50 protein-coding genes (1 of these 50 only partly in view) are annotated in these 56,481 nt (G+C 70.9%); 29 read left to right on the top strand and 21 right to left on the bottom strand.

Annotation, left to right across the window (positions count from 1 at the left end; translation table 11 throughout):
* The 3 genes from ACIBTS_RS42145 to ACIBTS_RS42135 form a co-directional block, all read left to right on the top strand.
* A protein-coding gene (locus ACIBTS_RS42145) for a glycoside hydrolase family 26 protein (protein WP_399326278.1) crosses the window boundary here: on the top strand, window positions 1–504 show its final stretch. Its footprint begins 516 nt before the window's first position; 504 of the gene's 1,020 nt are visible here — the last part of the coding sequence; its start codon lies off the left edge, out of view; it ends in the stop codon at window positions 502–504.
* A 62-nt stretch (window positions 505–566) separates the two neighbouring features.
* Window positions 567–1,562: a M23 family metallopeptidase gene (locus ACIBTS_RS42140; protein ID WP_399326255.1), complete on the top strand. Its 996-nt coding sequence runs from the start codon at window positions 567–569 to the stop codon at window positions 1,560–1,562.
* Between the two features lie 174 nt (window positions 1,563–1,736).
* Window positions 1,737–1,967 (top strand): hypothetical protein, encoded by a 231-nt coding sequence (locus ACIBTS_RS42135; protein WP_399326253.1) that lies wholly within the window; start codon window positions 1,737–1,739, stop codon window positions 1,965–1,967.
* Between the two features lie 93 nt (window positions 1,968–2,060).
* On the opposite strand, the gene ACIBTS_RS42130 is transcribed toward ACIBTS_RS42135, so the two are convergent.
* The gene (locus ACIBTS_RS42130) at window positions 2,061–2,561 is read right to left on the bottom strand and encodes a hypothetical protein (RefSeq protein ID WP_399326251.1); all 501 of its coding nucleotides are present in this window, start codon (window positions 2,559–2,561) and stop codon (window positions 2,061–2,063) included.
* Window positions 2,562–2,717: 156 nt separating this feature from the next.
* On the opposite strand from ACIBTS_RS42130, the gene ACIBTS_RS42125 reads away from it, so the two are divergent.
* Window positions 2,718–3,149, top strand: a complete 432-nt coding sequence (locus ACIBTS_RS42125; RefSeq protein ID WP_319675735.1) for an FxLYD domain-containing protein — start codon at window positions 2,718–2,720, stop codon at window positions 3,147–3,149.
* 104 nt (window positions 3,150–3,253) lie between these two features.
* Here ACIBTS_RS42125 and ACIBTS_RS42120 read toward each other — a convergent pair whose 3' ends face one another.
* On the bottom strand, window positions 3,254–3,964 hold the full coding sequence (locus ACIBTS_RS42120) for a DUF6445 family protein (RefSeq protein ID WP_399326249.1): 711 nt from the start codon (window positions 3,962–3,964) through the stop codon (window positions 3,254–3,256).
* Between the two features lie 332 nt (window positions 3,965–4,296).
* On the opposite strand from ACIBTS_RS42120, the gene ACIBTS_RS42115 reads away from it, so the two are divergent.
* The 3 genes from ACIBTS_RS42115 to ACIBTS_RS42105 are packed head-to-tail and all read left to right on the top strand — an operon-like array spanning window position 4,297 to window position 6,801.
* A complete protein-coding gene (locus ACIBTS_RS42115) occupies window positions 4,297–4,770 on the top strand; it encodes a GntR family transcriptional regulator (RefSeq protein ID WP_399326247.1) in 474 nt (157 codons plus the stop codon).
* Between the two features lie 4 nt (window positions 4,771–4,774).
* Window positions 4,775–5,707: an ABC transporter ATP-binding protein gene (locus ACIBTS_RS42110; protein ID WP_399326277.1), complete on the top strand. Its 933-nt coding sequence runs from the start codon at window positions 4,775–4,777 to the stop codon at window positions 5,705–5,707.
* Window positions 5,704–6,801 carry an ABC transporter gene (locus ACIBTS_RS42105; protein ID WP_399326244.1) on the top strand — a complete coding sequence of 366 codons (1,098 nt, stop codon included), beginning with the start codon at window positions 5,704–5,706 and terminating at the stop codon, window positions 6,799–6,801. The genes ACIBTS_RS42110 and ACIBTS_RS42105 overlap by 4 nt, the downstream gene beginning before the upstream one ends.
* Window positions 6,802–6,946: 145 nt before the next feature.
* On the opposite strand, the gene ACIBTS_RS42100 is transcribed toward ACIBTS_RS42105, so the two are convergent.
* Window positions 6,947–7,291: a hypothetical protein gene (locus tag ACIBTS_RS42100; RefSeq protein ID WP_399326242.1), complete on the bottom strand. Its 345-nt coding sequence runs from the start codon at window positions 7,289–7,291 to the stop codon at window positions 6,947–6,949.
* 203 nt (window positions 7,292–7,494) lie between these two features.
* Here ACIBTS_RS42100 and ACIBTS_RS42095 point away from each other — a divergent pair, with 203 nt between their 5' ends.
* Window positions 7,495–7,722: a hypothetical protein gene (locus ACIBTS_RS42095; protein ID WP_079661063.1), complete on the top strand. Its 228-nt coding sequence runs from the start codon at window positions 7,495–7,497 to the stop codon at window positions 7,720–7,722.
* Here the strand turns inward: ACIBTS_RS42095 and ACIBTS_RS42090 are convergent.
* The gene (locus tag ACIBTS_RS42090) at window positions 7,719–8,456 is read right to left on the bottom strand and encodes an MOSC domain-containing protein (protein WP_399326240.1); all 738 of its coding nucleotides are present in this window, start codon (window positions 8,454–8,456) and stop codon (window positions 7,719–7,721) included. The genes ACIBTS_RS42095 and ACIBTS_RS42090 overlap by 4 nt on opposite strands.
* A 208-nt stretch (window positions 8,457–8,664) precedes the next feature.
* Between ACIBTS_RS42090 and ACIBTS_RS42085 the strand changes: the two genes are divergently transcribed.
* A complete protein-coding gene (locus ACIBTS_RS42085) occupies window positions 8,665–9,390 on the top strand; it encodes a DUF4142 domain-containing protein (protein WP_399326275.1) in 726 nt (241 codons plus the stop codon).
* Window positions 9,391–9,474: 84 nt separating this feature from the next.
* Here the strand turns inward: ACIBTS_RS42085 and ACIBTS_RS42080 are convergent, their stop codons facing one another.
* Complete coding sequence (locus ACIBTS_RS42080) at window positions 9,475–12,882, bottom strand: S8 family peptidase (RefSeq protein WP_399326238.1); 3,408 nt, start codon at window positions 12,880–12,882, stop codon at window positions 9,475–9,477.
* 149 nt (window positions 12,883–13,031) lie between these two features.
* Window positions 13,032–14,678, bottom strand: a complete 1,647-nt coding sequence (locus ACIBTS_RS42075; protein ID WP_399326236.1) for a glycoside hydrolase family 13 protein — start codon at window positions 14,676–14,678, stop codon at window positions 13,032–13,034.
* A 248-nt stretch (window positions 14,679–14,926) separates the two neighbouring features.
* Here ACIBTS_RS42075 and ACIBTS_RS42070 point away from each other — a divergent pair, with 248 nt between their 5' ends.
* On the top strand, window positions 14,927–15,901 hold the full coding sequence (locus ACIBTS_RS42070) for an LAETG motif-containing sortase-dependent surface protein (protein WP_399326234.1): 975 nt from the start codon (window positions 14,927–14,929) through the stop codon (window positions 15,899–15,901).
* 120 nt (window positions 15,902–16,021) lie between these two features.
* Here the strand turns inward: ACIBTS_RS42070 and ACIBTS_RS42065 are convergent, their stop codons facing one another.
* A complete protein-coding gene (locus ACIBTS_RS42065; RefSeq protein WP_399326232.1) occupies window positions 16,022–16,984 on the bottom strand; it encodes a nucleoside hydrolase in 963 nt (320 codons plus the stop codon).
* Window positions 16,985–17,287: 303 nt separating this feature from the next.
* Here ACIBTS_RS42065 and ACIBTS_RS42060 point away from each other — a divergent pair, with 303 nt between their 5' ends.
* The gene (locus tag ACIBTS_RS42060; RefSeq protein ID WP_399326230.1) at window positions 17,288–18,109 is read left to right on the top strand and encodes a hypothetical protein; all 822 of its coding nucleotides are present in this window, start codon (window positions 17,288–17,290) and stop codon (window positions 18,107–18,109) included.
* A gap of 102 nt (window positions 18,110–18,211) precedes the next feature.
* Here ACIBTS_RS42060 and ACIBTS_RS42055 read toward each other — a convergent pair whose 3' ends face one another.
* Entirely contained in the window at window positions 18,212–18,985 is a 774-nt protein-coding gene (locus ACIBTS_RS42055; protein WP_399326228.1) for a GAF and ANTAR domain-containing protein, read from the bottom strand.
* Window positions 18,986–19,074: 89 nt separating this feature from the next.
* The gene (locus tag ACIBTS_RS42050; RefSeq protein WP_399326226.1) at window positions 19,075–19,386 is read right to left on the bottom strand and encodes a hypothetical protein; all 312 of its coding nucleotides are present in this window, start codon (window positions 19,384–19,386) and stop codon (window positions 19,075–19,077) included.
* On the opposite strand from ACIBTS_RS42050, the gene ACIBTS_RS42045 reads away from it, so the two are divergent.
* From ACIBTS_RS42045 to ACIBTS_RS42035, 3 genes are all read left to right on the top strand, one after another.
* Window positions 19,385–20,116 carry a hypothetical protein gene (locus ACIBTS_RS42045; protein WP_399326224.1) on the top strand — a complete coding sequence of 244 codons (732 nt, stop codon included), beginning with the start codon at window positions 19,385–19,387 and terminating at the stop codon, window positions 20,114–20,116. The genes ACIBTS_RS42050 and ACIBTS_RS42045 overlap by 2 nt on opposite strands.
* A gap of 133 nt (window positions 20,117–20,249) precedes the next feature.
* Complete coding sequence (locus ACIBTS_RS42040; RefSeq protein ID WP_399326222.1) at window positions 20,250–20,645, top strand: VOC family protein; 396 nt, start codon at window positions 20,250–20,252, stop codon at window positions 20,643–20,645.
* A 41-nt stretch (window positions 20,646–20,686) separates the two neighbouring features.
* On the top strand, window positions 20,687–20,974 hold the full coding sequence (locus tag ACIBTS_RS42035; protein WP_319676779.1) for a hypothetical protein: 288 nt from the start codon (window positions 20,687–20,689) through the stop codon (window positions 20,972–20,974).
* Window positions 20,975–21,098: 124 nt separating this feature from the next.
* On the opposite strand, the gene ACIBTS_RS42030 is transcribed toward ACIBTS_RS42035, so the two are convergent.
* Genes ACIBTS_RS42030 through ACIBTS_RS42020 form a run of 3 tightly spaced genes read right to left on the bottom strand, consistent with a single transcriptional unit; the run spans window position 21,099 to window position 23,612 of the window.
* Complete coding sequence (locus ACIBTS_RS42030; RefSeq protein WP_399326220.1) at window positions 21,099–21,752, bottom strand: tetratricopeptide repeat protein; 654 nt, start codon at window positions 21,750–21,752, stop codon at window positions 21,099–21,101.
* A 43-nt stretch (window positions 21,753–21,795) separates the two neighbouring features.
* A complete protein-coding gene (locus ACIBTS_RS42025) occupies window positions 21,796–22,239 on the bottom strand; it encodes a nuclear transport factor 2 family protein (RefSeq protein ID WP_399326218.1) in 444 nt (147 codons plus the stop codon).
* Window positions 22,240–22,268: 29 nt separating this feature from the next.
* Entirely contained in the window at window positions 22,269–23,612 is a 1,344-nt protein-coding gene (locus tag ACIBTS_RS42020; protein WP_399326216.1) for a tetratricopeptide repeat protein, read from the bottom strand.
* A 162-nt stretch (window positions 23,613–23,774) separates the two neighbouring features.
* On the opposite strand from ACIBTS_RS42020, the gene ACIBTS_RS42015 reads away from it, so the two are divergent.
* A complete protein-coding gene (locus ACIBTS_RS42015; RefSeq protein WP_399326214.1) occupies window positions 23,775–23,999 on the top strand; it encodes a hypothetical protein in 225 nt (74 codons plus the stop codon).
* Window positions 24,000–24,230: 231 nt separating this feature from the next.
* Entirely contained in the window at window positions 24,231–25,025 is a 795-nt protein-coding gene (locus tag ACIBTS_RS42010) for an NPP1 family protein (protein WP_399326212.1), read from the top strand.
* 221 nt (window positions 25,026–25,246) lie between these two features.
* Here ACIBTS_RS42010 and ACIBTS_RS42005 read toward each other — a convergent pair whose 3' ends face one another.
* A complete protein-coding gene (locus tag ACIBTS_RS42005; protein WP_399326210.1) occupies window positions 25,247–26,419 on the bottom strand; it encodes a hypothetical protein in 1,173 nt (390 codons plus the stop codon).
* Between the two features lie 210 nt (window positions 26,420–26,629).
* Between ACIBTS_RS42005 and ACIBTS_RS42000 the strand changes: the two genes are divergently transcribed.
* Entirely contained in the window at window positions 26,630–27,073 is a 444-nt protein-coding gene (locus ACIBTS_RS42000; RefSeq protein ID WP_399326208.1) for a hypothetical protein, read from the top strand.
* A 386-nt stretch (window positions 27,074–27,459) separates the two neighbouring features.
* On the top strand, window positions 27,460–28,380 hold the full coding sequence (locus ACIBTS_RS41995; RefSeq protein ID WP_399326206.1) for a hypothetical protein: 921 nt from the start codon (window positions 27,460–27,462) through the stop codon (window positions 28,378–28,380).
* Here the strand turns inward: ACIBTS_RS41995 and ACIBTS_RS41990 are convergent.
* Window positions 28,277–29,623: a PLP-dependent aminotransferase family protein gene (locus tag ACIBTS_RS41990; RefSeq protein WP_399326204.1), complete on the bottom strand. Its 1,347-nt coding sequence runs from the start codon at window positions 29,621–29,623 to the stop codon at window positions 28,277–28,279. The two genes, ACIBTS_RS41995 and ACIBTS_RS41990, sit on opposite strands and share 104 nt — an antisense overlap.
* A gap of 82 nt (window positions 29,624–29,705) precedes the next feature.
* On the opposite strand from ACIBTS_RS41990, the gene ACIBTS_RS41985 reads away from it, so the two are divergent.
* The 3 genes from ACIBTS_RS41985 (at window position 29,706) to ACIBTS_RS41975 (ending at window position 32,841) form a co-directional block, all read left to right on the top strand.
* Window positions 29,706–30,518: an alpha/beta fold hydrolase gene (locus ACIBTS_RS41985; protein WP_399326202.1), complete on the top strand. Its 813-nt coding sequence runs from the start codon at window positions 29,706–29,708 to the stop codon at window positions 30,516–30,518.
* Between the two features lie 104 nt (window positions 30,519–30,622).
* Complete coding sequence (locus ACIBTS_RS41980) at window positions 30,623–30,862, top strand: hypothetical protein (protein WP_399326200.1); 240 nt, start codon at window positions 30,623–30,625, stop codon at window positions 30,860–30,862.
* 29 nt (window positions 30,863–30,891) lie between these two features.
* Window positions 30,892–32,841: an FUSC family protein gene (locus tag ACIBTS_RS41975; protein ID WP_399326198.1), complete on the top strand. Its 1,950-nt coding sequence runs from the start codon at window positions 30,892–30,894 to the stop codon at window positions 32,839–32,841.
* A 97-nt stretch (window positions 32,842–32,938) separates the two neighbouring features.
* Here the strand turns inward: ACIBTS_RS41975 and ACIBTS_RS41970 are convergent, their stop codons facing one another.
* Window positions 32,939–35,041 (bottom strand): PhoX family protein, encoded by a 2,103-nt coding sequence (locus ACIBTS_RS41970; protein WP_399326196.1) that lies wholly within the window; start codon window positions 35,039–35,041, stop codon window positions 32,939–32,941.
* 266 nt (window positions 35,042–35,307) lie between these two features.
* Here ACIBTS_RS41970 and ACIBTS_RS41965 point away from each other — a divergent pair, with 266 nt between their 5' ends.
* The 4 genes from ACIBTS_RS41965 (at window position 35,308) to ACIBTS_RS41950 (ending at window position 41,714) form a co-directional block, all read left to right on the top strand.
* Entirely contained in the window at window positions 35,308–37,119 is a 1,812-nt protein-coding gene (locus ACIBTS_RS41965) for a VWA domain-containing protein (RefSeq protein ID WP_399326194.1), read from the top strand.
* Window positions 37,120–37,266: 147 nt separating this feature from the next.
* On the top strand, window positions 37,267–38,991 hold the full coding sequence (gene metG, locus ACIBTS_RS41960; protein ID WP_399326192.1) for a methionine--tRNA ligase: 1,725 nt from the start codon (window positions 37,267–37,269) through the stop codon (window positions 38,989–38,991).
* 143 nt (window positions 38,992–39,134) lie between these two features.
* Entirely contained in the window at window positions 39,135–39,617 is a 483-nt protein-coding gene (locus ACIBTS_RS41955; protein WP_399326190.1) for a hypothetical protein, read from the top strand.
* 108 nt (window positions 39,618–39,725) lie between these two features.
* Window positions 39,726–41,714, top strand: a complete 1,989-nt coding sequence (locus ACIBTS_RS41950; protein ID WP_399326188.1) for a pentapeptide repeat-containing protein — start codon at window positions 39,726–39,728, stop codon at window positions 41,712–41,714.
* A gap of 47 nt (window positions 41,715–41,761) precedes the next feature.
* Here ACIBTS_RS41950 and ACIBTS_RS41945 read toward each other — a convergent pair whose 3' ends face one another.
* Window positions 41,762–43,105 (bottom strand): polysaccharide lyase family 1 protein, encoded by a 1,344-nt coding sequence (locus ACIBTS_RS41945; protein WP_399326186.1) that lies wholly within the window; start codon window positions 43,103–43,105, stop codon window positions 41,762–41,764.
* Between the two features lie 199 nt (window positions 43,106–43,304).
* On the opposite strand from ACIBTS_RS41945, the gene ACIBTS_RS41940 reads away from it, so the two are divergent.
* Together ACIBTS_RS41940 and ACIBTS_RS41935 are read left to right on the top strand one after the other, a co-directional pair.
* A complete protein-coding gene (locus tag ACIBTS_RS41940; protein WP_399326184.1) occupies window positions 43,305–43,670 on the top strand; it encodes a PH domain-containing protein in 366 nt (121 codons plus the stop codon).
* Between the two features lie 28 nt (window positions 43,671–43,698).
* Window positions 43,699–44,376 carry a nucleotidyl transferase AbiEii/AbiGii toxin family protein gene (locus ACIBTS_RS41935; RefSeq protein WP_399326182.1) on the top strand — a complete coding sequence of 226 codons (678 nt, stop codon included), beginning with the start codon at window positions 43,699–43,701 and terminating at the stop codon, window positions 44,374–44,376.
* Between the two features lie 533 nt (window positions 44,377–44,909).
* Here ACIBTS_RS41935 and aspS read toward each other — a convergent pair.
* The gene (gene aspS, locus ACIBTS_RS41930) at window positions 44,910–46,673 is read right to left on the bottom strand and encodes an aspartate--tRNA ligase (RefSeq protein WP_399326180.1); all 1,764 of its coding nucleotides are present in this window, start codon (window positions 46,671–46,673) and stop codon (window positions 44,910–44,912) included.
* A gap of 178 nt (window positions 46,674–46,851) precedes the next feature.
* On the opposite strand from aspS, the gene ACIBTS_RS41925 reads away from it, so the two are divergent.
* Window positions 46,852–49,053, top strand: coding sequence for a SpoIIE family protein phosphatase (locus ACIBTS_RS41925; RefSeq protein ID WP_399326178.1), 2,202 nt, complete (start codon window positions 46,852–46,854; stop codon window positions 49,051–49,053).
* On the opposite strand, the gene ACIBTS_RS41920 is transcribed toward ACIBTS_RS41925, so the two are convergent.
* The 4 genes from ACIBTS_RS41920 to ACIBTS_RS41905 form a co-directional block, all read right to left on the bottom strand.
* Window positions 49,011–50,129 carry an AI-2E family transporter gene (locus ACIBTS_RS41920; protein ID WP_399326176.1) on the bottom strand — a complete coding sequence of 373 codons (1,119 nt, stop codon included), beginning with the start codon at window positions 50,127–50,129 and terminating at the stop codon, window positions 49,011–49,013. The genes ACIBTS_RS41925 and ACIBTS_RS41920 overlap by 43 nt on opposite strands.
* Before the next feature lie 472 nt (window positions 50,130–50,601).
* Window positions 50,602–51,582: a pirin family protein gene (locus ACIBTS_RS41915; RefSeq protein ID WP_399326174.1), complete on the bottom strand. Its 981-nt coding sequence runs from the start codon at window positions 51,580–51,582 to the stop codon at window positions 50,602–50,604.
* A 117-nt stretch (window positions 51,583–51,699) separates the two neighbouring features.
* Window positions 51,700–53,643 carry an Ig-like domain repeat protein gene (locus tag ACIBTS_RS41910; protein ID WP_399326172.1) on the bottom strand — a complete coding sequence of 648 codons (1,944 nt, stop codon included), beginning with the start codon at window positions 53,641–53,643 and terminating at the stop codon, window positions 51,700–51,702.
* A 219-nt stretch (window positions 53,644–53,862) separates the two neighbouring features.
* Entirely contained in the window at window positions 53,863–54,345 is a 483-nt protein-coding gene (locus tag ACIBTS_RS41905) for an SseB family protein (protein WP_319337746.1), read from the bottom strand.
* 219 nt (window positions 54,346–54,564) lie between these two features.
* On the opposite strand from ACIBTS_RS41905, the gene ACIBTS_RS41900 reads away from it, so the two are divergent.
* Window positions 54,565–56,391, top strand: a complete 1,827-nt coding sequence (locus ACIBTS_RS41900; protein ID WP_399326169.1) for an acyl-CoA dehydrogenase — start codon at window positions 54,565–54,567, stop codon at window positions 56,389–56,391.
* The last annotated feature ends 90 nt before the right edge of the window (window positions 56,392–56,481 follow it).

Here is a 56,481-nt window from a genome sequence, read left to right as displayed (position 1 = left end):
GCCTGGCGGCGGTACTGGGCGCGGATCGTCGACGCCATGCGGTCCGTGGGCGGGGGGCGGCAGCGGTTCCGGTTCGAGTTCACGCCCAGTCGGGGGCGGGACGCCGTGCCGTGGACCGCGTGCTACCCCGGCGACCGGTACGTCGACGTCGTCGGCATGGACGCCTACGACCAGCCCCACGGCATGCCCTTCGACGAGCAGATCGCCGAGCCGTACGGCCTCGCCGCCCATGTGCGGTTCGCGCGGGCGCACGGCAAGCCGGTGTCGTATCCCGAGTGGGGGCTGTACCGCAACGGCGACGACCCCGAGTACGTACGGGGCATGCTCACCTGGTTCGCCGAGAACCGGCCGCTCTACCAGACCATCAGCGACTACTGCCCGCACGGTGTCTGGAGATGCGCCGCCAATCCGCGCTCGTCCGCCGTCTACCGCTCCCTGATGGGCTCCGCGACGGGCGGGGCAGCGGGCGGGGCAGCGGCCGGGGCGACGGGGCCGGGTGGGTGAAACCCGGCCGTCTTCGGGCGCGTGGCCGCCCTGACCGTCCCACCCTGGCCGACCATCACACGATGGGACGAGAACACCATGCGCGTCTGCGTACCGCGACCGGGACGGCCGTCTTCCTCGCCCTCGCCCTCCTCCTGCTCGCCGCCATGCCCGCCGGAGCCGGAAGCGGAGGCGGAGGCGGCCGGGGCGGAAGCGGGGGCGGCGGGTCGGGCACGACCGCCGACCGTGCGATCCGCGCGCACGAGGCGGCTCGCGAGCGGGTCGACCGGCTCCGGGAGGCCGACGCGCTCCCCACGCAGATCAAGGACGCCGAACGCCGTCGCAAGGCGCTGCGCGCCGGCCTGTGGGACATGCTGCGGGCGACGGCGAAGGAGTTCGGTGACCCGGTCGCCGTCGATCCCTCCGGGCGGGACGGCCACTGTCCCTTCGGCGACCCCAGCCGCCCACCCTCAGCCGCCCGCTCGTCCGGGCAGCGTGTTCGGGACTGGACGGCCCCGACCCGCCGCTACTGGCTCTCCGCCGGGTTCGCCGCCAAGGGCTCCCGCTGGGCCCACCGTCACACCGGCCAGGACTTCGCCGTGGACTCCGGTACGCCCGTGTACGCCGTCGGCGCCGGCACCGTCCGCGCGACGACCTGCGGCGACGGCTTCGGCAACCAGGTCCTGATCCGGCACGGCGACGGCTACTTCACGCAGTACGCCCACCTGTCCCGCCTCGACGTACGCAGGGGCGCGCACGTGGCGGCCGGTCAGCGGATCGGCCTCTCCGGCGCGTCCGGCAACGTCACCGGACCACACCTCCACTTCGAGGTGCGGATCACCCCCTACTTCGGCTCCGCGGTACCGCCCCTGCCCTGGCTGCGCCGCAAGGCCGTCGACGTGTCCGCGCCCCCGTCGACCCCATCAGTGTCATCGGCCCCGCCGGCCCCGCCGGCTCCACCGGCCCCGCCAGCCCCGCCAACTCCATTCGCCCTATCTGCCCCAACGACCCCACCGGCCCCACCGGTCCCATCGGCCCCACCGGTCCCATCGGCGTCCGGAGCATCCGCCGCCCCCTGATCATGGGCCGCGCCGCAGGCGTCGTCGCGCAGGTGCAGTCGGCGCAGGTCCTGGACCAGGGCGACCGGATAGTCGTACCGGCCCCAGCGCTCGCGGTAGCCCTCCTCGCCGTACCGTGCGAGGACGGCCTCCGCCGCCTCCAGCACGGCGTGGACGAAATCCGGGCGGGACTGCGTGGAGCGCCAGACGACCGTGCCCGCGGAGTCGGGCAGGTCGGGGCTCACGGCCACGTCCGGGAAGCGGTACACCGTCACCTCCACGTCGTCCGCCTCCTCGCTCCCGCCGCGGCTCAACACCCAGCGCAGTTCCGTCGGTTCGTCGTCGAAGAAGAAGCGGATCTCCCTCGCCGGCCCGTACAGACCGCCCGCGGCCGCCACCAGGTCGGCCAGCGCGTCCGTGAGGTAACCGCAGACGAGGCCGACCTCCTGTCCATCGGCGGCCGACAACCGGCAGCGCGCCCAGCCGTGCCCCGTCAGTTCCCAGTCGATGATCACCGGCTCATGCTACGGACGGTGCGGCCAGCGCCCAGATCACGAACACGTCGATGGCGATCTGGACGAGCGCCCAGACCGGCGCGTACGGCAGGAACAGGAACTGCAGGATCAGGCTCAGTGAGGCCAGCACGATGCCGCTGATCCGCGCCCACTCGGCGCTCTCGGCCCCCTTGAGCAGCCCCCAACCGGTCACCGCCGCCACGGCGCCCACGATCAGCAGGATCCAGCCCCAGCCGGTCAGGTTCATCTCGTAGACGTAGTCGCCGACGCGGGCGTAGACGTCGTCGTCGGAGATCGCGGCGATGCCCTGGAAGACGGCGAGGATCCCGCTCACGAACATGAGCACGCCCGCGAAGAGGACCCCTCCGGCGGCCAGTCCGGCGTGGGCCGGCGGCGGCGAGGTCCGGCCGGGCGTGCCGGTGCCCTGGTGGGACGGGTCCCAGACCGGGGGCGCGTGCGAGTGCGAGTGCGACGGCGACGGGTTGGAGTGGGTCTGGTCGCTCATGGCGCTGCCCGTTTCTATAGACGGCTGTCCTTTGTCGACCTTCTGTCCGGGCGGGGGCGGTCACCACGGGGGTGCGCCGTACGGGTGAGCCGGCATGCGGACGGGGCCGAAGACCCCTTCACTGGAGGAGCCCGGGAAACCATCACAGGAGGCACGATGCCGCGCATCAAGGGCGTGCTGTCGCTGACGGCGGCGGCGATCTGCTGCGCCGTCGCACTCACCGGCTGCTCGGACGGCAACACCCCCTCGTCGGTGTCGTCGGCCTTCGCGTCGGCGACGGCGCAGGTGGGCCGCGAGCTCGACGCGATCAAGGGCGGGGCGGACGTCAAGGGCGATGTGAAGCTCGGCACGCCGGGCACCGACGGCGGCCGCAGCACGGTCGAGATCACCGTCACCAACAGCGCCGACTCGACGAAGTCCTTCGCCGTCCAGGTCGACTTCGCGGACTCCGCGGGCAACCGGCTCGACACGGTCCTCGTCACCGTCTCGGACGTCCAGGCCGGCAAGACCGGCACGGCCACCGCCCGCAGCAACCGCACACTCTCCGGCAAGGTGAAGACGGAGGTGGCGCGGGCGGTGCGGTACTGACGCGGACTGGGCGGAAGGCGGTGGCGTCCGGAGCGCCGGCCTGGGATCAGTGGGGTGGGAGGGGTGTGGGTGTGGCGGCGGGACAGCCGTTGACAGCCGAGGGCTCAGGCCATCCAGAAGAAGACGGCCGTCATCCGCTTCTCCTCCAGCGTGGTGCCGGAGTAACCGGTCGCGCTGTGGATGAGGTTGGCGTTGTAGAGGAGCAGCCGGTTGTACTTGTGGGGGACGCGTACGTCCTCCTCGAAGGCGTCCGGCGCGACGAACCGGGTGCCGAGGGCCTCGACGAGGTTGTTGTGCGGGGCCTGGACGACGTTGCCGCCGAGCCGCCCGCCGGGCAGGGACTGCCGGTAGAAACTGGTCCCGCAGTCCTTGGGCACGGACGGGTTGAGGTACAGCACGGCGGCGTACCTGCACAGCGCACGCGAGTCGGAGTGCGGCCGGGGCGAGCTCTCCCCCTCGCCGACCACCTGGATGCAGTTGTGGTTGAGGGTGCCGCCGCCGGGGGCCTGCTGCACCCACAGTCTCTGCGCGCCCGTCGCCTTCCTCACCAGCCGCTCCACGCGCCCGAGTTCGCCCGGCTCCAGCCCCGGCATGGTGCGCAGTCCGGGCCAGCTCTCCGCCGTGTACGGGTGTCCCTTGACCCAGTCGTCCTTGGCGAGACAGCGCTCGCGGATCGCGGCGACGTCGGCCTCGGGGAAGACGTCGTCGATCACCCAGTAGTCACGGCCCTTGGTGGGCTTGCGGTAGGGCAGGACGGGGAGTGGACGCATGGCGGCAGCCCTTGCGGGCTGATGGGGCCGCTGTGGCATGGACATGCAGCGAATCTAGGCCGGGGGTTCACCAGGACTCGCCCGCGATTTGGTCCGGACTCTTCCGCGAACTGGTCAACCTTCCGTCAACCGGCAAGGGCCTGTCCGGCGGATCAAGCCGCAGGACGGCAGCGGCGCCTGATCACCGCCGGTGAGCGGGGGGAAGGCCTGCCACACCCCGCGTCTGCGGCATGACTCTGGCACCCCGGGCGCGTCGAGCAGGACCCGGATACGCGCGGTGACCGTTGCGGACCCGTTCCCGGATCCCGTTGACAACTGCCGTCACTCCCTTCCATCATCATTCCACTAATCACATAGTGGAATGATGATGGAAGGGAGTGGTGGCCGTGGAGTACCGCATCGACAGGCGGAGCGGGGTCCCCGCCTTCCAGCAGATCGTGCAGCAGACCAAGCAGGCCCTGCGCCTGGGCGTACTGGCGCCGGGCGACCGGCTGCCCACCGCCAAGGACGTCTCCGAGACGAGCGCGGTCAACCCGAACACCACCCTCAAGGCGTACCGCGAGCTGGAGCGCGAGGGCCTGGTCGAACCGCGACCGGGCCAGGGCACCTTCGTACGCCGCACGTTGGGCCGCCCAGAGACGGGCACCGACTCGCCGCTGTACGGGGAGCTGGTGGCGTGGATGTCGAAGGCGGCCGGGGCCGGTCTGGAGCAGGAGGACGTGGCCGCGCTGGTCGCGTCGGCACTGGAGAAGCAGTACGCCACCGGGACCACGGCGGTCACGGGGGTCACGGGGGTCACGGGGGTCACGGGGGTCACGGGGGTCACGACAACGAGGAGCACAGGTGAGTGACGTCATGTATGCGGGGGAGCCGGCGCTCGAGGCGTACGGACTGGGGATGCGCTACCGGCGGGGCTGGGCGCTGCGGGACTGCACCTTCCGGCTTCCGGCGGGCAGGATCTGCGGGCTGGTGGGCCCCAACGGGGCGGGCAAGACCACGCTGCTGAACCTCGCGGCCCATGTCCTGAAGCCGACGCAGGGCTCGCTCAGTCTGTTCGGCCAGGCGCCGGGCGCGGTGGAGTCCGGTCGGCGTACGGCCTTCCTGGCGCAGGAGAAGCCGCTGTTCCGTCGCTTCACCGTGGCGGAGACCCTGCGGCTGGGGCGGGAGCTGAACCCCGGCTGGGACCAGCGCGCCGCCGAGGACATCGTCCGCGCGGGCAACGTGCCCTTCGACGCGAAGATCGGCACCCTCTCCGGTGGCCAGCGCACCCGCGTCGCCGTCGCCCTCGCCTTCGGCAAGCGCCCCGACCTGCTGCTGCTCGACGAGCCGATGTCGGACCTCGATCCGGTCGTGCGCCACGAACTCATGGGCACCCTCCTCGCCGAGGCAGGCGAGCGCGGCACCACCGTGCTGATGTCCACCCACGTCCTCGCCGAACTCGACAACGTGTGCGACTTCCTCGTCGTCGTCTCCGGCGGCGGAGTGCGCCTCGCCGGTGACGTGGACGACCTGATGACCGTGCACACCGTGGTCACCGGGGCCCGGGAGGGCGAGGGCCTGCCCGCCGCCCTCGGGTACCACACCCTCGTCGAGGCCCGGACCAGCGGACGGCAGTTCACCGCGCTCATCCGCCCGGAGGGCCCGGTCACCGGCCCCTGGGAGGTGGCCGCCCCGAGCATGGAGGAACTCCTGCTCGCCTATCTCCGCTCACCCGACGCACCACCGCTGATCACCCCCACCGCCCAGGTCCAGGGCCAGGCGTTCGGCACCGGGACGGCGGCGGCATGAGCACCTTCACCCGCCCCTCGACCGACGGCAAGAACGGGACAGCGAACCGGACGATGAACGGCACCATGAACGCAACCAAGAACGGACCCAGGCACGGGGCCGGGAACGCGACCACCACGCAGGTCACCCGGCGTCCCCGCCTGAGCGGTATGACCTGGCTGGTCTGGCGCCAGCACCGGGCCGCGTTCTGGACCATGATCGCCGCCACCGTGCTCTGCGTGGCCTGGATGGTCTACCAGCGCGGCCAGATGATGGACTTCCTCAGCTCCTACGGCTTTCCCGCCAAGAACCTCGACAACGCGGAAAAGGAGCTCTCGCCCTACATCGGCGCGTTCAATACCGTCACCACCGGTCTCACGGCGATACCCGTCATGCTCGGTGTCCTCCTCGGCGCCCCGCTGCTCGCGGGCGACCTGGAGAACGGCACGGCCAAGCTGATCGCCGCCCAGTCCGTGAGCCGCAACCGCTGGCTCGCCACGAAGCTGGCGCTGACCGGGCTGGTCGTCACGGTGACCACGGTCGCGCTGTCGGCTGTGTTCGCCTGGTGGTGGAGCCCCATCAAGGCCCAGAACGTGGACCTTGACTGGACCTCCAGGGAGTTCTTCAACACCACGGGCCCGGTGCCCGTCGCCCTCTCCCTCCTCTCCGTGTTCGGCGGGGTGCTGATCGGTGTGATCCTGCGCCGCACGCTGGTGGCCATGGTCGTGACCCTCGGCTTCACCGTCGCCGTCCAGGCGGCCTGGGGCTACTTCAAGCTGTCGCTCGGCGACATCGTCACGGCCACCACCAAGCCGGTCAGTCCCGGTGCCCCGATCACATTCCCGTCGTCGGTGCCCCGCACCGCGCACGTGCTCGACACCTCGTATGTCAGCGGTAGCGGGAAACTGTTCGACTTGAACATGTGTGCGGAAACGTCGACGGAGGAGGCGACTCAGCTGTGCATGAAGAAAGCGGACATCGTCGGCTCGTCGATTGACTACATCCCCATATCGCAGATGAGCAGTATGCAGTGGTTCGGCGCGTCGATTCTGTTCGCCCTGACGGCCGGCGTCGTGGCGTTCCTCTTCATCTGGGGTCGCAAGCGGCTCGTCTGAGTAGCCGTTCACGCCCCCACAGGGGCACTCGTCTCCACAATCCCCCGATGCGCGAGGTGGCCCTACCAGCTACGTGAGAGCCCCCGTCCGCTGGCGCCGAAGCAGCCGGACGGGGGCTCTCACGTTCACGTTCTCGCCCGCGTCCTCACGGAAGGAAGACGACCGAGCGCAGCTTGAGGCGGTCCGTGGCGGGGCGACCGTGCGGGCGCAGCGTCCAGGAGTCGCCCGAGCAGTCGGGCTCGGTGAAGACGACCGCGGTTTCGTCGGTGTCGTTGTGCGGGGCGAAGGCGGGCTCGGAGGCGTCCGGGTCCGCGACTTCGGCGAGCGTGACGCACTCACCGCTGGCCGGGTCGTGGAGGGCGACCGAGATCGGTTCCCCGTTCAGCCCGACGACCTGGTACCCGAAGTCGCCGGTCGCGGCGTGGGCGGGGGTGGCGAGGGCGCCGCAGGCGGCGGCAACGGAGTGCCGGAGACGCACGAGGTTTCTCATCCGCAGATCGGAAGCGGGAAGGTTTCTCTGTCATCCGTTCGGACCAACGCCCTGCGCCCTCGCAGGGTCGCAGCGCACACGCCCCCACCCTCCCCGCCACCTCACACACGTTCTTCACTTGACGCACACAGAAACTCACAGAAACTCCCGGAACTGTGGCCTCCGTCACAGCACACACGGGCCGCGCCTGCTGAAGTGTCCGGATGATCGGTCCCCTGCTGCGCCTCCTGCCGTTCTGGGTGCGCGAGCCCCTGCTCACGGCCTTCGGCGTCCTCTTCAGCGGCTTCCTCTTCTACGCTGCCGTCCGGGACGACGAGTGGAAGATGGCTGCCCTCGGCGCCGCCGTCGTCCTGTTCACCGCGATCCGTATCCACACCATGAACCGCGCCCTGCGGGCCCGCCGCCTCCTCAAGGACGCCGAGGGCGCCTAGCACCCGGCGGCAGGCCCCGGATCCCCCTCCGCCGACAGCAGCACCTCGTCCCCCAGCCGCACGCTGCCCTCCCGCCGTACCTCGAAGTACGCGCCGAAGACGACCCCGCCGTCGTCCGCGCGGTGGTGGTCGGCGAGGGTGCGCAGGGGTTCCGGGCCCGCTCGGCGGCCGGTGGACTGGTCGATCATGGTGACCGCGCAGCGGATCGTGCCCTCCGTGAAGGCGAGTTCGGCGTCGGCGATGCGAAGGCTCGCCGCGCTGTTCTCCGTGTGCGGGGCGGCCCAGCCGTCCACCACCAGGTTGGGGCGGAAGCGGGTCAGCGGGACGGGGGCGGCTCCGCGTTCGCGGATGCGGCGGTTCAGGGCGTCCAGGCTGGAGCGGGAGACCACATGCACGCGGTTGCCGTTGCCCGCCGGTGAGCGGACCAGGGTGCTCGGGACGCCGAGTACGTCGGTCAGCCAGGCGTTCACCGCCCCGTCGTCCGCCGGGCAGCCCGCCTGCACCGGCGGGCTGCCCGGCGCCTTCAGGATCAGTTCGCCCGAGGCCGTCAACTCCGGTGTGATCAGCGCCAGTCGGGGGTCGCCCCACTGCCAGCGCAGGTCGCCCTTCTCATCGGCTATCGCGTATGTGCGGTCGTGCGGCAGGCCGGTGCGCGTCAGGGTCGCCGCCGTGAGCGGGGTCCCCGCACAGCCCTTCACCGGGTAGTACGTGATACCGATCAACCTCGCTGCCATCCCCCGCCCCCTCGCCCGGCCATCCGCCCGGCTGTCCGCCGATTCGTCGTCGGCGAAGTTTTTACCGGGCCGGATGAGTCCGAACCGGCTCGCGTTCGTATTTCTCTCTGTCCGACCCGCCAAGTGACGCACACCGACGGCACATCGACGGCACTTCGGCGGATTCCCCGACCGGGCAGGAGGAACGGTGCAACTTTCGCGGAACGCGATGGGAACTCTCTTCGTGGGCGGCGCGTTGGCACTGACGCTCGGCGCTCTCGCGTACCCATCGATGCTCGGCCTGGACACGGTGTCCACGTCGACCGACCGGATCATCGCCAACACCCAGTGGGGTCCGTTGACGGAAGGCGACCGGTCCTTCGTGGTGGCAGTGCGGGCGGCCGGTCTGTGGGAGTACCCGGTGGGGCAGATCGGTCTGCAGAAGGGGCAGAGCAAGGGCGTTCTCACCGCCAGTCAGCACCTGATCGACGGGCACGCGGCGCTGGACGAGTCCTGCCGCAAGATCGCGCCGATGTTGAACATCACGATCCCCAACGTGGCCAGTCCGCAGCAGGAGGGCTTCGTCAACACCCTCAAGGCGGACCAGGGCAAGCAGTTCGACGTCGACTTCGCCAACATCCTGCGCATGACGCACGGTTCGATCTTCAACACCATCGCGAAGATCCGCTCGACGACGAAGAACACGCTGATACGCGCCCTGGCCGACCAGGCCAACGACACCGTCCTGGACCACATCACGGTGATGGAGAAGACCGGCCTGGTCGACTTCGACACCACGCTGTTCAACCAGACGACCCCGCCGAAGCTGCCCAAGTCGGACATGACCCCGCCGGTCCCGCCGGCCGGTCAGCCGCTGATCGTGCTCACCCCGCCGCCGAACCCCACCTCCACCCCCCTGGACCTCGGCGCCGCGGTGGCAGGCAACAACCGGTAGCCGCCCGGGCATCGGCCCACGCATGCACGGCGGAGCGGGCCGGCCGACGCGATGTCGACCGGCCCGCTCCTGTGCTGTTCGGGGTCAATCGCCCCGGAAGGCGTTGTGGATCGTCTGGGTGAGGGTGTTGCCCTGCTTGTCGACCGCCGTGGCGCGCAGCGAGAGGCTCTTACCGGCCGCGGGGTTGCGGACGAAGAACCCGAGCTTGCCGACCGGCGTTTTCTTCCAGGTCGTGCCGTCGTAACTGACCTCGACGGTGAGCGACTTGAGGTTCGCGCCGGCCGCCGCGCCGACCACCGTCACCGGCACCCGGGTGACCGCCCCGGCGGGGACCGTCGAGTCGCCGTCGAGGTGCGGGGTGAAACGGACCACCGAGATCGGCAGTGCCTGCTCCCCCGTGGTGTGGGCGGAGGCGAAGGTCCAGGTCGCCTCGACCTCGGTGGCCGCGGCCGCCGGGCCGCCGCGGGAGGCCTTCGCCGTGAGCTTGAAGTCACCCGAGTCCGCCGGGGCGGTGACGCCCTCCCAGCAGCCCAGGAGGTTCGGTGAGGAAGAGACCTCGACTCCGTTGCGGTACAGCGTGGCGGAGACGGCGTCGTCGTTCCCGGAACTCCAGTTGCCCGTGCCGTCCCTGAGGAGGCTGAGGCATCCCGTGATCCGGTCGCCGTCGCGCGTGACACCCTCGCTCTCGCGCGTCTCCAGAGCGGGGCCGAAGACTCCGACGCCCAGGTCACGGCGGTAGGACTGGCCGGCCTCGTAGCGCTGGACGCCCGTGCCGTGCGACAGCTCCGGGTAGCTCCCGCTGTCGTCGTACTGCTCCAGCGCGGTGGACCAGTCGGCGCTCGCCTCCGTCGTCGCGTACGTCGTCGTCGCCACGGGCAGCGGACGCATGACGCCCGGGCTGAAGATGGAGCCGAAGGCGTCCGGGATGATCGGTCGGGCGGTGAGCATCCCCTGTTTCCCGGGGACCGTGGCCCCCAGCCGGGCGTCGATCTTCGCCAGGTCCGCCGGTTTCGGATGCCGTTCGAAGCCCGTGGCCAGCCGGGTCGTCCTGCCGCCGTAGGAGAGGCGGTACTCCTTCGTGCCGTTGACGTCGAACGCGTCGAAGCCCTGGAACAGGGTGCCCTTGGCCGCGAAGTCGGGGCCGAGCTGTGCGGTGCGGATGGTCGAGAAGTCGGTGCCGGCCATGCCGGTCGAGAAACCGAAATCAGGGGTGTTGAGCTCGGTGTACACATCGGCGGCCTGGCGTTCCGCGGCCGGATCGGGACCGGTGATGTCGATGGGCTTCGCGGTGCGGGCGTCGAGCGTGACCGTCGTGTCCTTCGTGACCTCGAAGTGCGGCGCCGTGAGCTGACTCCGGACCTCGTCCGAACCGTAGATCATCGCCTCGAGGTAGTAGTCCCCCTTCGGCACGCGCACCGTGTAGGAGCCCTTCGAGGGACTGCTCGCGTAGTTCTCTCCTGCGACGCCGAGACCGGAGAGCAGGTAGAGGCCGGGCCAGTGGACGGTCGTGGCCGGCTCGCCGTCGGTTCCGAGGTGGCGGACCGTCACCTCGTATGTCTCGACCTCGCGTTCGACGGCCGCCGTCGTCTCGACGGTCTGGGCCGCGCCGGTGGCCTTCACGATCGCCGTGTACACGCCGTTGACGTCGCCGCCGGGCCGGGTGTCGGCCGTCAGGGCGACCGTGGCCGTCCCGTTCGCGGGGACGGTCAGCCGCCGCGCGTCGAGCGCGAACATGTCCGCCGGGGCGGCCTTTCCGTCGGGGCCCGTCGCGGCCACCGACAGGTCGAAGGTGACCGGCTCACTGCCGAGGTTGCGGTAGGTGATCTGCTGGGTGACCGGCGTGTCGTCCGCGTGCGGGTAGGACTGCCGGGCGAACGCCACCGACGAGGGCTCGGCGAGAACCGTCTGCCCGATCGCCGCGGCGACGTCCACACGACCGCCGCCCTCCGCGAGCGCGCCCGCGCCGGACGGCCGGGCAGCGGCGACGAGCGCCGCCTTCAACCGCGCGCCCGTCCAGTCGGGATGCTCCTGCTTGAGCAGCGCCGCCGCGCCCGCGACATGCGGGGTGGCCATCGACGTTCCCGAGAGCGTGGTGTATCCGGGCGGCTGCTCGCCGTACCGTCCGGCGAGCACGCTGCCGGAGGGGACGGCGGCGGTGATGTCCACGCCGGGCGCCGTGATGTCCGGCTTGATCACCGTGCCGTCGGCGGCCGGGCCGCGGCCGGAGAACGAGGCGACGGCGTCGCTGCCGTCGACCGCTCCCACCGACAGCGCCTGCTCGGCGCTCCCGGGCGACTCGACGGTGTGCGCGTCCGGGCCGCTGTTTCCGGAGGCGGCGACGAAGAGGATGCCTTGCTCGGCCGAGAGCCGGTTGACGGCCTCTTCCACCAAATCGATGCCGGGCATGTCCTGGTGTCCCAGACTGAGGTTGACGATGTCGGCGTGCTGGGCGGCAGCCCATTCCATGCCGGCGACGACCTCGGAGTCACTGCCGTACCCGTCGTCGTCGAGCACCTTCCCGTCGAGGATGCGGGCGCCCGGGGCGACGCCCTCGTACGTGCCGCCGGACTTCGCTCCCGTGCCGGCCGCGGTGGACGCCACATGGGTGCCGTGGCCGAAGCGGTCCTTGGTGTCGGGCGAGGCGGAGAAGTTCTGCTCGGCCTCCTGCCGGCCCCGCAGGTCGGGGTGCGTCTCGTCGACCCCGGTGTCCAGGACCGCGATCCGCACGCCGGTGCCGTCGTAGCCGGCCTGCCGTGCGGCGGGCACGCCGATCTGCGCCATGCTCTTGTCGAGGCTCGCCCGGCGCATGCCGTCGAGGGAGATCCGGCGCAGCCCGGGGTCGGCGGTGCGCTGTCCGGCGAGGGCCTTGCCGGCCGGGCGGGTCAGGGTCTCCCAGACGTCCTGCGCGGACGCGTCGGACACGGTGACGGCCTCGGCGTCGATCGACGGGAGGGAGCGGCGCACGGTGGTCCCGCCGTCCTCCCGCAGCTCGGACTTCAGGCTCCGGGCCGCCTTCAGCGGGGCGCTGCCCGCGGCGCCGTCGCGGTAGCTGACGATCAGCCCGGTGCCCGACTTCTGGTGCTTGCGGTACGCGGCGGCGTTGAGCTCCCTGAGGTCGAACAGCCGCTCGTCGACCTGGCCCTTGTCGATGAGCGGCTGGGCGTCGAGCGGAAGGACCAGGGTGTGGTCCTTGGTCCGCTCGATCCTGACGGGTACGTGCTCGCGCCCCTTGCCGGGCACGATCCGCACGGGCTGCCCCGCCGCGCTCACACCGACCCGGTCGCCCGTGATCAGGGTGATCCAGCGGGACACGGGGGCGTCGGCCTTCCCGAGGCCGGCGGGCGACCCGCCGCCGGGCGAGGCGCCTGCGGTCGGTAAGGCCGACCACGGGGTCGCGGCGGCGGTGGCCGGAAGTGCGGTGACCACTCCCGCGGCCAGCACGAGCGCCGCTGCCATGACGACCCGGCCGGGTCCGTTGAGTCTCTTGCGCAACTGTCCTCCCCAGAGAGGCATTCGGGCACACGAGGAAACATGTGCCTCCACTGGGGACCGACGAGGTGGCCGTAGCGGAATGTTTCACTTCCAGTTCGCGGGACGCGGCCGGCATCGGCCGGGGGCGAGACCTTTTCCCGGGACAGGTCCTAGGCCAGCCAGGCCGTCGTGTCCGGGGCGAGTCGTCCGTCGCCGGCCAGCGGTGCGCTGCTCAGCAGCACCTCCCCCGGCGGCAGCGGCACCGGCGCGGCCGACAGGTTCGTCACGCAGCGCCAACCGTCGCAGCGCGCGAAGGACAGCACACCCGGCGGGGTTTCGAGCGCCCAGGTGAGCTCCTCGCCCTCCAGCAGCTTGCGGCGCAGCCGCAGGGCCGTGCGGTAGAGCTCCAGCGTGGAGCCCTCCACGCCGTCCTGCGCCTGGACGGCGTACCGCGCGAAGTACAGGGGCTGCGGCAGCCACGCGCCGGCCGCGCCGAAGCCGTACGACGGCCCCGTCGTCGTCCACGGCAGCGGCACCCGGCACCCGTCGCGGCCCTTGCTGGCGCGGCCCGTCTGCTCCCACAGCGGATCCTGCAGCACCTCCACCGGCAGGTCGGCGACCTCGGGCAGGCCCAACTCCTCGCCCTGGTAGACGTACGACGAACCCGGCAGCGCCAGCATCAGCAGCGTCGCCGCGCGGGCCCGGCGCAGGCCGGCCGGCTCGTCGACGTGCGGGGCGCGGCCGTCGGAGAGGAGCCAGGCGTTCTGGTCCGTGCCCGGCGGGAGCATGAGGCGGGAGGGGTGCCGGACGACGTCGTGGTTGGACAGGACCCAGGTCGCCGAGGCGCCGACGGCCCGGGCGGTGGCGAGGGAGTCCGCGATGACCGCCCGGATCTGTTCGGCGTCCCAACTCGCCTGTAAATACTCGAAGTTGAAGGCCTGGTTGAGTTCGTCCGGGCGGGCGTACAGCGCGCGGCGGGCGCCCGGGACCCAGGCCTCGGCGACGGCCGTGCGGGGCGGGGTGTAGGAGTCGAGGACGCGGCGCCAGTCACGGTAGATCTCATGGACCTCGTCGCGGTCGTAGAAGGGGTGGGTGCCGGGCGGAAGGTGTACGAGGGCCTGCTCGCCGCTGAGTTCGGGGTCGCCCAGGTCGCGCAGGGGGTGGGCGAGGTCCTTGGCGAGGGCGTGGGCGACGTCGACGCGGAAGCCGTCGACGCCCCGGTCGGACCAGAAGCGCAGTGTGGTGCGGAAGTCCTCGCGGACCTCCTCGTGGCCCCAGTTGAGGTCGGGCTGCTCACGGGTGAAGAGGTGCAGGTACCACTGGCCGTCGGGGACGCGCTGCCAGGCGCTGCCGCCGAAGACCGACTGCCAGTCGGTGGGCGGGAGTTCACCGCTCGGGCCGCGTCCGTCCCGGAAGACATAGCGGTCGCGGGCCGGGGAGCCGGGGCCGGCGGCCAGCGCCTCCTGGAACCAGACATGCCGGTGGGAGGTGTGGTTCGGCACGAGGTCGACGATCACCTTCAGGCCGAGCCGGTGGGCCTCGGCGGCGAGGGCGTCGAAGTCGGCGAGAGAGCCCAGCCGCGGGTCGACGTCCCGGTAGTCGGCGACGTCGTAGCCGCCGTCGGCGAGCTCGGACGGATAGAACGGGGAGAGCCAGAGGGCGTCCACGCCGAGGGCGGCCAGGTGGGGCAGCCGGTCGGTGACACCGCGCAGGTCACCGAGGCCGTCGCCGTCGGCGTCCGCGAAGCTGCGCGGATAGACCTGGTAGACGACGGCCTGACGCCACCAGTCGGGATTGTGGGAGGAGAAGTCGGTCATGGGGAGATGACTGTCCAGATTGCCGGGAAGGCGAACGCCCTGACCGTTCGGAACAGATCATTCCGTACGCGGGGAAATTGTGACGAAGATTTGAACTCCGCTGTGTTTGGAGCAGGTTGACAGCGATCTGGCGTCCACACGACGATGGGGCCACACCGTGGCCCGTGACCGACGGGCCCCGTGTTTCTTCTGATCTGACCAATCGGATCCGACCGACCAGCCCTGGCACTCGCCAAGATGGGAAACACATGTCCATAGCGAGACGTGTCACCGTACGCCGCCTGCTGGGGACGGGCGCCGCTTCGCTCACCCTGTGCGCCGCCTCCGTCGCCGCCGCCTCCGGGGCCTTCGCCGGCACCGGGGCGCCCGGCGGCGACGGCTGGAAGTCCGGCGGCCAGTACCAGCCGGGTACCGGCGCGGGCACCGAGACAGGCACCGACCGCTGCCAGTTCTCGCTCGACGGCACCAAGTTCTTCGACTCCGTCCGCGTCGACGACCAGAATCTCAAGCCCAGCAAGGACGGCAAGGTCCACATCACGGTCCGCGCCGCAGGCGACGCCACCACCTGCACCGCCTCCCTCGCCTCCTACCTCGCCCACGGCGCCAGCTTCGGCACCTCCGGCGAGCAGGTCTTCGTCGACTTCGACAGCGTGACGGTCAAGCCGGGGCAGACCGACACCCTCGACATCGCCGTGCCCGACGCCGGCTGCTACGCGCAGATCGACCTCTACCGGGGCGCGGTCAAGTTCGACGGCAAGCTCGACGCGAAGGACGGCTTCGTCCACGGGGACCTGCCCAAGGGGCCGGACCGCCCGGTCATCAAGGACAAGCTGATCGCAGCCTGGAACGGCGGCACGAAGGACTGCACGGTCACCGAGCAGCCGCCGTCGTCCCCGCCGGCCGGCGGTGGCGGAACGCCGTCGACGCCGTCCTCCCCGTCGCCGTCGCAGCCGACGGCGCCGTCGCAGTCGCCGTCCACGAGCACGTCCGCGTCGCCGTCGCCGTCCGCGTCGGAGTCCGAGTCGGGCACGCCGTCGCCGTCCGCGTCCGCGTCCGAGTCGACCGCCCCGCCGGCGGCCACGCCGAACGGCGGCGGCGGTGACCTCGCGGAGACCGGCGCCAGCAGCAACACTCCGTTGATCGCGGGTGGGGCCGCCGCCCTGCTGGCGGGCGGCGCGGCCATCGTCGTCGCGACCCGCCGCCGGAAGGCGCTGCGCGGCTGACACGCGCGTCGGGGGTCTGGGGGCTCTGCACCCAGGCCCCCGTTCGGCCCTTGAAGGGCCTCGTCCTCAACCTGCCCCAAGACGAGGCAGGTCACGCAAGGGCGCCTGACAGGACATCGCTCAGGCGCCCTCGACCGTCGTCAGCCACAGCTTCACGTAGCGCTCCACGTCCACGTCCAACGCCACGTCCACGAGGGGCTGTTCGCGTACGCCCTCGTGGATCTCGGCCTCGCCGGGGCGCGGGCGGCGGTCGACGATCGTCTGGCCGCGGGCCGGGCCGGGGGCGAGGGAGACCTCGACCGGGAGGAGCTCGGTGGTCAGGCCCGCCGGGTCGGCCACCGCGCAGACCGCGCCCGCGTCGCCGAGGCCGCCGGTGGGGGTGGGGTCGCCGGAGGTGGCCGGGTCGCGGTGGGCGAGGAGCTCGCCCGCGAGGCGCAGGCGGGGCTCGCCGCTCGCCCGCAGCCGTGCCACGTCCGCCGCCGGGACCAGGACCCGCTTGAAGACGTCCAGGCCGTACATCGTGATCGGCACCCCTGCGGTGAGCAGGACCGCCGCCGCCTCCGGGTCGTGCCACACGTTGAACTCCGCGACCGGCGTGGCGTTCCCGGTCGTCACCGCGCCGCCCATGAACACGATCCGCTCGATGCCCCGGACCACCTCCGGGTACGTACGCAGCAGCAGCGCGATGTTCGTCAGCGGCGCGGTGGGGATCAGCGTCACCGGGCGCGGGGAGGCGAGGATCTCACGGCGCAGCAACGTCACCGCGTCGACGTCCACCGGCCTGCGGGTCGGCGCGGGCAGGCCCAGGTCGCCCATGCCGTCCTCCCCGTGCACATGCCGGGCCACGCGGACCGGTTCGATCAGCGGGCGCTCGGCGCCCCGGGCGACCGGGATGTCCCCGGCGCCCGCGTGCTCCAGCACGGTCAGCGTGTTGCGGACCACGCCGTCCACGTCCGTGTTGCCGGCCACGCAGGTCACCGCCCGCACGTCCAGGCCGGGATGGCGGACGGCGAACAGCAGGGCGAGGGCGTCGTCGACACCCGTGTCGCAGTCGATGATCACGGGAATGGGCTGCTCGGTCACCTGACACTCCTTCCGCACCACCGTCGTTCCCGACCCTATGCGGACGCCTCCCCATCCCACACCCCGGACCGGCACCACGCGCCGCCACCCGTCACTGACGCCAAGCCCCGCAAGCCGGACCCGCCCCCGGCCACCCGCGCCCATCACCCGCCACCCGCCACCCGCCCGCAGCAACGCCGGTAACCCGTACGGCCCGCCGCGCTGGTCGCACCGTGGCGGCGGTGTTGCCGTGAAGGGAGGCACCCCCGCACCCCGCACCCCCGCACCCCGGCATCCCCGCGCGTACTCCTGGAGGCACCCCCGATGGCCCGTCGTAGCCGTGGTCGTACCCGTCGCCGTACCCGTGGCCGTACCGTCCTGACCTCCACCCTTCTCCTCGGCACCGTCGCCACCGTCGCCGCCGGCTGCGCCACCCTCGGTCTGGAGCACCCGCCGACCGCCGCCCCCGCCATCCCCACCGTCGAGCGGACGTCGGCCAAGCCCACCGCGCCGGCCACCGCCCCCGGCCTCACCGAGGCGCAGGCGCACGCCGCTCTCATCACCGACACCGACCTCGGCGCGCCCTGGATCCCCACGCGCGGCGCGGCCACCTGGCGGGACGGGATGCTCAAGGCGACCACCTCCACCCCCGCCTGCCAGAAGCTCCTGGACACCCTCTACACCGACGAACTGCTCGGCGGCCCCGCCCGCGCGGTCGTCGGACTCGACGACCCCGACACCGGGGCCCAGCTCCGCTACCAGCTCACCGGCAACAGCCCGGCGGCCGTGGACCGCACGCTGGCCTGGCTGAAGACGATGCCGCGGACGTGCGCCCGGTTCGCGGCCAAGGCCACCGGCGACACCGTGCTGGACGTGCAGGTCTCCGAGCTGGCGCTGCCGAACGTGGGCGACGTCCGCCAGGGCCTGCGCGTGACCCTGACGGTCTGGGCGACGGCCGAGGAGAACTCCGGCGGCGATCCGACCGTCCTCACCCTGGACGTGGCCGCCGTCCGCGCCGGCGAGGACGCCTTCGCCCTCACCAACGGCGGCCTCGCCGACGCCCCGAACGAGGCGACGCAGGCGGCCGTCCAGCTCGGCGTACGGCGGCTGGCGGACGTCAGGAAGCAGGGAAAGGTGCAGGTCTGAGAAACGGGAAACGTGCAGGTCCGGGAGACGCGCAGGTCCGGGAGACGCGCAGGTCCGCGAGACGCGCAGGTCCAGATGACGTGCACGTATGACGACCGCGGCTCAGACGGTCGAGTCGTCGTCGAAGCGGGTCCGCTGGGCGACCACCTCGTGGGCCAGCTCCAGCACCGACCGGCCCTTCGCGAAGGCCTGGCCCCGCAGCCGGGCCAGCGCCTCGTCCGCGGCGACGCCGAGCTGCGCCATGACCATGCCGACGGCCCGGTACACCTCGCTGTGGTCGGTGGCCAGCGGACTCAGCCAGAAGCCCGCGCCGTCGGCACCGTCCCCACCGTCCGAGCCGTCCGCTCCGCCTTCGCCGCCCTCGCCGCCGCTCCGCCCGGCCCTCGGCAGGGCCACCAGCGCCGCCGTCACCACGTCCGCCACCATCCGCGCCGTGCGCACCTCGTCGCCGCCGAGCTCGCCGGGGACGTCCCGGTACAGGTCGAGGGTGCCCACGCACACCGCGCGGTCGCCCAGAGGCAGCGCGTACACCGACCGCACCCCGACGGCAGCCGCCTGCTGCGCGTACACCGGCCAGCGGCAGGCGTCACGGTCCGAGGTCAGGTCCGGGGCGGCGACCAGCGAACCGGTCTGAGCGGCCTCCAGACAGGGGCCGTCCCCCAGCGTCACCTGCATCTCCATCACATACGCCGCCCGTCCACCGCTCGCCCCCAGCGGTACGGGCATCCCGTCACCGCACAGCGACACGCTCGCGCCGCTCACCGGCAGCAACTTCAGCACCGCCTCGCACAGCCGCTGCGGCACGTCCTGCGGACCGGCCCCGCGCAGCTCCAGGGAGATGACGTCGGCGACCCGTTCCCGCTCCTGGTCGCCCACGGCCATCGCCTCCGTCCACGGGCCCGCTCACATCCTGTGACCGCCGGGTACCCCCCGCCCGCCGGGAAAACCGGTATCCGCCACGGCTTCTACGGCTTCCCGTACGGGTCCGCGGGCAGCTTCACCTGCGCGACCCCGCCCGCGACCCCGCCCGCGACCCCAGCCGCGACCCCGGCCCCGACGCCGACCGCCACGCCGACCGCGTCCAGCACCGGCGGCCAGGCCTCGTCCGAGCCGAGTGTCCCCTTCGGGCGCCAGGTGCCGGTGACGGTGACCCAGGTGTCGCGGGCAGGCCGTCGTCGTCCGCGCCCCGGATCTCGATCTTTCCCGTGACGGCGTCGGCGGCGCAGCAGGTGACGACGCGCAGTTGTCCGCCGTGGCTGCATAGGATCACCGGTCATGACCTCCGGCAGGCTGGGCGACCTGATCGCCATCGGTTTGATCGACCGCCTCGACGCGCATGACAGGATGCTCCTGGAGCGCCGCGCGCGTCTGAAGTCCGCTGGCGAGGAGCCTTTCCCTCTGGATCCTCGCGGCTGGTGGTACGCGGTGCCCGGTGCGACGTACGAGGGGCTCTTCGAGGCGCTCGGCCTGCACGACCACTTCCCGGTCACGCTGGACGAGGGCGCGGACATCGAGGACCTGCCGTTTCGCAGGGATGCGCTTCCCACCTTCATCACGCCTGAACTGGACGGCTGGCGGCTGATCTTCGGCAACCTTGTCGATCTGGTCGGCCTCGGGTGGGACGAGTGGATGGGCGCGGTGGAACGGCTGAGCGCCCACTGCGGCGAAGCGCAGATGTTCTACGAGGACTCGGCGGCGGGTGCCGACATATGGGCGGTCGCCCACCATGGCCGCATCCGCCGACGTTACGCGGCAGGGAGCAGGCCGGAGTGGATCGGCGACCCGCTTCCTGCGGAGGAACTCCGCATCGGCGAAGCCGACTCCGATGCGAAGCTCGACGGCGCTGTCCCGAACGAGGGGATGGCGAGCGTGGACCAGGCTTGTGGACGGTTGTCCGTCGATCCCCGCGCCATCGGCGCCACGACTCGTATGCGTGGCCACGGCTGGCTCTCGCTCAGCCAACCGGGAATCGGCCACAAGAACCTGAACGCTCTCGTACACCTGTGAGTCGGCGCTCTCCGTCACCGGCGACGGCTGCGAAAGCCGGAAGGTCGAACTCTCGGGCCTTGACGGCTGCCGTGAGCGTCACGTTGGGGCTACAGCAAGGCGGCGAGTCGAAGCCCTCGGTTATCTTGCACCGGTGTCAACGATCAAGCAGTTCCAAGTCACTTTCGACAGCGCGGAACCTGAGCGCCTCGCTCGCTTCTGGTGCGAGGTGTTGGGGTACGTTCTGTCGCCGCCGGAGGGGTCGCCTCCTGAGGATCAGGGCTCATGGGCCGCCTGCGTTGATCCCTCAGGTGTCGGCCCGCGACTGTTCTTCCAGCGCGTTCCCGAAGGCAAGGTCGTCAAGAACCGGATGCATCTGGACGTGCGGGTCGGCACCGGCCTCGTGGGCGAAGAGCGCCTCGCCAAGCTCGAAGCCGAGTGCACACGGCTGCTCGCGCTCGGCGCGCTGCGCGTGCAACTCCTGTACGACGGCCACGATTCGTGCATCGTGATGCAGGACATCGAAGGCAACGAGTTCTGCGTCGACTGAGCGTCCTCCGGGCAACGGACTCGCGTGAGATCATCCGATCTATGAGCAGCGACCTGGAAATAAGCGCTCTGGCGATCAACGTCACGATCCCGCAGGCGCTCCGCTGGACGGACACTCGACGCGGTGAGACGTTCACCCTGACCACGCTCAACGTCCGGCTCCTCCCGGACGGTCACCTCGCCGCGAAGGCCTACGGCCGGCCGGTCAACGGTGGCCGGGGCGCATACGTCTCGTTCCCGGTTCCCGACAAGCCCGAGCTGGCGGCCCTGGTCGCCGAAGCCGCCGGCCGCGCCGGAGGGCTGTGGGCCGCCCATCGCGGGCTCGGCTAGGGCCTGTTGCGGGCGAACGGTGGCGGGCCCGGACCGGTGCGTCGACTACAAGCCGGCCGGCCGCCGAAGTTCGACAAGACCGACTACCGCGAGCCGCATGCCGTCGAGTGCGGAAGCAATCGTCTCAAGCGTCACTGCGGATCAGCGTGCGGGCTTGCTCGATCCATCCGGAGACGGCCTTGGCGCCGCAGCTTTCGGCGACCGATCGCGCTTCGTCGAGGTGCTGGAGCGCCGCCGATGGGTCGCCGGTTTCGGCCGCGAGGTAGGCCAGCGCCACCAGGCCCGCCGCTTCCCCGGGCCTGAAACCGATCTCCCGGCGCAGTGTCACCGATTCGGTCAACCGCTCGCGGGCCTGATCGAAGTGGCCTGCGTCCCTGTCAGCGAAGCCGAGATGGCGAACGGCATAGGACATCGTCATCCGGTCCTCGACGGATTTCGCCAGCTCGTACGACCGCTCGAAGTACGGCCTGCCGGCGGCGCCGTCCCCCTTGACCACCTGATGCCAGCAGCCGACCCAGAACAACGCGTCCGCCTCACCCGACGCGTCCCCCAGACGCTCGTACAACTCGGCCGCGCGCTCGAACAGCACCAGTTCCCGGCTGTTCTCCTCGCGGTCGTTCAGGAAGCGGACATGCAGTACCTTGCCCCGTGCCAGGGAAAGCGGCGCCTCGACCGCGTCCAGCACGTCATCGGACCGCTCCAGCGCGGACCTGTCCCCGCCGAACATCGCCGCTTCGAACAGCTCTCCCGCACGTTCGATCCAGTCCTGCCCATGCATACCCGAACCCCTCCCCGTCGGACGATGACAGCGCCGAGGTTATCTACGAACCGTTCGTGTGCAACGCCGCGATGAGGCGGTCGAGGTCTCCGCGTGCCGTGTACGTGCGGATCGGGTCGATGTAGTCGCGCGACTCGATGATCCGGCCGTCCCTGACGCGCATGACGAAGACGCAGGGCACCTTGGCCGTGGAGTCGTCCGGCAGCGTGAACTCGTAGGCGAACTCGGCGACGATCACCTCAGGGTCAGCGGTCTCGTGCACGACGACATCGACGACCCCTCTCTTCGGGAGGGACGCCCGGGCTTCCGGCGGCACCGTGAAGTGCTCCTGCAGCGCGCGCCGGCTCGTCAACGGCTCGGACTCCGGCGTCGCCATAGGGTGGCGGACATCGGTGACCTCGCCGTACAGGTCAGGCAGATCGTCGAACTTTCCCCCGGCGACCCCATGAACAAGCCGGAGAAACACCTCGCGCGGACTGAGACTCACAAGATCTCCCGAGAGTTGCGAACAGGCCGCTACAGCGGCGGTTGTGCCGGGGCCGGGCCCAAAGTCGTCGTGCCCGGGGCCGTGCGGTGGCCGAGGCCGGTGCGGTAGGCGTCCAGGGCGGCCTCGACGCGGCCCGTGCGGCGCAGCAGGTCGCCGAGCATGCGGCACAGGTCGGCCAGGTCGCCTGCCGCGCCCGCGCGCTCCAGGAGGCTGAGCGCCCGCACATAGTGCTCCTCCGCCGCGTCCGTGTCCCGCGTGTCCTCGGCGATGATGCCGAGCAGCCGGTGCGCTCCCGCGGCGTGCACCGCGCCGCGCTCCGGCGACAACTCCCCGAGGACGTCGTGCAGCAGCGCCGCGGCCTCCTGCGACCTGCCCCGGCGGTGCAGGACGTCGGCCAGTTCGACGGCGACCTGGCTGCTGTAGAGGGCGGCGCGCTGGGCCGACAGCATGGCCTGGGCCGCCTTCAACTCGTCTTCCGCGCGCTCCAGTTCGCCGTTCTGCGCGTAGACGTAGCCGCGCATCCAGTGGCAGTTGGCCAGCTCGGTACGGAGCTGGAGCTGACGGTAGAGCTCGGCGGCCTTGGCCAGTGAGGCGTCGGCCTCCGTGAGGCGGCCCTCGGCGAGCAGGGTGCGGGCCACGGACCGGTGCATACGGGCGACCAGCGCGGGGTCGCCGACCTGGGGCGCGAGGGCGAGGGCGAACTCGGCGGCCTGCGCGGCGCGGGCCTGCGCGCCCATGTCCATGTACGGGCCGATGACGGAGGCGTAGAGCAGCAGCAGTGCGTCGGGGTCGTGCAGCCCGCCCCGGTTGAGCTCGTCGAGGGTGGACTCCAACAGGTAGACCGCGTAACGGAGTTCACCGGCGAGGTAGTGGGCGACGGCACGTCCGCGCAGGGCGGGGACGCGGGCGGGCAGCGGGGCGTCGGCGAGGGCGCTCTCGGCCCGCTCGAAGAAGCGGCGGGCGGCGTCCAGGTCGCCCGTGTCGATCCCGCACTCCCCGAGCCCGAGCAGCGCGGTGGCCTGCTCCTCGGCCAGCCCGTGCTCCTCCGCCTCCGCGAGCAGGTCCGTGTACTGCCGGGCCGCGTCCTCGGCCTCCCCGGTGGCCAGCGCCCGCTGGGCCTCGGTGAGCCGGAGCCGCAGATCGGTGACCAGGCGGGCGGGCCGGCCGGTGGCGAGCTCCTCGAAGTCGACGCCGAGCCGTTCGGCGATGTGCTTGAGCGCCTCGTCGGAGGGCCGCACCCGGCCGGCCTCCAGCGTGGAGATGTAGGCAGGGGTGTATGTGGGCTCGGCCAACTGCCGCTGTGTCAGGCCCCGTTCGATGCGCAGGCGCTGCACCCGGCGCCCGACGACCTCGGGCTCGTCCCGCTCTGCCACGCCCCGGCTCCCCCAACTCCCCTTGAACCTCTTGCCGGTGGACTATCTCAGCCCCTAGGTTAAACAGCGAGTTAAGCACGCTTAATAGCTGGCTGACGTGAGTTTCGCAGTCGCCGACGTTGCGAGGTCGCCGTGCCCGGTAGCACATCCGCACGCCCTTCCGTGCCCTATGTCAGGGCCGTAGCGGCCGCCCTGCTGACCATCGTGGCGCTGATCACCGCGGCCAACGTGGGCCCGGCCAGAGCCACCGGCACCGCACCGACGTCCCCGAAGGCGTCCGGCGAGCGGGTGCCCGAGAAGGAAAGGGTGTCCGGCGCGGACGCGTCCGGGGAGAGCGGGTTCGGGGAGGGCGGGACGCTTCCGGCGTCCGGGGGCTCGCGGAGCTGAGCGCAGCGCAGCGCAGCGCGCCGGTGCGCCGATGCGCTTCGTCCAGGCCGTCGCCGAGGGCGCCCTCTTCGACGCGATCTTCGGGGCGACCTTCGGGGCGATCTTCGGGGCGCTTCGCCATGGCCGGCGGCGGCTCACAGGTTCTCTTGATCAGTTCGGCGAAAAGCCCACGCGAGTTCGTAGAAAAGCCTTTCTTCAGCGCCTTCGGACTGCCAGTCTTCGGGCGCCTGGATGTCATGTCCGGGACGAGTCCATCGTCGACTGGAGCCTCCCGTGCCCCACCGCCTCGCCCGAGCCGCCGCCGTCGCCGGCAGCGCCGCCGCCCTCGCCGTCGGCCTGACCGGCAGCGCCTCCGCCGGCGTGCTGCAGAACCTGCCCGAGAACGCGACCGCGTTCCAGAAGACCTTCGAGCCGGTCTACGACTACGACTCGGACAGCTGCTACCCGGCCGCCGCGATCGACCCGAGCGGCAACCTCAACGGCGGCCTCAAGCCGACCGGCCCCGTCACCGGCGAGTGCCGCAGCGGCCACCTCGGCAAGGCCAACACCTACTCGCGGGCCAAGTGCAACAACGGCTGGTGCGGGATCGTCTACGCCAGCTACTTCGAGAAGGACGAGGCCTCCCCGGGCATCGGCCACCGCCACGACTGGGAGTGCATGGTCGTCTGGGTCAAGCAGGGCGCGGACACCCCGTCCTACCTGTCCGCCTCCGCCCACGGCGGCTTCAGCACCCACCCGATCGCCGACGTCCCGATGAGCGGGCAGCGCGTCGAGGCCGTCTACCACAAGGACGGCGCGTCCACCCACGCCTTCCGCTTCGCCAAGTGGGGCGAGACCCCGGAGAACGACACCGGCGCCTGGCACCAGGAGAACCTGATCACCTGGGACAATATGGCGGCCGGTCTGCGCGACAAGCTGAACGCCTCCGACTGGGGCAACGCGAATCTCCCCCTCCAGGACTCCAAGTTCGCCGACCACCTGAACAAGGCCAAGCCGAGCGGCATCACGTTCGACCCCTACGCCTGAGACACCTGCGGCTGAGACACCTGCGGCTGAGACACCGCAGAAATTGATCTACCGCAGAAACATCGATGTACCGCAGAAAAATTGATTGCCCTGATGGAGAGGGCTGTCAATCAACTCTCCCGTTGCGAATCTCGGTGTCGTCACGCCGGATCCCCTGGTGTGCGGACGGGCCCCACTTCGCAACGGGAGAGACCAACCCGTTGAAACGGCGGCATCCGGCGTCACCCCTGGGTCTGCAACTGCCGCAACTGCTGCTGGACGTGGTCCAGCGCGCCCTCCCGGCGACCGGGCACCCGGGCCCGCAGCTCCGCGAGCTCCGGCCCCAGCTCACGGGCGCGCTCGGCGACGCCGATCCGCCCCCACTGGTGGTGCGCCCGGTCCACGGCCGCCTCCACGGCAGGCGCGTCGACCGGCTGCCCGGCCTCCAGCCGAGCCACGGCCACCGCCATCCACGTACGGCAACTGCGCTCGGCGTCCCCCGCGAACATCGCCAGATCCGCCCGCACCTCGGCCCAGTGCAACGCCTCCTCCGACCCGCTCCCATGCGACGCGGCGGCGGCCTGCTCCCACCGCGCGGCAATCACATCAGCGTCCACATGCCGCCCAGCCTGAACAGCAGCGGAAATACGAGCGTGCGGATCACCCTCCGCCCCCTCCGAAGAAGTGCGAGGCCGCTCCCCTCCGGACCGATTCGCAGGCCCGGGGACGACAGCCCCCGAGGAACGGAACCGGGCAGGGGCGGCGGGGGCGGCAGGGGTGGTGGGGGTGTATAGCAGTAGGTCGGTGGTTTCGCCCTCGCCTCCGATTCGGGACAGGGCCATCTGGTGCAGTTGCTCCAGTTCAGGCCGTCCGCCGCTGCGGAGTATCGTCGCGACGGCCTTCATGTACGAGGGCGAGGCGACAGTCCGCCGGCCCCGCGCAGGCGGCTGTGCCACCCGCCCGTACATGGCGACCCCGACCCCGCAGTCCAGCACGTTCCCGCGCAGCCACTCCCACACCTCCGCGTCCGCCCGCAGATCGAGCACGACCGTCGTCGTCCCGGCCGCCCGCAACCGCAGCTCCTCCCGCAACCAGTGCCACGGCAACGCCGTGTACCGCACGGTCGAGGGCGTCGTACGGGCCAGCGCCAGATGCGGCAGCCGCTGCCGCCGGTCGAGTTGCAGCTGCCCGGCGACGAACAACGTCAGCGGCCCGGGCGCGGCCGCGGCGGCCCGCAGCCGCGTGAGCACGGCCTGTGGCTCCAGCGGATCGGCGAGCTCGACGACGTTCGCGGTGTCGGTGCCGGCCAGCACCGAGGGCGGCACGGCCGCCAGCACGGGGAGCACGGAGGCCGCGTCCACCAGACACCCCTTGCCCGCGGGCGAGGCCGCCAGCAGCAGCACGGTTCCGGGCATGGCCCCCTCCTGCACGGTCCCCACGGTCCCCTCCCCTCTCGATCGCGTACGTCAGCACCGTAACCGCTGCTGCTGCAAAGGGGGGCCTCAAGGGGCGCTTCCTGAGACTCTCCGCACATCCCGTGTCACAACCCTCTGCATCCGACTTGCCACCGTCCCCGCCCAGGTGTGCCCTGGTAGGCAGGGGCGAGGAGAGAGAGGAGTCCTCTCATGGCTCATGCGGCACCCGCGTCAAGCATTCAGACGCCCACCGGGACAAGGACGCCGGACGTCTTCGGCGAACGGACCCACCGGATCGCCCAGTGGGCGGTCCCCGGCACGCTCGGACTCGTCTACGGCTACTGGGTCGCGGCCAACAACCGCTCGGGCGGCCCCATCACCGGCTGGAACGTCCTGCTCGGCTTCGTGAGCGCGATCGTGTTCGCGGGTCTGTACATGGGCATCCACGCCCTGGCCCCGCACATCCGGCGCGAAGTGCACGCCCTGCTGTGGACGGCGTTCGCGGGCTGCGCCTTCGGTTTCATGTACAGCGAGACCGGCGCGACGGTTCTGCGCTCGACGGGCATGGCACTGGCCGTCTCGGTGGTCGTCTTCGCGACGCTGTTCTACCGCTACTACACGCGCGAGGACGCGGAGGGACACCGCATCCGCTGACGCGCACACGCATCCACTGACGCACCGGCAAGAGGGACACGCAAGAAGGACGTCAGGGGACCCACAAGAGCCCCGGCATGGTGGCCGGGGCTCCTGCGTTCCCTCATCCCTCCACTCACCGGCCGACCGGGATCCAGTCCCGGTCATCCGACGAGGTCCAACCCCCGTGCGTACGAGCGGCCTCCGTTGAGCGGCCTCCGTTGAGCGGTCTCCGTTGAGCGGTCTCCGTCTCCTCACCACCAGGAAACACCCGTTCGGGTGATCCCTCCACCGGAGCAGCCGAGGGGCCTGCCATGCGTGGACCACTCATGGGGGCCACCAGTGCGGGCCACTCATGTGGCCCCGCCCCGCTCGCGCGCCCCGGCCCCACCCCGTTGCCTGGTGTCGTGTCCCCAAGCCTGCGGACCGCCGCCTCGGCCGTCCTGATCGCCGTGTCCTGCCTCCTCGCGCCGTTCGGCACGCTGGCGGCCTGGGCGGCGTACGACCTGACGGACACCGGCCGGTACGTCGCCACGATGGGGCCGCTGGCCTCCGATCCGGCCGTGCGCGACGCGGTCGTGGACACGCTGGGCGACGGCGTGGCCCGCGAGGCCGGCGTCGAGGACGGCCCGAACCGCCTGTTCATCCGCGACGCCGTGCGCTCCTTCACCGAGACCCGCGCCTACCGCACCGCGTGGGACGCGGGCAACGAGGCCGCGCACACGGCGGTGATGAGGGCGCTCAACGACGACAGCGCCGACCGCGGCACCCACGGGGTGACCATGGACCTCGCCGCCGTGACGACCCCCCTCAAGCGTCAACTCACCGTAGACCACATGCCGTTCGCCGACAGCGTCCCGGTGGAGCACACCCGTGTCGCGCTCCTCCCGCCCGACGAACTGGTCGCACTCCGGAAGGGCTACCACGTGCTCGACGTAGCCGGTTTCTGGCTGCCGCTGGCGGCCGTCGTGTTCGCGGTGGCCGGCATCGCGGTGGCGGCCGTCCGCCGTCGGGCGATCACGGCGACGGCCCTCGGCACGGCCCTGGGCGGCGCGTTCCTGGGTCTGGCCGTCGCCGTCGGCCGGCGCCTCACCCTCGCCGGCCTTCGCGACGCGGCCCACCGCCCGGCCGCGGCCGCCGTCTACGACGCCCTCACCGCCACCCTGCGCACGGCCTCCTGGATCCTGCTCGCCGTGGGCCTGACCGTGGCGGCGGCGACCTGGCTCACCCACCCGCACTCGCCGTTGGCCCGGCTGCTGCGACGCCGGCGAGGACCCGCAGCGCCCACGCCAACTCCCCCTCCGGAGTCGACGCGAGTCCGAGCCTGACCGCGTCCGGGGTGCGATGCGGGTCGACGGCGAAGGCGGTCCCCGGCGTGACGGCGATGCCGTGCGCGGCGGCAGCGGCCGTGAAGGTGTCCGCCCGCCAGGGCGCGGGCAGCTCCCACCAGGCGAAATAGGCGCACGGGTCGGTCCGCACCGTGAACCCCTCGAGCTGCTCGGCGAGGATCTGCTGCCGCCGCATGGCATCCGCCCGCTTCTCCTCGACGAGCCGCCGCACCACCCCGTCCGCCGCCCACCGCACGGCCGCCTCCACCGCGAACCGCCCCGCACTCCATCCCCCGGACCGCATCGCACCCGCCACGGCCGCCGCCCGCCGCTCCGGTACGACGAGAAAGCCGACGGTCAGCCCCGGCGTGACCCGCTTGGACAGCCCGTCGACGACATGGACGAGCCCGGGCGCGTGCACGGCGAGCGGAACGGCGTCCGGGTGCAGAAAGGACCAGATGCGATCCTCGACGACCGGGATCTGCAACTCGCTTACACAGAGCCCCAGTTGTCGTCGCCGCTCCTCGCTCATGCGCAAGGAGGTCGGGTTGTGGAGGGCGGGCTGGAGATAGAGAGCGGACAGCGGACCGGCGCGATGGGCGGCGGCAAGCGCGTCGACCCGCACTCCCTCCGCGTCCCCCGCGACCGGCACCAGCACCACCCCCAACCGCCCGGCGATCTCCTTGACCAGCGGATACGTCAGCTCCTCCACCCCGACCCGGCCGCCCGGCCGTACCAGGGACGCGAGGGCGGCGGCGATGGCCTGACGGGCGTTGCCGGTGAAGAGGACCTGGCCGGGCGCGGGCCGCCACCCGGGAAGCGCGAGCAGGTCGGCGGCTGCCGTACGGGCGGCGGCGGTCCCGTCGGCGGCGCCTGGCCGCATGACCTCGGTCAGCGCGTCCCCCCGCAGCAGCGGCGCGAGGGAGGCCGCGATCAGCTCCGACTGCCCGGTCACGGACGGGTAGTTGAGCTCCAGGTTGACGGGGGAGTCGGTGGTGGCCGTCTCGACGAGCGCCCGCCCCTGCGCGACGGCCGGCGCGGCCCGCACGAACGTCCCCCGCCCCACCTCGCCCACCACCAGCCCCCGCCGCACGAGTTCGCCGTAGACCCGCCCGGCCGTCGACGGCGCGATGCGATGGCGTCGCGCGAACCACCGCTGTGGCGGGAGCTGTTGTCCGGGGCGCAGCCGCCCGGCGGCTATGTCGCCCGCTATGCGGTCGGCGATGGACCAGTAATCCTGCACGTGAACGCGCCCTCCCCTGACATTGCACCGAGAGCAAAGATCTCATTGCACCGAGATACGGACCGACCCTAAGGTCGATCACATGCCCCCCTTCTCCGCATCTCTCGCATATGAGGACAAAGGCCTGTCCTCCATGGATCCGGCCGTCTCCCGGGCGACGGCGCCCCTGGTCCTCATCCACGGCCATCCCTTCGACCACACGATGTGGACCCCGCAGGTCGAGGCGTTCTCCGCCACCCGCCGGGTGATCGCCCCCGACCTGCGCGGCTACGGCGCCTCCCCGGTCGTCCCCGGCATCACCCTCCTCTCCCGCTTCGCCCAGGACATCGAGGAGTTGCTCGACGACCTGAAGGTGGACGCCTTCGTCCTGGCCGGACTGTCGATGGGCGGCCAGATCGCCATGGAGTGCTACGCCCGCTTCGGCGACCGGATCCGCGGCCTGGTCCTCGCCGACACCTTCCCGGAGCCGGAGACCCCCGGCGGCCGGCGCATCCGCAACGAGATGGCCGACCGCCTCCTGGCCGAGGGCATGCGCGGCTACGCCGACGAGGTCCTGGAAAAGATGGTCGCCCCCTACGCGGCTCCCGCCGTCAAGGCGCATGTCCACCGCATGATGACGGCGACGCCCCCCGAGGGCGCGGCGGCGGCCCTGCGCGGCCGGGCCGAACGCCCCGACTACCGGGACCTGCTGACCCGCGTCACGGTCCCGTCGCTGGTCGTGGTCGGCGCGGACGACGAGTACACGCCCGTAGCGGACGCGCGGGCCATGCACGCGGCCCTCCCCGACTCCGCGCTGCACATCATCGAGCGCGCGGCCCACATGCCGAACCTGGAGCGGCCGCAGGAGTTCAACGAGGCGCTGACGGCTTTCCTGGCCCGGGTCGACGCGTCGTAGCCCCTGCCTCGCCGCATCGCGCCGTCCTGGAAGGCAGCGGGACGGCAGCGGGAGGGCAGCGGGAGGGCAGCGGGAGGGAGGGGAACGGAGCAGGATGGGGCGCAATGGAGTGGGATGGGGCGGTATCCGGTGCGCCGGGTCGGCGGGACTCCGCCGACGCGCCCGCGCGACGGCCCCGGCCCCGGCTGTTCGGTGTCCGGTGCGCGGGGCAGCTGCTGCTGGCGGGGGTGAGTCTGGTCGTCGGGTGTCGGGTCGTCGACACCGACGCGGTCACGCCCGTGCCGCAGCTCGACGGCACCGACCACCGCGCGCTGCTCGTGAACCTCACCCTCCACCAGGGATGACGGACCGCGGGGGTGCTCATAATGAGGCCATGTCCCGCGAGTTCCCCATCGGCCTCACCCCTCCCGACTGGCTGGTGCGGAACCTTCGGCCCCAGCAGGCGCCCGTCAACCGGGCCGCCGTCGCCCGCGCCGCGATCGCCATGACGCTGCCGTTGGTGATCGGCCTGGCGGCGGGACAGCCCGCGTACGGCGCGCTCGCCTCCATGGGCGCCCTGTCCGGCGTCATCGGCGACACCGCCGACGCCTACCGGATGCGGATCCTCAACATCGCGATCCCGCAGCTGTTCGGGGCTGTCGGCATCACCCTCGGCAGTGCCGTGTACGGGCAGGGGTGGGCGGCGGTGGCCGTCGTCACCGGCGTGGCGCTGGTCTCCGGGATGATCTCGACGATCGGAGCCGTGGCGTCCGTCGCCGGGCTGCTGCTTCTGCTGAACTCCGTCGTGGGCGCCGGGCTGCCGATGCCGGGCCAGTGGTGGCTGGCGCCCCTCCTGATGAGCGGCGGCGGGCTGCTCGTGCTCCTCCTCGCCCTGCTGGCCTGGCCGCTGCGCTCCGGGGTGCCGGAGCGCAGCGCGGTCGCCGCCACCTATCGCACGGTCGCCGACCTGCTGGCCGCCTGCGGCAGCGACGTCCCCGGCGAGTACGAGGACGCCCGGCACACCGTCACCCAGTCCCTGAACCAGTCGTACGACCTCGTCCTCGCCCGTCGCACCCGGCACCACGGGCAGAGCGCCGACCTGACCCGGCTGATCGCCCAGTTGAACGCCGTGACCCCGGTGGTGGAGGCGGCCCCCGCCGCCCATCTGAACGGCCGACCGCTGCCGGCCGAGGTCCCCGAAGCCGTACGCCACCTCGCACGGGCCGTGGGGACCGGCTTCACCGGACCGATAGACCTCCACCTGCCCACCCCCGGGTCGGAGACCGCCCGCGCCGTCGACCACGCCCTGCGCCACGCCGCCGAGGTGGTCGCGGCGCCCGACATCGACCCGCGGGGCTTCGACGACCGCCTCGGCCGTCCGGCGGCCCTACGCGTGCGCGCCGCCCGCGCGGCCCACGACGTCGCCCTCTCCGCCGGCTCCTGGCGCTACGGCCTGCGCCTCGCCCTGTGCATCGGACTCGCCCAGGTCCTCGTCTCGACCGTCCCCGTGGCCCGCTCCTACTGGGTGGCCCTGACCATCACCTTCGTCCTGAAACCCGACTTCGGGTCCGTGTTCTCCCGGGCCCTGCTGCGCGCCCTGGGCACGGTCGCCGGGCTGGTCGTCGCGGCGGCGGTGCTGTCGCAGGTGCCGAGGGGCTGGTGGGACGTCCCGGCGATGCTGCTGCTCGCCCCGCTGATCCCCGCTCTCACCCCCCGCGGATACGGCTACCAGACGGCGGCCATCACCCCGGTGATCCTGCTCCTCTCCGACATCCTGAACCACCAGGGCACGGGCCTGCTGCTCCCCCGCCTGGTGGACTCGCTGATCGGCTGCGCGATCGCGCTGGTGGCGGGCTATCTGCTGTGGCCGGAGAGCTGGCACACCCGGGTCGGCGACCGCCTCGCCGACACGGTCGCGGACACCGCCCGCTACGTCGACGCCGCCTTCGGCCCGGACGTCGACCCGGCCGCCCGCGCCCGCATGCGCCGCCGTCTCTACCGCGACCTGTCCGTCATCCGCACCGAGTTCCAGCGCGCCCTGACCGAGCCCCCGCCCACCGGCCGCCGGGCCGCCGCCTGGTGGCCGCTGGTCGTCGCCGTGGAACGCATCGTGGACGCGACGACGGCGGCCCGGGTCCGGGTGAAACACGGAGCCGGACCGCCGTCGGAGCCGGAGGTCGGTCAGGTCACGCGGCAACTGCGGGAACTCGCCGAGGGCCTGCGCGACACGGAGGTCCTGTACCCCGTCCGCACGGACCTGACCGGCCCGCCCGGCAGCGTCCTGGAACCCCTGCGCCAGGAGGTCGCCGCGGCGAGGGCGATCACCTCACCGCAGCGGACCTGACGAAGCACTACCAGGACCTGTCCTGGAACCTGTCCCAGGACAGGTCCTAGCTTGATCTTTAACGCCTGACGTCGAATGGCAGGCGTTAAAGATCAAGCTAGACGCCGATGTCGTCGCCGTCCGCGCGCCACACCGCCACCACCGACGGGCGCACGATCTTCCCCGCGCCGTCCGGCCAGGTACTCGCCGGCTTCTCCACCGAGGCGCCGTCCGCCTCGCCCGGGTGCTGCACCGCGACCAGCACCCGCCGGTCCTGGATGACCGGACCGCAGGTCTCCGCGCCGGTCGGCACCGTCAGGAACTGCTTCAGCTCACCGCGCCGCGCACCGCGCGTGGCGACGCCGAACAGTCCGTCGTGCGAGCCCAGCTGACTGCCGTCGGTGGAGATCCACAGGTTGCCGTGCGGGTCGAAGGCCACGTTGTCCGGGCAGGAGATCGGGCTGACGTCGTCCTTGGGGAAGCCCGCGAAGTACGTCGCCGGGTCGTCGGGGTCGCCGGCGACGAGGAACAGCGACCAGGCGAACGTGGTGCTCTCCGGGCGGCCGCGGCGCTCGGTCAGCTCCAGGATGTGCCCGTGCTTGTTGGCGTTGCGCGGGTTGGCCTCGTCGGCCTTGGCGTTCGCACCGACACCGCGGTTGGCGTTGTTGGTGAGGACGACGTACACCTTGCCGGTGACCGGCGAGGGCTGGATGTCCTCGGGCCGGTCCATCTTCGTCGCGCCGACCTTGTCACCGGCGAGGCGGGTGAAGACGAACACCTCCTCGGCGCTCATCCCCTCGACATGCGAGACGGCGCCCTCGGCGGTGGCGGTGGCCAGCGGGATCCACTCGCCGCTGCCGTCGAACTCACCGTCGGCGGGCAGCTTGCCGGTGCCGTCGATCTCGACGGCGGGGGAGTCGCCGGTGAGCCGGGCGACGTACAGCGTGCCCTCGTCGAGCAGGGACAGGTTGTGCTCGCGCACAGCCCGGCTCGACCCCTTCTTCATGCGCTTGCTGCCGACGAACTTGTAGAAGTAGTCGAACCGCTCGTCGTCGCCGGTGTAGACGACGGGCCGCCCGTCGTCCGTGAGCCGCACGGTCGCCGCCTCGTGCTTGAAGCGTCCGAGGGCGGTGTGCTTGCGGGGCGTCGACGTCGGGTCGTACGGGTCGAACTCGACGACGTACCCGAACCGGTGCACCTCGTTCGGCTCCTGAGCGACGTCGAAACGCTTGTCGAAGCGTTCCCACTTGCGCTCGGTCGCGCCGGTGCCGATCCCGTACCGCTTGTCGGTGGCGCGGCTGCTGTTGGCGAAGTACTGGTTGAAGTTCTCCTCGCCGTGCAGCGTCGTGCCCCAGGGGGTGGTGCCGCCGGAGCAGTTGTTGAGCGTGCCGAGGACCTTGGTGCCGGTCGGGTCGACGGACGTCCTGAGCAGGTCCGACCCGGCGGCGGGGCCGGTGAGCCGGAACTCGGTGGTGGCGGTGACGCGCCGGTTCAGGTGGTGGCGGGGGACGGCGGTCAGCTTCCCGGTCCGCCGGTCCTCCTCCACCACGACGGCCGTCAGACCGTGCGCCGCCCAGGCGACCTCGACCTGCTGCCGGGTGGGGTTGGCGGGGTCGTAGCCGCGGAACATCAGGATCTCGTTGGTGTACTCGTGATTGGCGACGAGCAGCTGCCGCTCGCACTCACCGGGCAGGGGCAGCAGCGCCAGGAAGTCGTTGTTGTACCCGAACTGTCCGGCCTGGGCCGCGGCGGTCTGCTTCTCCGGGTCGAAGACGGGGGCCCCGCGCAGAATGGGCTCGCCCCAGCGGATGACGACGTTCTGCCGGTACCCGTCGGGGACGGTGACCGCGTCGGCGGTGTTCGGCGCGACGGCGGTGAAGCGAAGCCCGCGAGCGCTCTTGCCGGACAGATTTCCGGCAGGCTTTCCGGGATGCCCGCCGGACGTCGTCGCCGCCGCGCCCGGCGTGGCGGCGGCGGCCGGCAGCGCGCCGGCGACACCGGCCGTCCCGGCGGCGGCCGCGACGGTGACGACCGCCGCGGTGCGCATCATGGCGCGGCGGCCGAGCGCCCCGACGATGACGTCACCGACGTATGCGTTGTCGCTGGTGTTGGGCACCTCGTGGAAGCAGGCGTCACCACACCGGAAACGGCAGGTCATGGCGGATCGCCCGCCGGGATGCGAGCCGGACGGAGTCCCGATGATCGGCAGTAGCTTGCGCACCTTTACTCTCCCCTTGCGTGCCCTTGGTATCAGCGTGACCGTAGGGGTACGCATGTGCGGATGCGCTGCTGCGGGATGAACGGAAAGTGAATCCCCGGCCGCCAGAAGGGTGTTGAGCTTGCGCGGAGGGGGTGCCGAGGCGGTATTGACACACCCGGATTCCTTACACTCACCCCTGCCCAAGATCACCACCCGGGGCCGCTAACCTTACGTGTCCGTCCTGGCCAGGGATTTACGGGCTTCAACTCACGCGAAGGGTTGCGCACATGGGCATTCTCACTCTCCTGCGGAACGCGTTCGGACGGTCACGCAAGGAGCGGGCCGCCGAGGCGGAGGGTGCGGAACAGGTTCCTTCGCAGGAACAGACCGCTTCCGAGGAGCGGGACCAGCACTCGAACAACACCGCCGTAACGCCGCCGGTCTCGACGCCGGAACCGACGGTCCCGTCCCCGTCCCCCTCCCCCGAACCCACCCCGACGGCCCAGGTCCCGGAACCCCGCCCGGCAACCAAGAACGAACACGACCTGGTCGCAGCAGCCTTCAACAACGTAACGGTCCCCAAGCCGACACGGTCCACAGAGACGGCCGAGGCCACGGAGGCGGCTACGAACGCGGCCGAGGCCGTGGAGGCGTCTACGGCCGAGGAGACGAAGGCTGAGCCCACCTCCGAGACGGAGGCCGAGACTGACGCCGAGGCGGCAGCTGAGGTCGAGGTAGCGGCTGAGCCTGAGGCGCCGGCTGCCGCTGAGGCTGAGGTGGCAGCTGAGGCCGACGCGAAGGTGGCGGCTGAGCCTGAGGTGGCGGCCGCCGCTGAGGCTGAGGTGGCAGCTGAGGCCGACGCGAAGGTGGCGGCTGACGCTGAGGCGGACGCTGAGGTGGCAGCTGAGGCGGACGCCAAGGAGGACGAGCCGACGCCGAAGGCCGAGGCGGTGACCGAGGAACCGACCTCGAATGAGCCGACGGCCGAGGCCGAGGCGGCGCCCACCCCGGACGAGCCGACGGCCGAGGCCGATGAGCCCACGGCGGACGTCGAGGCCGAGGCGGAGCCGGAGGCAGCCGCGGAAGCGGTGGAGCCGGAGGCCGAGGCCACGGCTGAGGAGCCCGAGCCGGAAACCGTTCCGGGAACGGAGTCGGAGCCGCTCGCAGAGACGGCGCCCGAACCTGCCGCGGAGCAGCCCACGCCGGAAACCGACCCCGAGCCGGTCGCAACCGCGACGGCGGCGGAACCGGAGACCGAGCCCGAACCGGCGGCCGCCGAGCCGAAGCAGTCCGCGCTCGCCCCCGTGGCCGAGGCGGAGCCGGACGGGCCCGCGGCCGCCGACGGCGAGGAGGTCCCACAGGGGCCGCCCGCAGCCGACGACGAAACCCGCACGGGCGGTGCGGGTGGGAACACGACGGCCGAAGGCGAAGCCGAGGCCAAGGACGACGCCCAAGCCCCGCAGGGCCCGCAGGGCCTCGCCACCGCCTACCAGGCAGCCGCCACCGCCCTGGAGGCAACCCACCTCACCGGCACCCGAGCGAAGCTCTACCTCGTGCTGGACCGCTCCGCGAGCATGCGCCCGTACTACAAGGACGGCTCCGCCCAGGCCCTCGCCGAGCAGACCCTCGCCCTCGCCGCCCACCTGGACCCCGAGGACACGAAGGTCCCCGTCGTCTTCTTCTCCACGGAGGTCGACGGCACCGCCGACCTCACCCTCACCGACCACGAGAACAAGATCGACGACGTCCACGCCGGCCTCGGCCGCATGGGCCGCACCAGCTATCACGTCGCCGTCGAAGCCGTCCTCGCCCTGCACGAGAAGTCCTCCGACCCGACCGCCCCCGCCCTGGTGGTGTTCCAGACGGACGGCGCGCCGGACGCGAAGACCCCCGCCACCCAGTCCCTCACGGAGGCGGCGAAGAACCACCCCGCCGTCTTCTTCTCCTTCGTCGCCTTCGGTGACCCGGAGAACAAGGCGTTCGACTACCTCCGCAAGCTGAAGCTGGCCAACACGTCCCACTTCCTGGCCGGCGAGACCCCGCGCGAGCTCACCGACGCGGAGGTCTACGAGGGCATCCTGGCGACCTGGCGTCCCTGACCTCGTAGATCACCCGGGCCGCCCCTTCCCACCCCTTAAAACGGGAGGCGGGCGGCCCACCCATGTCGGCTACGATTTCAAGTTCAAGGCCCACAAGAACACCACCGCACGACACGCCCCGCACGACCGACCTGGGAGCAGCCCCCGATGGCTCGACACCTCATCACCAGCGCCCTTCCGTACATCAACGGAATCAAGCACCTGGGCAACATGGTGGGGTCCATGCTCCCGGCGGACGTGTACTCCCGCTACCTCCGCCAGCGCGGCCACGACGTCCTGTACATCTGCGCGACCGACGAGCACGGCACCCCCGCCGAGCTGGCCGCGAAGGAGCAGGGCCTCCCCGTGGCGGAGTTCTGCGCGCAGGCGCACGACGCGCAGAAGGCCGTCTACGACGGCTTCGCGCTCGCCTTCGACTACTTCGGCCGGAGTTCCTCCCCGCAGAACGTCGAGATCACCCAGCACTTCGCCCGCCGCCTCAACGAGAACGGCTTCATCGAGGAGCGGGCGATCCGCCAGGTGTACTCCCCGACCGACGGCCGTTTCCTCCCGGACCGCTACGTCGAGGGCACCTGCCCCCACTGCGGCTACGACAAGGCCCGCGGCGACCAGTGCGAGAACTGCACCCGCGTCCTGGACCCGACCGACCTGATCAACCCGCGCTCGGCGATCTCCGGCTCCACCGACCTCGAGGTCCGTGAGACCAAGCATCTCTTCCTCCTCCAGTCGAAGCTTCAGCACGAGGTCGAGGAGTGGGTCTCCCGCCATGAGGCGGACTGGCCGCAGCTGGCCTCCTCCATCGCCCGCAAGTGGCTGACCGAGGGCCTGCACGACCGCGCCATCACCCGCGACCTCGACTGGGGTGTCCCGGTCCCGGCCGACACCTGGCCGGAGCTGGCGGCCGAGGGCAAGGTCTTCTACGTCTGGTTCGACGCCCCGATCGAGTACATCGGCGCGACGAAGGAGTGGTCGGACCTCGACCCGGCAGGCCGCGACTGGAAGTCCTGGTGGTACGAGGCGGACTCCGGCGAGAACCCCATCCGCTACACGGAGTTCATGGCGAAGGACAACGTCCCGTTCCACACGGTGATGTTCCCGGCCACCGAGCTCGGCGTGCGCGAGCCGTGGAAGAAGGTCGACTACGTCAAGGCCTTCAACTGGCTGACGTACTACGGCGGCAAGTTCTCCACGTCCCAGAAGCGCGGCGTCTTCACCGACCAGGCCCTGGACATCCTCCCGGCCGACTACTGGCGCTACTTCCTGATCGCCAACGCCCCCGAGTCGGACGACTCGTCCTTCACCTGGGAACACTTCACCGCCACGGTCAACAAGGACCTCGCCGACACCCTCGGCAACTTCGTCAACCGCGTCCTGTCCTTCTCCAAGAAGCGCTTCGGCGAGGAGGTCCCGGCGGGCAGCGCGCCCGGCGAGGCGGAGACGAAGCTCGGGGAGCAGATCGCGGAGCTGCTGGCCGAGTACGAGTCGCAGATGGAGGCGCTCCAGTTCCGCAAGGCGGCCGCCGCGCTGCGCGCGCTGTGGTCCGCGGGCAACTCCTACCTGGAGGAGAAGGCCCCCTGGCTGGAGATCAAGACGGACAAGGACGGCGCGGCCCTCACCCTGCGCACGGCGATGAACCTGATCCACCTCTACGCGGTGGTCTCGGAGCCCTTCATCCCGTCGACGGCGAAGACCGTGCGCGAGGCGTTCTCGCTGCCCGACGACACCGCGACCTGGGTCACGTCGGACGAGGCGAAGGCCCTCGCCTCCGTCCCCGCCGGCACCCCCTTCACCGTCCCGCCGGTCCTCTTCGCCAAGCTCACGGACGAGGACCTTCAGGCGTACAAGGAGCGCTTCGGCGGCACCGAGGGCTGACGACGACTCGGGCGATGATTCCTCCTCGTGCGCGCCGCGCCGGCCCCGCAGGCGCGGCGCGCATAAAGGAGAAGATGTAGAGGAAAACGCGAAGGGCTTCCCCCCGCTTCGGCATGTATTCGCCAAGCCGTATGGTTTCCGCCATGGAGGTCCCCGAGGTCATTCCGATCGCCTACCAGCCGAAGCACCGCACCGAGTCCATCGGACGGTACGCGGACGGCCAGTTCCTCGCGTCGGTCACATACGCCTTCCCCCAGGGTTTCCGCCTCGACGACGGCTGGGAAGAGCACAAACGCCTCTACACCGTGCTGCACACCTTCGACGCCGACGGCTACTACCGCGACTCGGACATCTGGTGCGCCGGCACCTGGGCGGCGCAGCAGCGCGCCCCGCACGGCGAGGACTCCGTCCTCACCCGGGCCCGCGTCCGTCTGGCGACGCTGCTGCGCAGCCTGCCCCGCCGCTCCTACACGGACATCGCGATCCGCCCCTTCCAACTCACCTACGAGAACGTCCTGTTCGGCCTGGTGATCAGGAAGGACGAGGACGAGGGCGAGCACTGGGCGGAGCTCTACCCGGACCGCCTCGCCTTCGCCGAACCGTGGGACGGCACGTACGACACCTGACGGGCGGGTGCCTGTCGGAGAACCCGGGCCTCACGGCGCACGCCATGGGCATACTCCACCTGGCACTTGTTCGAGGCAGTAGTCGGGGGGCGGGCGAACGCGGTGGACTTGACGTCCTGGGCTGACTGGATACGCGCCTTCCTGGGTGCGACGGTGGCGTACGCCATGACGATGGGGGTATGGCGGCTGGTCGCGAGGGCGGCCGCCTTCCGTGATCCGCACCGGCACACGGGACGCCGGATGGCGCTCGTGCCGCGCCCGGCCGTCCGGCCGCACACACAGGACCTCCGTCGCCGGCTACGCGGCGCTCTGACGGTGCGCCGCTATCTGGGGGTGCCCGCCGCGCCACCGTCCGACCGGCTGCTGCGCCCTCTGATGGAGGCGGACCGATCGGCACTCGTGCTGGCGGCGGGCCGCAGGGTGTGGAGCCTGGCGGCGCCGGTCGCCCTCGCCCTGTGCGGCTCCCTGCTCGGGGCCTGGCTGATCGTCGGCCAGTACTTCTACGACGGTCCGATCATGGAACTGCCGGACGTCCACTCCTCCTTGGACCAGCTTCTCGGCGGGGACGGCTGGTACGACCAGAGCAGCGAGGACTGCGCCTCCTGGTCCCTGCTGACCGGCTGCGAGGCGGAGGCCGGGCCCTGGTGGAACGGCGTCGAGGAGGGGCCGCTCTTCGGGTTCGCCCTGGCGCTGCCCGTCGCGGCGTGGCGCCTACGGCGGGCGGCGCTGCGGAGTTTCGCCCTTTGGGCACGGCAGGAGCCGCCCCTGTTGGCCTGCCTGGACGCGCTGACCGCCTGCCGCGACGTACTGCGGGCGACGGTGACGCCCCCGGCAGCGACCGTCCTCGATCTGCGCGTGGCCGAACTCCGCGCCGCGCTCAGGGACTTCGCCCAGGACGGTCTGCCCATCGACGGGGACCGGCGGGCCGAACTGGAGGCGCACACCGGGCGCGTGGCCGCGACCCTGGCGGAGGCGTCGGGGCAGGTCCTGCGCGATGGGACCTCGGCGCTGTCTGCGCTCACCGGTCTGCTGGCCACCGTTCAGGACCGGCTGCACGCCGGCCGGTGGTTCGTCCTGCTGGAACCCGCCCAACTCCTCCCCGCGCCCACGCCCCCGCCCGGGCCGGGCCCGGCGCCCGCGTCGGCGGCCGCCCCCGGCGGCGAGACGACCCGCTGGCAGCGCTACATGTGGGTCGCCACGGCGATGCCGACGATTCCGGCCGTGCTGGCGCTCGTCTTCACCGCCGTGACGATCACCCAGGCCGACGAGACCCTCGGTCTCACGAGGCGCGAGCAGGTGGCCACCACCTACAGCGACACCGTGGACAGTCTGGGAGACGACTCGATCGATGTCAGGATCAGCAGCATCTACGCCCTGCAGCGCATCATGCGGGATTCGCCGAGCGAACAGCCCGCGATCGTCAAGATATTGGGCGCCTACGTCAGGCAGCACGCGAAGATGCCCGCCCAGAAGACCGCGGACCGGCTGCGCAAGGACCCGAAGACCCGTCCTACCGAGGACGTGGCGGCCGCCCTCGAGGTGCTGGGGTCGCGCACACAGGTGGTGGACGGGGAGTCCTACATCAACCTGCGCGAAACCTTCCTGGTGGGCGCCGACCTCTCCAGTCTGGACTTCACGAATGCGGACATGCGAGACGCCGATCTGAGCCGGGCCGATCTGCGCGAAGGCGTCTTCGACACCGTCTGGTTCGACAAGGCCAGGATGGAGGGGGCCATGTTGAGTTCCGCCACGTTCCTCAACGCTCAGTTCACCGAGACCGACCTCACCGGCGCCTGGCTGGACGGCGCACAGTTCATGGGCGCGCAACTGACCGGCGCCGACCTGACCGGCGCGCAGGCGATGCCTGCGGACAACGGAGCCATCACCCAGTTCGACGGGGCCGAGCTGGCCGGCGCGAACCTGTCGCGGGCGGACCTGACGAGCGCGTCTTTGACAGGTGCCGACCTCGGGAAGGACGACACCCATCCGGCGGCGATCGTCACGGGCACGAATTTCACCGAGGCCGACCTCACCGCAGCGCACCTTGAAGGCGTCGACCGGCGTTCCGCCGACTGGACGGACGCCGTTCTGCCATGAACAGGGGTGAGGGGCCCGCGTACGTACGGGCCCCTCCCTTCGAACCCTTAGGACAGCACGCCCGCGCCCGTCGTCGTCGCCAGCGACGTCGGCAGGTTCTTGGCCGAGGTCTCCAGGCCCGCTGTCAGGGTCGGCGTCCAGTTGACGGTCGTCTTCAGGTCCTTGGACGAGGCGGCGTTGTACGCGGCGACGACGTCCGTGACCGTGCCGTTGACGAGGTTGCCGCCGCCCTTGACCGCGCCGGTGCCGTCGCCGCTGAGCAGCTTGGCGACCTTGCCGCCCGTCGGCAGCTTCCAGTAGTTGTCCTCCGCGACGACCTGGGCCTTGGCGCGGGAGTTGATGCTGTACTGCGTCGCGTAGCCGTTGAGGGTCGTGACGTCGTAGAAGTTGTTGTAGATGTGGACCTGGCCGACGCGGGCCAGCGGGGCGCGCTGGACGATGCCCTTCCAGATGTTGTGGTGGATGGAGACGCGCAGCTTGCCGGCGGGCTCGCTGTCGCTGCTGCCGATGAGCATCGTCTTGTCGTGGTTGGTGAACTGGTTGCGGGACACCGTCACCAGGTCGGAGCTCTTGGTGATGTCGAGCGCGCCGTCGTGGATCTGGTACTCGCGGCCGTAGTACTTCGGGTTGACGCTGTCGAAGTGGGCGGCGTCGGTGAACGTGTTGTGGTCGGCCCACACGTGGGTCGCGCCGCGCAGGGTGACGGAGTCGTAGTTGGAGTTCCAGTTGCCCTTGTCGCCGTCGGTCGGGTCCCACTGCGGGAAGCAGTCCTCGGTGGCGGAGAAGTTCAGGTTGCGGACGATGACGTTGTCCACGTTCTGGATCTGGAGCGTGCCGCCGGAGATGCCGGCCTTGGTGCCGGGGACGCCGACGACCGTCGTGTTGGCGGGAACCTTGAAGACGACGTTCTTCGCCTGCTTGGTCTGCGCGGCGGCGCGGGCCTTCTCCTGGGTTCCGGAGGGCAGCTTCGACCGGCCGTAGGTGGCGGGGTCGTACGCCTTGAGGTACGAGGCGAGGGAGTAGCCGGTTCCTGCCGCGTAGCTCGCACAGGTCAGCTTCTTGCCGGCGTCGTCGGTGTTGGCGTCGATCGTTCCCTTGATCTTGATGATCCGGGGTGCGGTGTCGGACACCGAACCCAGCGCCTTCACCAGCTGGGCGCGGGTGGAGACGGTGAAGGTGTGCGCGGCGTCGGCCTTGGAGCCACCGGTCGTGCCCGTGCCGGAGGAAGCCCAGCCGTCCTTGGCGGCGAGCGTCTGGTGGTACAGGTCGACGGTCCCGGCGTTGGCGTTCATCACGACGACGCCCGCGCCGACGCCCGCGGCCACGACGGCGGCGGAGACGACGAGGGTGCGGCGCGAGCGGAGGGACCGGCGGTGGGAGGGAGCTGCCACGGGGGATCCTTACGGGAAGGAGCGGGTTTACGTCCTGTCAGTGGTCGCCGTCGTGTGGCGAGTTGCCGCTCGTCGAGGATTTTTTCTCCCGCCCTGTCCGTCACCCGAACAAACGTCTTCATGATTCCCCCACCTGCCCCTTAAGGTGCCGCGAGGGGGGCAAACGCCGTCCATGGGGCCGAAATTGGGGGGACCGTCCATGGCGCTCTTCGGGAACGCGCATCCGATCGACGCCGGTCAGGCGCAGCAGGACTACGCGCGTCTGCTGGGCCAGGGCGAGCACGTACAGGCCGCCTACCTGCTGATCCGCGACACCATCATGTTCACGGACCGGCGGCTGATCCTGGTCGACAAGCAGGGGATCACCGGCAAGAAGACGGAGTACCACTCCATTCCGTACCGCAGCATCACTCACTTCGCGGTGGAGACCGCAGGCACGTTCGATCTGGACGCGGAGCTGAAGATCTGGGTATCCGGCTCGTCCGTGCCGATCGAGAAGACGTTCACGAAGGGCGTGGACATCTACGAGGTGCAGGCGATCCTGACGCAGTTCGTGGCGAAGTAACACCTCCGAGGGCTGCTACGACTACGGGGTGGACCTTCTCCAACCCCATCTGCGGCTCCTCGCCGAGGTTTTCGACGCGGCCACGCCCACGGCCTCGTGGGCGCTGGCCGGCGGTTACGCCCTCCAGGCGCACGGGCTGCTCCAACGCCCGCACGGCAACGTGGACTTGGCAACGGAGAGCGCGGAGCCGATGCCCCGACTCGCCGAGACGCTGAGCGCCGCACTCACCTCCGGGGGCCGTCACGAGGCGACACTCCAGGACACGGACCTACTGTTCGCACACCTGACCGTACGGGACGGTACCGGCGACACGATCCTCCATCTGGCCCTGCACAAGGAAACCTTTTGGAGCCCGCCCGTCCCGACGTCGTACGGGCCCACGCTCAGCCTCCAGGACGCGGTGGGCACGAAGATCCGGGCGCTGTACGACCGCGGGCTGGCCGTCGACCTGATCGACGCGCGGGCCGCGGCCGCCCGCTTCACCCACCCCGACCTGGAAGAACTGGCCCGCCGCCATGCCCGCGACGACTTCGACCTGCCCACCTTCCAGACCCGGCTGGAGGGCACCGACCACTACCCGGACACCGCGTTCACGGAGTACGGCCTGACGGAACCCGACATCGCCGAGCTGCGGGCGTGGGCCCAGTCCTGGTCGACGGACATCGCGGAACGCCTGCTGGAGGAGGGGGCGTCACCGGACGAGTGAGACGCCCCCTCGCCGGCCGAGCCGGGTTCAGCCGGCCGTGTCCGAGGTGCCGTCATGCGTCGCGTCGGGCTCGACACCCATGGTGATGGAGCCCGCAGGTGTGCGCATCACTTCCTGCACGGAAATCGGACTCCTCGACGACTGGCTCGAGCGGGCCGGTACGGTCGAGGGCGCGGATGTTCACCTTGTCGGAGTCAGGCTCCCGGCATTAGGGCCTGTCGTCACCGCAAACACCCCCACCGTCCCCGGCTCCGTCCCCGGCTCCGTCCCCAGCGCCGCCCGCGCCGCCCGAAGGTGCTCGAGGCCCTCCTTCGCCAGCCGCGTGACCTGTGTGTACTCCGCCGCCGTGTGTGCCGCGGCCAGCCGCGTCCGGGCCTCCCGGTGGCACTCCGCCGCGTGGGTCAGCGAACGGCCCGCCGCCTCGTCCGCCCCCGCCCACGCAGTTGCCGGGGAATGGGAAAGTGGCCCGGAACCGACGTCGGTTCCGGGCCACTTTCCCATTCAGCTTCAGCTACGCGGCGACTGCTTGCCCGCTACTTCGGCTGCGGCTTGCGCACCGACAGGTGCAGCTCCCTCAGCCGGGCCTCCTCCAGCTCCGTCGGCGCGCCCATCATCAGGTCCTGGGCGTTGCCGTTGAGCGGGAAGGAGATCGTCTCGCGGATGTTCGGCTCGTCCGCGAGGAGCATGACGATGCGGTCGACGCCCGGCGCGATGCCGCCGTGCGGCGGGGCGCCGAAGCGGAAGGCGCGCAGCATGCCGGCGAACTTCTCCTCGACGGTCTCCCGGTCGTAGCCCGCGATCTCGAACGCCTTCAGCATGATCTCCGGCTCGTGGTTCCGGATCGCGCCGGAGGACAGCTCGACGCCGTTGCAGACGATGTCGTACTGCCAGCCCAGGATGTCCAGCGGGTCCTGGGTCTCCAGGGCCTCCAGGCCGCCCTGCGGCATCGAGAACGGGTTGTGCGAGAAGTCGATCGCGCCGGTCTCCTCGTCCTTCTCGTACATCGGGAAGTCGACGATCCAGCAGAAGCGGAAGACGCCCTCTTCGAAGTGTCCGGCGCGCTTGGCGGCCTCGACCCGCACCGCGCCCATGATCTTCGAGACCTCGTCGAACTCGCCCGCGCCGAAGAACACCGCGTGACCGGCGGCCAGCGACAGGCGCTTGGTCAGCTCGGCGACGTTCTCCTCGGTCAGGAACTTCGCGATCGGGCCGGTCAGCGAGCCGTCCTCGGCGACGCGCACCCAGGCCAGGCCCTTCGCGCCCTGCGATACCGCGAAGTCACCGAGCTGGTCGAAGAACTTCCGGGGCTGCGCGGAGACGTCCGGCACGGGCAGCGCGCGCACGTGCTTGCCGGCGAAGGCCTTGAACTCCGAGCCCTCGAAGACGTCGGTGATGTCGGCCAGTTCCAGCTGGGCGCGCAGGTCCGGCTTGTCGGAGCCGTACTTCAGCATCGACTCGCGGAACGGGATCCGCGGGAAGGGCGAGGTGACGTGACGGCCGTTGCCGAACTCCTCGAACAGCTCCGTCATGAGCTTCTCGATCGGCTGGAAGACGTCCTCCTGCTCGACGAAGCTCATCTCGACGTCGAGCTGGTAGAACTCGCCCGGCGAACGGTCCGCACGCGCGTCCTCGTCACGGAAACAGGGGGCGATCTGGAAGTAGCGGTCGAAGCCCGAGATCATCAGCAGCTGCTTGAACTGCTGCGGAGCCTGGGGGAGGGCGTAGAACTTGCCCGGGTTCAGGCGCGACGGGACGACGAAGTCGCGGGCTCCCTCGGGGGAGGTCGCGGACAGGATCGGCGTCGCCATCTCGTTGAAGCCCAGCGCCGTCATCTTGTGCCGGATGGCCGAGATGACCGCCGTCCGCAGCATGATGTTGCGGTGCATGCGCTCACGGCGCAGGTCCAGGAAGCGGTACTCCAGACGCCGCTCCTCGTTGACCCCGTCCTCGGTGTTGATCGTGAACGGCAGCGGGGCGGCGGCGCCCAGCAGCTCGACCTCGCCGACCTCGACCTCGACCTCGCCGGTCGGCAGGTCCGCGTTGACGTTCTCCGTACCGCGCGAGACGACCTTGCCGTCGACGCGGACCGTCGACTCCTTGGTCAGCTTGTCGAGAGCCTCGTACGCGGGCGTGCCCGGACGGGCCACGAGCTGCGTGATGCCGTAGTGGTCGCGCAGATCGATGAAGAGGATGCCGCCCAGGTCGCGCCGATTGTGCAGCCAGCCGCTCAGCCGGACGTCGGTGCCGACGTCAGAGGCGCGGAGCTCGCCGCAGGTGTGGGACCTGTACCGATGCATCGTCGTTCATCCAGTCTTCGCGGATCGGGGGCACGTTTCACGTGAAACAGAGCACGCTAACAGGGCAGGTTTCACGTGAAACAACCCCCAGGGTACCGGGCAGTCACTGATCACCTCCCCTCAATACCGTTGCGGCGATCAGTGGCACTTGTCGATCGCATGTTCTTAAAGTGGGGCAATGCGCACTGGCGAGCCTCTGCCCGCCGTGGGGGAGGTCCTGGCCTCCCTCGCGACCGGCCTGTGGCACTGGAGCACCGCCACCGGACTGGTCACGGTCGATGCCGAGGCAGCCCGGCTGCTCGGGCTGCCCGCCGAGGAGACGGTCCTCACCGAAGCCCAGACCCGGGCCCGGCTGCACCCCGTGGACTGGAACGAGATCACCGGAGTGATCCCGCTCGCCGTCGCCGAGGGCACCCTCGCCGAGGTACGCATCCGGATCATGGACGACCGGGGGCGGGTCGTCCGGGTCGTTCGCAGCCGGTCCAAGCCGTCCTTCGACAAGGCGAAGAAGGCGTACGAGCTGATCGGCACCCTCCAGGAGGTCACCGAGCCCCGCCCGGGCACCCCCGCCGGGCGTACCGCCGTCACCGGTGACTGGCGGCGGGCGCGGGAGGCGTTCCTGTTGGACGCGGGCCGGGCGCTGGCGGAGGCACGGTCCACGGAGGAGGTCCTCAGGGTCGCGGCGGGCCTGTCGATGCCGGGCTTCTCACCGGACGGGCTGGCCGTCTTCGGCGTCACGGGCGACCGGCTGACGATCATCGGCCACCACGGGCAGCAGCCCGGCGACGAGGATCCCTTCGCCCAGATGTCCATCCATACGGACTATCCGGCCGCCGAGGTCGTGCGCACCGGCCGGGCCGTGTATCTGTCCTCCCCCGAGCGGTACAAGGAGCGCTACCCGCTCACCTGGCCGCTGGCCTCCCACTTCGGCCGCCAGTCGTGGGCGTTCCTGCCGCTGACGGTGGCGGGCCGCACGATGGGCGCCTGGATGGCCGGCTTCACCTACCCGGTGGCGTTCACCCCGGACGAGCGGTCCGTGCTCACGACGGTCGCGCGGATGCTCGCCCAGGCGCTGACCCGCGCGGGCGCGGCGGAGACCCAGCGCGAGCTGACCGACGGCCTGCAACGCTCCATGCTCCCGACCCTCGGCCCCGAGATACCGGGCATGACCCTCGCCGCCCGCTACATACCGACCGGCGGCGGCCTCCAGGTCGGCGGCGACTGGTACGACATGATCCCGCTGCCCGGCGGCACCCCCTCCGGAGGAGGCAGATTCGCGCTGGTCATAGGGGACGTGCAGGGTCACGATGTCCGCGCGGCGGGCCTCATGGGCCAGCTGCGGATCGCGCTGCGGGCGTACGCGTCCGAGGGGCACCGCCCCGATGCCGTCCTCTCCCGCGCCTCCGGCTTCTTCCACGGCATCAACCACGCCGCGGACCGCGAGAACGGCGAGAACGGCGAGGACGGCGAGGACGGTGCCGGTCTGCGCTTCGCGACCTGCCTGTACATCGAGGTGGACCCGGAGACGGGGGTCCTGGAGGCGGCGCGGGCCGGCCATCTGGACCCGGCGATCCGGATGGCCGACGGCACGGTCCTGGTCCACGCCACGGCCGGCGGACTCCCGCTCGGCATCGACCCGGACGCCGACTACCCCACCACCCGGCTCGCCCTGGAACCCGGCGAGGCGCTGATGCTGTGCACCGACGGCCTGCTGGAAACGGGCGGCCACGACCTCGACACGGGCTGGCGGCGCATCCGCAAGACCCTGGAGGCGCACGAGGGGGATCTGGAGGAGCTGGCCGACGCCCTGGTCCAGGCGGTGCACGGACCCTCCTCCCACCACACCACGGGCCCCCTGGCGGACCGCCGCGAGGACGACATCGCCCTCCTGCTCCTGTGCCGCCAGGGCGAGGACGGCAGCGGCCCGGGTTCATCGGCTGCTTCGGTCCCGGTTCGGCGGCCTGTACGCCGCTCGATGCTGACGGTCGCGCAGGCCGAGCCCGAGCAGATCGCCGTGGCCCGGCAGCAACTGCGCGAGCTGCTGCACGACTGGACCTGCGCGGACCAGGTCGACACGGCGGTCCTGCTCGTCTCCGAGACCCTGACCAACGTCCTCGTCCACACCGACGCCGACGCGCTGCTCGTCGCCGAGGTCACCGGCGCGGCGGGCGAGCGTCGGCTCCGCATCGAGGTCACCGACACCAGCGACGACCTCCCCCACAAGCGCCGCCCCGGCGAACTGGCCTCCTCGGGCCGCGGCCTGGTCCTCATCGAACTGCTCGCGGACACATGGGGCGTGGCGCCGAGGGGCGAGGGCAAGAGCATCTGGTTCGAAATCTACGAGCCCGGCGACTCAGGGGATTCAGGCCGACCGGGCTGACCGGGCTGACCGGGCTGACCGGGCTGACCGGGCTGACCGGGCTGACCGGGCTGGCCGTAACGCTCACGCAGCTCGTACGCCACCCCGAAGGCGGCGGCCGTGACCGGCACGGCGAGGAGCATGCCCAACACGCCTGCCACCGAGGCCCCGGCGGTGATGGCGACCATCACCACCGCCGGGTGCATCTGCACGGTCCGGCTCTGGATCACCGGCTGCAGCACATGCCCCTCCAGCACCTGCACGGCGAGCACCACTCCGAGCGCCCACAGGGCGATGACGAACCCCCGGTCGGCGAGCGCGACCAGCACGGCGACGGCACCCGAGATGAAGGCGCCGAGATAGGGGATGTAGGCGCCGACGAAGACAAGCGCGCCGAGCCCGACGGCACCTGGCACATCGAGGACGAGCAGCCCGACGGTGATGCACACGGCGTCGATGAAGGCGATGAAGGTGGTTCCCCGCATGAACCCCTCGACGGCCCGGAAGGCCCGCCGGGCGATGGCCTCCAGGATGTCGGCACTCCCCCCGGGGGCGACGGAACGCAGCACGCCGACGAACCGATGCGAGTCCCGCAGAAAGAAGAAGACGAGGAACAGGGCAAGCACAGCAAGGGCGATGCTCTCCCCGACGACGCTCACCCCGCTGACGACATTGGACGCGGCCGTCCCGCCGAACTTGGTCAGCAACTCCTTGGCGTTGGAGGCGAGATCGTCGAGCGAGGTCCCGGCAGCACCGAACCGCCCGGCGAGATCCTGCCCCGCCTCCTTCAACGAGGCGACGATCTGATCCCCCGTGTCGACCAGGGCCGCGACGACGATATAGACAGCCCCGCCCACCACACCGGCCACGGCGACACAGGTGAGCCCGGCCGCCACAGCCCGAGGCACCCCCGCCTTGACCAGCTGCCGATACAACGGCCCGAGCAGTGCGGTCCCGAGCAACGCGAGCAACACGGGCGTGACGGCTGCCCGCAATTCCGAACAGAGCCGAATCCCCACGTACCCGACGCCGGAAACAAGCAGGACGACGGCACACCAGGCGGCCAGCCTGCGAACGGGGACGGGGAGCAGGTGCACGGCTCCAGCGGATCACGGGGGCAGCGAGCTGTCCTGCGGGGAACACCCGCATGGGTGACGGTTCGTCACCTTGGCGAAGATTCAACACCCTCACCCCTATTGGGTGAACATCCTTGCTGTGGACACCTGTTGCTCGCCGAACCGGTCGGCGGCACACCAGCAGGACGCGATCGACATCAGCGACTTCGTGTTCACGGCGACAGGCGCGCGGGTACGAACAGCGCAGCATCCGGACGGACGAGCAGCTCCTGACCAACTGGAAGACCAGGAACCTCGTCGTCACCGAGGACATCCACACAGTGGCCGCCCACCTGGCCCCGGCATTGCTGCACGGCGGCGCCGACTAGGTGGGCCGCGCTCCGGACGGCGCGGCGTTCTACGTGCTGCCGTAACCCGGTAGCACCGATACAAGACAGGCCCGAAGTCGCAAAACGGAGTTGCGGCTTCGGGCCTGCTCGTAAGCTATCGGAACTCAGGCGGTCTGCGGGCCGCCCTCCGTCATTCCGTGCACCGCCGGGATCGTGCCCAGTCGGCCCTTCTGGAAGTCCTCGAACGCCTGCTGAAGCTCGTCCTTGGTGTTCATCACGAACGGGCCGTAGTGGGCCATCGGCTCACGGATCGGCTGGCCGCCAAGGAGCACGACCTCCAGGTCCGGGGTGTGGGAGTCCTGCTTCTCGTCCGCGCGGACGGTCAGCGAACCGCCGGCGCCGAAGACCGCAGTCTGGCCCAGGCGGATCGGACGGCGCTCGGCACCGACCGAGCCCTTGCCCGCCAGGACGTACGCGAGGCCGTTGAAGTCCTCCCGCCACGGCAGCGTGACCTCCGCGCCCGGCGCCACCGTCGCGTGGATCATCGTGATCGGGGTGTGCGTGATGCCGGGGCCCTGGTGGCCGTCCAGTTCACCGGCGATGACCCGCAGGAGCGCGCCGCCGTCGGGGGTGGTGAGCAGCTGGACGTTGCCGCCGCGAATGTCCTGGTAGCGCGGCGCCATCATCTTGTCCTTCGCCGGCAGGTTCACCCACAGCTGGAGGCCGTGGAAGAGACCGCCGGACATGACCAGCGACTCCGGCGGCGCCTCGATGTGGAGGAGGCCCGAGCCGGCCGTCATCCACTGGGTGTCGCCGTTGGTGATGGTGCCGCCGCCGCCCTGGCTGTCCTGGTGGTCGAAGATGCCGTCGATGATGTAGGTGACGGTCTCGAAGCCGCGGTGCGGATGCCACGGCGTGCCCTTCGGCTCGCCCGGCGCGTACTCCACCTCGCCCATCTGGTCCATCATGATGAACGGGTCGAGGTGGCGGTAGTTGATCCCGGCGAACGCGCGGCGCACCGGGAAGCCCTCGCCCTCGAATCCGCTGGGCGCGGTCGTGACGGTGAGCACGGGACGTGCCACCGCGTCCGCCGCTGCGGTGATGCGGGGCAGGGTCAGCGGGTTGTCGATGGTCACTGCGGGCATGTCCGACCTCCTAGGGCGACGTACATCCGAGTTTAGTTGAGCATTGAACTTTCTGCCACCCAGAACGACGAAGGCCCGGAGGACATTCCCTCCGGGCTCCGCCGTCGTTCAGGTGGGTCAGTTGCTGAAGTACAGATACTTCCAGGACCCGATCGTCGTCGCGTTCGCGCTGTCGCCGGACGCGCCGTCGACGTACGACGAGCGCACACGGGCCCTGATGCCGGACTCACCGGGGGCGCCGAGGTTCACGGCCGACTTCCCGTTCGGAGCGAGGGCGAAGTACTCCGAGCCCGTCGTGTACCAGGCGCCCTGGAAGTAGACCTGCAGCTCGAGGCGCTGCTTGCGGCCCGGGTAGTAGGACATGGCCGTGGTGATGACCGGGGCGGTGTTCTTGTGGAACCAGTAGTACGACGTCGAGCCGATCCTGGCCGTCTTGTAGTGCTTGGAGACGGCGGTGGAGACGTTGACCCGGGCGTAGGCCGTGACCTTCACGGTCTTCGGGGCGTAGCGGGCGTCGCCCGCAAAGACCGCGGTGACCGTCGTGTCGCGGGTCATGTCGACGGTCGCGACGAGGTTGCCGGCGGAGTTGACCGTGCCGGTCTTGATCAGCCTCTTGGGCGCGTCACCCCCGTAGGGGTCCGACCAGATCTCGACCTTGCGGCTCTTGTAGGTCGTCCCGAGGTGCGCCGTGAACTTGACGTCGGCGCCGTTGCTGAACACCTTGCCGTTGTTGTTCAGGGTCAGGGCCACGGCCGCGCGGGAGACGGCCACCTTGTCGGAGGCCGAGACCGCGGTGTGCTCGGCGTCGCCGGCGTAGGCGACCTTGTACGTGACCGTGCCGCCGGCCGGCGGGGTGTCCGTGACGGAGTACGTGCCGTCCGCCTTGACCGTGGCGGCCGCCAGCGCCTTGCCGGACGGACTCTCCAGGTCGGTGCGGGTGACCACGAGCTTCGTGCCCGCCGGGAGCGAGACGCTCGCTGAGATCTTTCCGGTGACCGTGAGCGGCTTGGCGCGGGTCGCGGAGGCGGGGGCGTCGGCCGTGAGGGTCGGCACGCTGAGCGCCGGGCCGGTGAACGCCTTCAGGGTGTAGGTGTTGTTCGTGGTGCCGGTCAGGGCGAACAGCCGCGAGGAGTCGGGGGCCCAGGCCACCTCGCCCATCGTCGAGTCGCCCGCGTCGATGCGGCGCACCGGCGTGGCGGCGCCCGGCTTGTAGACGTTCACGTGGCGGTCGTAGACCTGGGCGACCAGGCCGTCCGGCGAGACGTCGCCGAACCAGCCGGTCTCCGAGAGGTTCGTGCCCTCGGAGATCTCCCCGCCGGCGTACGACAGTCGCCGTGTGCCGTTCCACAGCACCTCGGAGGTACCGGGGACGAGGTCGACGTCCGCGAAGGAGCGCCCGGCGTCGCTCTTGGCGACCACCTGCGGGGTGGCGCCCGAGACGTCGAGCACGTTGGTCGCGCCGGGGCTGGTCCCACTGTCGGTGTAGGTCAGCACACCGGGGGCGGCCGGGTCGGCGTCGAGGAGCCCCGAGTTGTAGTACGGGGTGACCGCCTCCGGAAGCAGGCCCAACGTCACGGTGGCGGCCGGGTCGGTGGCTGTGGGGTCGACGGAGCCCAGGTTGCCGTGCCAGGAGTCGTCCTCGCCGATGCTGCGGTACGAGAACCACAGGCGTCCGCCCGTGAAGGCGACGTCGTGCGGGAGGATGCCCTCGCCGAGGGCGTAGGTGGACCTGACGGTCAGAGTGGCCGCGTCGAGCGCCACGATCGCGTGTGTCTCGGGCAGCGCCGCGTAGAGGGTGGCGCCGTCGGCCGAGAGCGCGAGGTCGCTGAGCTCGCCGAAGCCGACGTTCAGATCGACGAGGGCGCCGTTGTAGTCGGTGGCCAGGATGCGCCCGCCCGCCTGATCGCCCACGAAGACGCGCTGGAGCGCGCCGTCCGCGACGAGGCCGACGGGCGAGGTGAGGACGGCCGTGGCGGCCGAGGCGGTGCCGGCCGCGGCGATGCTCAGGGCCGCGGAGCTGACAAGGACCGCGAGTGCTGTCGCGGCCGAGGTGCTGCGCATGCGCACAGTGATGAACCCCCACAAGAGAACCCGGTGATCTCCGGGTGATGAGAGCGCCGCGCGGCACCCGGACGTGACCGCGTGAGAGCGGTGGCGTCCGGGGCGCGGCTGCCTGGGGCAACTCTATGGCATGCCTGTGACAACCCGAGAGGGAAATTCCACCCGCCCCGGAGTCTCCCCGGGGGGCCGGGGACCGCGGTCTCAGAGGGCAGGGACCGCTCAGCCGTACATCCGCCGCATCGCGAACTCCACCATCTGCTCGACCGCCTTGGCGTCGAACACCATGCGGTGCTCGCCCTCCATGTCGAGGACGAAGCCGTAGCCGGTGGGCAGCAGGTCGATCACCTCGGCGCCGGTGATCACGAAGTACTTGGACTCCTTGCCCGCGTACCGGCGCAGTTCCTTGAGGGAGGTGAACATCGGGATCACCGGCTGCTGGGTGTTGTGCAGGGCGAGGAAACCGGGGTTGTCGCCGCGCGGGCAGTAGACCTTGGAGGTCGCGAAGACCTGCTGGAAGTCCTCCGCGGCGAGCTGACCGGTGGTGAAGGCCCGCACCGCGTCCGCGAGGGACGGCGGAGACGGCTCCGGATAGAGCGGCGGCTGCTGGCCGTACCCGCCGTGGCCGCCGGGCATCTGCTGCTGCGGCGGGGCGTACTGCTGCTGTGCAGCACCGCCGTCCATGGGCTGGCCGTATCCGTACATGGGCGCAAGCGTACCGAGACGGGCTGCGCGGCGAAGGGGCGGGCGATTCAACTATCGGTCGATACGAAAACGTCGGGGTAGACCCTTCTCACACTTGGGCGAGTAGGGGTTGCGACTTATTACCGGCGGGTAGCATCATCGTAGGTACTTGCTACTTGTTGGTATGTGAACTAGCGCGAGGTCCAGTCCCTCGCCGAATCTCTCTACGGAGCCGTCGCCATGGGGCACTACAAGTCGAATCTCCGCGACATCGAGTTCAACCTCTTCGAGGTGCTCGGGCGCGACAAGCTGTACGGCACCGGCCCGTTCGAGGAGATGGACACCGAGACCGCGAAGAGCATCCTCGAGGAGATGACCCGCCTCGCGGAGAACGAGCTGGCGGAGTCCTTCGCCGACGCCGACCGCAACCCGCCGGTCTTCGACCCGGAGACCAACACCGCGCCGGTTCCCGCGTCCTTCAAGAAGAGCTACAAGGCCTTCATGAACTCCGAGTACTGGCGGCTCGGCCTGCCCGAGGAGATCGGCGGCACCACCTCGCCCCGCTCCCTGATCTGGGCCTTCGCCGAGCTGATCCTGGGCGCCAACCCGGCCGTCTGGATGTACTCCTCGGGCCCCGCGTTCGCCGGCATCCTCTTCGAGGAGGGCAACGACGTACAGAAGAAGATCGCCCAGCTCGCCGTCGAGAAGACCTGGGGCTCCACCATGGTCCTCACCGAGCCGGACGCCGGCTCGGACGTGGGCGCCGGCCGCACCAAGGCGGTCCAGCAGGAGGACGGCTCCTGGCACATCGAGGGCGTGAAGCGGTTCATCACCTCCGGTGAGCACGACATGGAGGAGAACATCCTCCACTACGTCCTCGCCCGCCCGGAGGGCCACGGCCCCGGCACCAAGGGCCTGTCCCTCTTCCTCGTCCCGAAGTACCTCTTCGACTTCGAGACCGGCGAGCTGGGCGAGCGCAACGGCGTGTACGCGACGAACGTCGAGCACAAGATGGGCCTCAAGGCGTCCAACACCTGCGAGATGACCTTCGGCGACCAGCACCCCGCCAAGGGCTGGCTGATCGGCGACAAGCACGACGGCATCCGCCAGATGTTCCGCATCATCGAGTTCGCCCGCATGATGGTCGGCACGAAGGCGATCTCCACCCTGTCGACGGGCTACCTGAACGCGCTGGAGTACGCCAAGGAGCGCGTCCAGGGCCCCGACCTGGCGAACTTCATGGACAAGTCCGCGCCCAAGGTCACCATCACCCACCACCCGGACGTGCGCCGCTCGCTGATGACGCAGAAGGCGTACGCGGAGGGCATGCGCGCGCTGGTGCTCTACACGGCCTCCGTCCAGGACGAGATCCAGGTCAAGGAGGCGGCGGGCGAGGACATCAAGGCGCTGGAGGCCCTGAACGACCTGCTCCTGCCGATCGTCAAGGGCTACGGCTCCGAGAAGGGCTACGAGCAGCTCGCCCAGTCGCTGCAGACCTTCGGCGGCTCCGGCTTCCTGCAGGAGTACCCGATCGAGCAGTACATCCGCGACGCCAAGATCGACACCCTGTACGAGGGCACCACCGCGATCCAGGGCCAGGACTTCTTCTTCCGGAAGATCGTCCGCAACCAGGGCGCGGCACTGAACTCCCTCGCCGAGGACATCAAGAAGTTCCTCGCGCTCGGCACCGGCGGCGAGGAGCTGGCGGGCGCCCGCGAGCACCTGGCGAAGGCGGCCGTCGAGCTGGAGGCCATCGTCGGCCTGATGCTGACCGACCTCGCGGCCACCGAGCAGGACGTCAAGAACATCTACAAGGTGGGCCTGAACACCAGCCGCCTGCTGCTGGCCTCGGGTGACGTGGTCGTCGGCTACCTGCTGCTGAAGGGCGCCGCGGTCGCCGCCGAGAAGCTGGAGACGGCCACGGCCAAGGACCGGGCGTTCTACACCGGCAAGATCGCGGCGGCGAAGTTCTTCGCGGCGAACGTCCTGCCGGGCGTCACGCTGGCCCGCAAGATCGCCGCGGACGTCGAGCTGGACGTGATGGAACTGGACGAGGCCGCGTTCTAGGGCGTGTTTCGAAAGTAGCGTCGTCCGCCCGGAGGGCGGGGCCCGCGGCGTCTGGTGCGGTGCATCGCAAGGCGGAGGGTCGTCCGCGTA

It is taken from the genome of Streptomyces sp. NPDC050121 (assembly GCF_044460385.1).
In the GTDB taxonomy this organism is placed as follows: Bacteria; Actinomycetota; Actinomycetes; order Streptomycetales; family Streptomycetaceae; genus Streptomyces; species Streptomyces soliscabiei.
The sequence above is the reverse complement of the archived record's forward strand: the minus strand, read 5'-3'. Positions and strand labels throughout refer to the sequence as shown.

Excerpts from the sequence above, each read along its gene's own strand:
- ACIBTS_RS42140 (WP_399326255.1), top strand. The coding sequence starts at position 567 with ATGGGACGAGAACACCATGCGCGTCTGCGTACCGCGACCGGGACGGCC.
- ACIBTS_RS42130 (WP_399326251.1), bottom strand. The coding sequence starts at position 2,561 with ATGAGCGACCAGACCCACTCCAACCCGTCGCCGTCGCACTCGCACTCG.
- ACIBTS_RS42125 (WP_319675735.1), top strand. The coding sequence starts at position 2,718 with ATGCCGCGCATCAAGGGCGTGCTGTCGCTGACGGCGGCGGCGATCTGC.
- ACIBTS_RS42120 (WP_399326249.1), bottom strand. The coding sequence starts at position 3,964 with ATGTCCATGCCACAGCGGCCCCATCAGCCCGCAAGGGCTGCCGCCATG.
- ACIBTS_RS42110 (WP_399326277.1), top strand. The coding sequence starts at position 4,775 with ATGTATGCGGGGGAGCCGGCGCTCGAGGCGTACGGACTGGGGATGCGC.
- ACIBTS_RS42105 (WP_399326244.1), top strand. The coding sequence starts at position 5,704 with ATGAGCACCTTCACCCGCCCCTCGACCGACGGCAAGAACGGGACAGCG.
- ACIBTS_RS42100 (WP_399326242.1), bottom strand. The coding sequence starts at position 7,291 with ATGAGAAACCTCGTGCGTCTCCGGCACTCCGTTGCCGCCGCCTGCGGC.
- ACIBTS_RS42095 (WP_079661063.1), top strand. The coding sequence starts at position 7,495 with ATGATCGGTCCCCTGCTGCGCCTCCTGCCGTTCTGGGTGCGCGAGCCC.
- ACIBTS_RS42090 (WP_399326240.1), bottom strand. The coding sequence starts at position 8,456 with ATGGCAGCGAGGTTGATCGGTATCACGTACTACCCGGTGAAGGGCTGT.
- ACIBTS_RS42085 (WP_399326275.1), top strand. The coding sequence starts at position 8,665 with ATGGGAACTCTCTTCGTGGGCGGCGCGTTGGCACTGACGCTCGGCGCT.
- ACIBTS_RS42075 (WP_399326236.1), bottom strand. The coding sequence starts at position 14,678 with ATGACCGACTTCTCCTCCCACAATCCCGACTGGTGGCGTCAGGCCGTC.
- ACIBTS_RS42070 (WP_399326234.1), top strand. The coding sequence starts at position 14,927 with ATGTCCATAGCGAGACGTGTCACCGTACGCCGCCTGCTGGGGACGGGC.
- ACIBTS_RS42060 (WP_399326230.1), top strand. The coding sequence starts at position 17,288 with ATGGCCCGTCGTAGCCGTGGTCGTACCCGTCGCCGTACCCGTGGCCGT.
- ACIBTS_RS42045 (WP_399326224.1), top strand. The coding sequence starts at position 19,385 with ATGACCTCCGGCAGGCTGGGCGACCTGATCGCCATCGGTTTGATCGAC.
- ACIBTS_RS42050 (WP_399326226.1), bottom strand. The coding sequence starts at position 19,386 with ATGACCGGTGATCCTATGCAGCCACGGCGGACAACTGCGCGTCGTCAC.
- ACIBTS_RS42035 (WP_319676779.1), top strand. The coding sequence starts at position 20,687 with ATGAGCAGCGACCTGGAAATAAGCGCTCTGGCGATCAACGTCACGATC.
- ACIBTS_RS42030 (WP_399326220.1), bottom strand. The coding sequence starts at position 21,752 with ATGCATGGGCAGGACTGGATCGAACGTGCGGGAGAGCTGTTCGAAGCG.
- ACIBTS_RS42010 (WP_399326212.1), top strand. The coding sequence starts at position 24,231 with ATGTCATGTCCGGGACGAGTCCATCGTCGACTGGAGCCTCCCGTGCCC.
- ACIBTS_RS42005 (WP_399326210.1), bottom strand. The coding sequence starts at position 26,419 with ATGCCCGGAACCGTGCTGCTGCTGGCGGCCTCGCCCGCGGGCAAGGGG.
- ACIBTS_RS42000 (WP_399326208.1), top strand. The coding sequence starts at position 26,630 with ATGGCTCATGCGGCACCCGCGTCAAGCATTCAGACGCCCACCGGGACA.
- ACIBTS_RS41985 (WP_399326202.1), top strand. The coding sequence starts at position 29,706 with ATGCCCCCCTTCTCCGCATCTCTCGCATATGAGGACAAAGGCCTGTCC.
- ACIBTS_RS41980 (WP_399326200.1), top strand. The coding sequence starts at position 30,623 with ATGGAGTGGGATGGGGCGGTATCCGGTGCGCCGGGTCGGCGGGACTCC.
- ACIBTS_RS41975 (WP_399326198.1), top strand. The coding sequence starts at position 30,892 with ATGTCCCGCGAGTTCCCCATCGGCCTCACCCCTCCCGACTGGCTGGTG.
- ACIBTS_RS41965 (WP_399326194.1), top strand. The coding sequence starts at position 35,308 with ATGGGCATTCTCACTCTCCTGCGGAACGCGTTCGGACGGTCACGCAAG.
- metG (WP_399326192.1), top strand. The coding sequence starts at position 37,267 with ATGGCTCGACACCTCATCACCAGCGCCCTTCCGTACATCAACGGAATC.
- ACIBTS_RS41955 (WP_399326190.1), top strand. The coding sequence starts at position 39,135 with ATGGAGGTCCCCGAGGTCATTCCGATCGCCTACCAGCCGAAGCACCGC.
- ACIBTS_RS41940 (WP_399326184.1), top strand. The coding sequence starts at position 43,305 with ATGGCGCTCTTCGGGAACGCGCATCCGATCGACGCCGGTCAGGCGCAG.
- aspS (WP_399326180.1), bottom strand. The coding sequence starts at position 46,673 with ATGCATCGGTACAGGTCCCACACCTGCGGCGAGCTCCGCGCCTCTGAC.
- ACIBTS_RS41925 (WP_399326178.1), top strand. The coding sequence starts at position 46,852 with ATGCGCACTGGCGAGCCTCTGCCCGCCGTGGGGGAGGTCCTGGCCTCC.
- ACIBTS_RS41915 (WP_399326174.1), bottom strand. The coding sequence starts at position 51,582 with ATGCCCGCAGTGACCATCGACAACCCGCTGACCCTGCCCCGCATCACC.
- ACIBTS_RS41910 (WP_399326172.1), bottom strand. The coding sequence starts at position 53,643 with ATGCGCAGCACCTCGGCCGCGACAGCACTCGCGGTCCTTGTCAGCTCC.
- ACIBTS_RS41905 (WP_319337746.1), bottom strand. The coding sequence starts at position 54,345 with ATGTACGGATACGGCCAGCCCATGGACGGCGGTGCTGCACAGCAGCAG.
- ACIBTS_RS41900 (WP_399326169.1), top strand. The coding sequence starts at position 54,565 with ATGGGGCACTACAAGTCGAATCTCCGCGACATCGAGTTCAACCTCTTC.